Genomic DNA, 57,671 nt, shown 5'->3' on the forward strand with positions numbered 1-57,671 from the left:
AGCTGAAGTCGCTTCCTTGCTCAAATACGGTGTTATCATCGTATCAACCTTGCCGATTATCGCGGTCTACCCATTCTTGCAGCGTTACTTCGTTCAAGGGGTAATGATCGGTTCCGTCAAAGGTTAAGAATCAACCATCTTACGTGTTAATAACTTAGGCTTATGCCTCTGCTTATTCATACTAGTCTTACTTCGATTCAGAACTAGCAATTAGGAGGTCTTGAAATGATGAAAGGAAAGAAGATCGTCGCACTGCTCTTGTCTTTGACATTGTGTGCTTCCCTGCTTGCAGCATGTGGAGGTAAATCTTCCGAAAGCAGCGCAGGAGTAGAAATCAACAAAGAAGGTTACCCAATTGTAAACGAACCGCTTACGATGACGGTTATGGGTCCAGATATTGGTGTTACAAAATGGGACACGATGCCTTTCTTTAAAACAATGGAAGAAAAAACAGGCATCAAGCTTGAGTTCCGCAACGCACCAAACGATAGCTTTGAAACAAAGCGCAACTTGGTACTCGCTAGCGGCGACTACCCTGATATCTTCTTCGGCGGACAATTCAAAGCTGCTGATGAAGTAAACTATGGTGGACAAGGCGTATTGCTTCCACTTGAAGAACTTATTGATCAACATGCACCAAACATCAAAAAGATCTTGGATGAGAATCCAGACATTCGCAAGTCCATTACAACACCAGATGGCCACATCTACACGCTTCCTAAGATTGACTTGAATGCTGTATGGTATATGGGTCCATTGTGGTACAATGGTGAATTCCTAAAAGCACTTGGCTATGACAAAGTGCCGCAAACAACAGATGAGCTTTACACATACTTGAAGCGCGTGAAGACAGAAGATCCAAACGGTAATGGTAAAGCGGATGAAATTCCACTCACATCTACGAAGCTGAACGACGGTGTTCGTATGTGGCTGATGGGCTCCTTCGGCATCGGCTTGGAAGATATCTATGCTGATGATAACGGTAAAGTTCACTATGCTTACACAGCAGATGGCTACAAAGATTATCTGACATTCTTGAACAAGCTCTGGAATGAGGATCTCTTGGATCATGAGACATTCTCTCAAACAGACGAGCAAAAGAAAGCTAAAGGTAAAAACAATCAAGTTGGTCTTGTTCAAGACTACTATGCATACTTCACATACGGTGGAGAGCCAGGAGACAAGCATCCAATGTTCCAACCGGTTGCTAGCGAGATCGCAGGCACACCTGTAGCTGCGAAGCATCCAGGTCTTGCAAAAGGCGCGTTCGCAATTTCCAGCACGAACCCATCTCCTGAAGCAACGATTCGTTGGATCGACTACCTGTACTCTACAGAAGGTGCAGAAATGATGGCTAAAGGTCCACAAGGCATGCTGTGGGATTATGTAAACAAAGATACTCATGAGAAGAAATGGCTCGATACGCCAAACGGCGAAGATCGTGAAGAATATCGCGGTACATTGACGCCAGACTATGGTGTTGTCGTACCAGGTATCGTTAATGAAGAAGTGAACAACGGCTTCACAAACGATTTTGACAAATGGATTACAAAAGAAAATGAAGAAAAAATTCTTCCTTATGCAAAAGTACCGTTCCCTAGCGTATACTTGTCTGAGAGCGATCAACAACGTGTATCTGCGATCCGCTCTGATTTGAAAACTTATGCTGATCAAATGGAAGCGAAGTTCATCACAGGTCAAGAGCCGCTTAGCAACTATGACAAATACCTCGAAACAGCGAACAAAATGGGCGCTGAAGAAATGGTGAAGATCTATCAAGCTGCGTACGATCAGTGGAAACAAAACTAATCTGAACGCCTGTAGCGAATATCCCCGAGATGAGCCTATTCGTCTCGGGGATTTGTCTTCATAGGCTATAGTGATGGGAGGCAACAGGATGAACCGAAGTGGAATGCCGGAACCAAACGGCACGTTTAACCCGAAGCATTATGTTTGTTATCGCGCGGAAGGTCCTTTGGAGCTCGATGGACGTCTCGATAAGCCATTCTGGGAGAATGCGCCTTGGACAGATGATTTTGTCGATATCGAAGGAGATTTGAAACCGCATCCATGGAAGCGCACGCGGGTAAAGATGCTTTGGGATGATGAGTATATGTATTTTGGAGGAGAGATGGAAGAGGACGAGATCTGGGCGACGTTGACAGAAAGAGATTCCGTTATCTTCTACGATAATGACTTCGAAATCTTTATTGATCCAGATGGAGATACACACAACTACTATGAATTTGAGATCAATGCCTTGAACACGGTGTGGGATCTTATGCTGCCAAAGCCTTATCGCGATGGCGGACCGCCGATTAACGGCTGGGACATTCAAGGCCTTAAGACAGCCGTTCATATTGAGGGCGTGCTGAATAATCCAGAGGCGAGCAATAAGAAGTGGACGCTTGAAGTGGCAATGCCGTGGAGCAGCTTGAAGGAAGCGGCCTTTGAGAGCCGCAAGCCTCATGCAGGAGAGTATTGGCGCGTTAATTTCTCGCGTGTGGAATGGCATGTCGATATTGTGGACGGTCAGTATGTGAAGCGGCTTCATCCAGAAACCAATCGCTCGCTTCCAGAGGAAAACTGGGTATGGAGTCCGCAGGGCGTTATTAATATGCACTACCCTGAAATGTGGGGCGTTGTGTGGTTCTCGGATCACAATGTTAGCGATATCTCTAATACAGAGGAAGTATTCATTCTTCCACGAGACGAACAAATCAAGTGGGAGCTTCGAAAGCTGTACTATCGTGAGCGCAATTATTATGAGGCTCATGGCAAGTTCACGAGCTTATTCGATGAGCTCAGCGGTGAGGATGAATGGAGCATTGAACCGATCATTGAGGTTACAAGCGGTTTGTTCCAAATTACCGCAGCTGCTGCTGAGGACGGCAAGAGCAAATGGGTGATTCGAGAAGACGGAAAGACATGGCGTGAAGCCTAAATATTATCCAAATCTAAGGTGGGATGATCATGAGTGCAACGATTCAAGAAGGCATCAATATGGATGTGCTTGAAGGGAAATGGCAGCAAAAGCGTAAATGGGGAGAAAAACGTGAGGCACAGCTGTTCGCCGCGCTTCAAACCGCAAATCCACCATTAAATGAAGAAGAGGAACGTTTGTTAAAGCATTTGTTTACGTATATGCCAATTCATGATCTGGCAAACTGCGATGGAGAGTTCTTCGTCAAGCATGTCCGTGATTCACTGAAGACGCGTGAGGAGACAGCCTGGGGCCGCAAGATTCCAGACTATATCTTTGTCAACTTCGTGCTACCATATCGCGTGAATAACGAGAACGTAGACAACAGCCGCGAAGTAATTCGTGAAGAGCTGATGAATCGCGTGAAGAACTTGTCGATGAAGGAAGCGATCCTCGAGGCCAACTATTGGTGCCACGAGAAGGCAACCTATATCGGCACGGATATGCGCACAGTATCTCCGCTTACGATTATGCGTACAGCGTTAGGCCGCTGCGGCGAGCAATCGACGTTAGCGGTAGCAGCACTCCGCAGCGTAGGGATTCCAGCTCGCCAATGCTATACGCCGCGTTGGGCGCATAGTGACTCTAACCATGCATGGGTAGAAGCATGGGCTGATGGTGAATGGTATTTCTTTGGCGCTTGTGAGCCGGAACCTGTATTGAATGAAGGCTGGTTCCGCGCACCATCCACTCGCGCAATGCTCGTAAATACGCGTGTAGCTTCGGATTACACAGGTCCAGAGGAAGTATGCTCCGATCATCCATGGTGGGCAGAGATCAATTTGCTCGATAACTATGCGCATACGAAGAAGATCACGGTAAAAGTAGTAGATGAAGCAGGCGTTCCAGCAGCTGGAGCAATTGTCGGCTTCCAGGTGTACAACTATGCGCAGTTTTATCCGATTGTGGAGAAGAAGACGGAAGCGAACGGTGAAGTCATTCTTACTACAGGCTTGGGTGATTTGCTGCTCCACGTACGCAATGAACAAGGCTATGGCTTCTCGAAAATATCGGTAGCAGATGCTGAGACTTTCGAGGTTGTGCTGTATCGCCAGCCTGAGCTGCCTGACCATGTGGATTGGGATATGGCTGCGCCTGCTGGACATAACAGCGATTCAGAGGTACAAGTATCCGACGAAGAGCGTCAGAAGCATGAAGCGAGAGTGAAGGAAGGCGTGGCGATTCGCACTGGCTTTGAGGCCACCTTCTGGAATGAGGAGAAGAGTGCGGCGCTTGCGAAGGAGCTACAGCTTCCAGCTGATCGCGTTGCGCATGTTCTGATTACCGCTAAAGGCAATGGCGATGAGATTGCAGCCTTCCTGAAGGAGAACAAGGTTCATGGCGAATGGCCGCTTCGTCTTCTGGAATCGGTTCGTGAGAAGGATCTGCATGATACGTTCCGCGATTCTTTTACGGATCATTTGGAAGGAGCACTGAAGCATACGGCTTATCAGGATAACAAAGAGCTGTTCGATACTTATATTTTGAACCCGCGTGTGTACTTTGAGATGATTGCACCTTACCGTGCTTTCTTCCAAACGACGATTGATCAAGTGGATCAAGCGAACTACCATGAGGATCCTGCCCGTCTTGTAGAGCGCTTGAAGAACGATATTGAGATTGTGGAGCAAGTGGACCGTTATGCGGGTATGGGAATGCCAGTCGGCACGTTCCAGATGAAGGTTACCGATAGACAGAGCCGCGATATTTGCTTTGTTGCGATGGCTAGAAGCTTCGGCATTCCAGCTCGTCTCGAGCCGTTCAATCTGAATGCCCAATATTGGCATGAAGGACAATGGCACGATGCTGCTTTTGAAACCGATACGGCGAAGCATGAAGAGATGTATGCGAAGGGCACATTGTTCTTTGACGAAGTGAAGCAGGATTCCGATCAAGTCGCTGCTTATTCTCAAAACTTCACGGTAGCTAGACTGGAAAATGGCCAGTATCGTACCCTGACGATTCCATTTGGCAAGAAGGATGTGTACAACAAGCCATTTGAAGTGCTGACAGGACAATATCGCCTTACAACAGGTACGCGCTTAAGCAGCGGCGATGTACTCGTTCGCTGCAGTTTCTTCACGGTTGAGGCAGGACAAGAGGTTCATGCTCCGCTGATCTTCCGTGCGGAGCAAGTGCAACTGCCGGTGCTGGGTCAATTGACGGATGCGGACTTGTCCAAGTTCCCTGGTGCGGAAAAAGCGATCTCCATTCCAGCGTCTGGCGCTGTGTTTGCTTGGCTCGACCCGGAGCGCGAACCAACGAAACACTTGCTGCGCGAGCTTCGTGAGCTGAAGATCGAGCTCGACAGCTGGGGCGGCCCGATTCACCTGCTTGTTGGCGACGACAAGATCATGGGTGAATTGGATACGAAGGGCTTGCCTAGCGGCGCGGCTTATACGATGGATATTGGCAATGCCTTCTCTAAGCAGATTCAAGCTGCGATTGCCGATATTCGTGCCAATGAGCTGCCGCTTGTTGTGGTGGTGGATCATGAGGCGCAAGTTCGTTACATCTATGAGGGCTACAAGCTCGGCATCGGTGCGGACATTTTGAAAACGGTCATGAACATGAAGTAGGCAAGTTGAAAGGTCGTGTCCTTTTAATCTTATAGAACATAGTCATTCTTTTCATTGCGTTTTTTTGTGAGAAATGCGGATCTTATTACAAATAAAAATGTAGATATCCGTGAGGCACAAGCTTCACGGATATCCCATCTTACTGGACAATTAAACTTAACACAGGCGTATAGACATCAGGAGGGTGCGGAAATGTCAGTCGATCATATGCAGCGTAAAGACATGGAACGAATCTACGCTGGCATCAGTCCGTTTGAACTCGAAGGAAAATTAGTTCACCTATGTGATCATCAAGTCAAAAAGAAAGTGAAGCAAATGCTGAATGCGGGGCGCGGGAATCCGAACTGGATTGCAGCAACACCGCGCGAGGCTTTTTTTGCCTTAGGGCAGTTCGCAGTTGAGGAGAGCCGCCGCACATGGAGTGCCGGTGATCTGGCAGGCATGCCGAAGAAGCCCGGCATCGCGGATCGTTTGCAGCAATATGTGGATGCACATCGTAATGTCGAAGGTGTAGAAGCCCTTGAGAAGATAGTGCAGCATGGGATTACAAGCTTGGGCTTCGATCCTGACAGCTGGGTCCATGAGCTTACCGACGGAATCATTGGAGACAACTATCCAGTGCCAGGACGCATGCTCGTCCACACCGAGAAGACCGTGAAGGCCTTCTGGCAGCAGGAGCTGTGCAGTGATGTGCCGCTTGGAGATTGTGATATGTTCGGAGTTGAAGGCGCGACCGCTGCGATCTGCAATATCTTCAGCACGTTTATCACGAACCGTCTGCTTTCGCCAGGAGACCGCATCGCGATCATGGTTCCGGTCTTCGTGCCTTATTTGGAGATCCCGCACTTGCCGCATTATCAATTTGATATTGTGGAGATTCATGCGAACGGCAAGCTTGAAGACGGGTCCCATAGCTGGCAGTATCCCGATGAAGAGCTGGAGAAGCTGAAGGATCCTAGCATTAAAGCATTGTTTGTGGTTAACCCAAGCAATCCATCCTCTGTAGCCATGGCGCCAGAATCGGTGGAGAAGCTCGTGTCAATCGTAAAGCAGCATAATCCTAACTTGATGATTATAACGGATGATGTGTATGGCAACTTCGTACATGATTTTCGTTCTTTGATGACGTACCTTCCGTACAACACGATTGGTGTATACTCCTATTCCAAGTATCTGGGCGTCACGGGATGGAGACTTGGGGTAGTCTGCATTGAGAAGCATAATCTTTATGACCGCTTGATTCAGGAGCTGCCTGACGAAGTAAAGGCTGTGCTGAACGAGCGCTATGCACCGCTTAATCCAAACCCTGAAGAGATTACCTTTATGGAACGGCTGGTGGCGGACTCGCGTTCTGTGGCATTGAACCATACGGCGGGCCTTTCTACGCCGCAGCAGGTGCAAATGGCCATTATGTCGGTCTTCTGCTTGCTCGACCACGAGCATGGCGATACGTACAAGCAGCAAACGATTGAGATTTGCCGCCGCCGCTTGAAGCTTTTCTACGAGGGACTAGGTTTGGAGATTCCGAAGGAGTCGTACAGTGCATCCTACTATTCCGAGTTTGATGTGCTGAACTGGGCATTGAAGGCACATGGCGAGGAGTTTGCGGCTTATCTCAAGGATACATACAAGCCGCTTAATATCTTGTTCCGTCTAGCTGAGCGATCCAGCGTCGTTCTAATCGGCGGCAGCGGCTTCCATGCGCCTGAATGGTCAGTGCGCGTATCTCTCGCGAACCTTCACGACGAAGCCTACCCTGAGATCGGGAAAGCACTGAGGGAAGCTCTTCATAGCTATGTCGAGGAATGGAAGCAGAGCCGTGAGCATGCTGCTAAAGCAGAAGAGCTTGTCACAATGCCGTAAGATCTTTAATGAAACATAGCCATTAAAAGGCTAAAAGGGGCGTCCCCTGTTAAACTGTACCCTATCGAGTAGACACTTCAAAAAAAGTCTCTCGATAGGGTACTTTTATTTATAACAGCTAGATTAGAATGGGGAATTTGAAATGAGTAAGAAATATTTATAGATATTGAAATTGAGCTGCTGCGAACAATCCTTACGTGAAATCCGTTTCTTTTAAGGCAATTACGTACTCGGATTCCTCTGACGCTTCCGCGGGGAGAAGTGGTATAGTTGGAAGCTGATCTAAGGCATATTTTCAGGATTGAGAATTAGGCTAGCCAGCTGTTTACGAATTACTACATATGAGTTAGGTCTGGACTGTTGACCCTCAGTGAGGGAGGCAGTCCTTTTTTTCTTATAGTGAAAATGAGAACTTCTTAATCCAGTATTATTGTGATAAACTCTCTCTATATCCAATATATGACTTTTTGTTGGCGTAAAGAAAGGAGGGAGATGCGATTGGATGTGCAGAGGAGTGTAATGGATTTCATTCGAATATGGTAAATGAATGAGGAGGATTTATTTTATGAAAAATCGGCCCACGAGTGTAAAGATCGTTTACTGGATGCAATGGATAGGGTTATCCATCTATGGTGTGCTTATCATATTGTTTGGCTCTTTTTTTATTTCTGGAGGCTCTTCCTGGGAAAGCTTTAAGGATGGATTGTTAGGAAATGCCCTAGGCATTCATGCTCAAGAGTTCAATGCGGAATATTTTGGCATGCTTGTTGGCAGAATGTTCATCCCGATATGCTTGCTGCTCATCAGTTTATGGAGTATAAAAAAGTACATGTTCAAAACATTGGTCGCTTCTACAATCATCCATATGTTGTTCTCGATTGCTCAGCCTCTGAAACTTCTTCTATTGGTCGTTACCCTCATCTTAGTGCTAATAAAGAGGAGCAGAAAAGATTTACAGGAAATCTATTCGTATAGTCATGAGACTTCAAACCAATCATCATAAGCTTTTATCTACATATTAAAGCATCTTCTATATTATTAATTTGTTTTATACGAAGGGATATTAAGACTCATTTGATTCATTCGAATTATCCCTTGCCATTACTTTAATAGAGAAAGAAAACTTCGTGGTAAAGACAGCTATGTGTATTCCTAATGCCGGAAACGGCTGCTGCGTTATACTCGGAGGTGTCCCGTGAACGTTCAAGCGGATCCAAATAAAATCGAAGAACTCTCGCAGCAATTCAAGCGCTGGAGAAGAGAGCTGGAATCGAGCCATGTTCAGATGACCAATGTGGCGAATCGTACCGCTGGTTCTGCTAGGTCCTCTTATTCTGAGGATGGCGGGGTGCGGAGCGCAGCCTATCAGGTAGAACGATTGGCGCAAGAGATACAGCGCGAGGCTCGGGAACTGGTTGGTAGATTAGAGGAGCAATCCCAGCTGCTGTATCAGGCAGCAGGCGAGTACAGGCAGCTGGAACGCGAAGCAGAGCGCAGGCTTCAATCCGCAGAGTCTTCTCGGTTGCCCACAGCGTTAAAGCGATTTATTTCTCATGGGCTGCTCGCTGGCAGTGGGGCTCTAGGGCCAATGAGTGTTCAGATGCTGCCAGCGATGAAGCAATTGTATCGCATTATGGATCAGACCTCCTTTGTCAGGAGGCTGATGGATATGCTGTTGTCCAAGCAGGTGGCTGCTGTCCAAGCTGACCCTATGGTTGCCGAATGGCTTCGCGCCTTGACCAATGGTACATCAGAAGAGAAGGAAGCGGCTCGCTTAAAGCTCTCTACGATTGCGATGTCCTTGACAGCGATCAAGGAAGCCCAGCAGGAATATAGCATATACCAATATTTCGGACGCTTTGGCTATATGGACGAAGCGCATGTGCGAGCGAATGAAGCAAGAGAGAAGCTGCATGCACTAGGGATTGATGAAGCGTATTATAATGAACAAGTCAAGCTAGGGGGAGCGAATCTCCTTGATGCGCTGGAAGCCTGCCGCTACAATCCGCTGAAGGACGACGGATCGCCGATGCCGGAGCAAGCAGAGCTGCTCGCTTACATTCAGCAGGTCATAGCTAAGGGGCAGGTAGATCCTCTGGATGCCTTGCAGTTTCAACTGCTGGAGGAGAAGCTAAGAAAAATAGCAAGCGGGGAGCTTCCACCAACTCATTTGCCAGATGGGACGCTGATTGATGAGAACAATAAATGGAACAAGATCACCTTTGCCTATTTTGAAACATACATCAAGCATGAAGGAATGGAAGCGCCGCTTACCTACTATGACAGCTGGGTAAAAGAAACGTATGGCAGAACGAAATGGGAAGGGTTCGTCAAGACATCTGGAGAAGTGACGATGGGCTTTACAAAAGGCTTGCTTACCGGCATCATTGAAGGCATCGTCGATACCGCGGGATTGGCTTATCAACTGGTTGTAGACCCTCAACAGGTGGGGCAGGACATGCTATATGCAGCAGAGTACCTCATACAGAACCCAGACATGGTGGTTGAAGCGGCTAAGCAGATGTATGCGAACTTCGAAAGTGCGTCGCCTGAGGAAAAGGCGGAAATGCTTGGGAATGTGTCCTCCATCCTCGTTCCAGGATTGGGCGTGACCAAGGCTGGCAAAGCGGCGAAGGTGCCGGAAGCTTTAACCGGCATGACCCAAGCGGTAAAGAACATCGATTGGCGCTCAACGTTCACTAAGCCGCAAGATTGGTTAAGGGGCTTGCAAACCAATCGATATCTTGCCACATTTGAAGGGATTGCTATAAAAGTCCCTGATGAGCCACATTCTTCAATTATGAGGGTGGATGCAGGTGATGGGAGGAGGATTGAGGGGACGCCAAAAGCTAACTTGGACAAAATTAGAGAAACTGCGCCGGATTATTATCAGGATTTAATGGATAAGTATGGTGATAAGGGAACTTATCATGCTAGAACACCAGATGAGTATGAAGATTTGGCAAGAGACCCGGACCATAATTTTAACATTGATGACAAAACTAGAATAGAACGACAGGCTGGGCTTGAATTAGAGGTTAGAGGAGACCTTACGGCGCCAATTGTACGTGATCCAGTTACGGGTCGAGGTGAGTTTATCGATGGAAATGGACAAGTGTGGGATGTAAAGGGATTTAACTCAAATTTCCCTCCAAAGAAAGGTGGGTTTAGATTAGATAAGGCAATGGCAGATATTGAAGATGAATTAAGTAAGGGAGAAAATGTTATTCTTGATACCACTAAATTATCCCAAGATCACATTGAGCAATTAAAAAATGCTATAAGTACAATGGAGTGGAAGGGAAGAATCCGTTGGTGGCCTTAAATGGAAAGAGGGGGGATAATGGATGTTATCTCAACAAGAACTAAATAAAATGATTGAGGATCACCAATTATGGATCATTGAATCAAAATCTAGAGGTACACAATTGCATTTAGAGGATGCAACTTTAATTGAATTGGATTTAGTTGATAGGAACTTAACAGATGTGGTACTTGTGGGCTCAACATTACAGAAATGTTTATTAACCAATACTGATTTTTATTATTCTAATCTGGCATCAATAAATTTTTTAGAGGTCAGTATGAATGGCGTAATTTTGACAAAGTCAAATTTGGATTACTCAATATTTAAGAAATGTGAAGCCACTAACTCTAAGGTTATAAAAGCTACGTTTTATGAATCTGTAGTAGAGGAAGTGAATTTTTGTAATTCTAGTATGATGAAAGCGAGGTTTATGCATTCTAACCTAAAAGATGTAAAATTTATAAATTGTGATTTATCGAGAGCATCTTTTAGGAATTCCATTCTTCAAGATGTAGACTTTACTGGTGCTGATTTATCTGAAGTAGATTTATCCAACGTAGAGATAAACAATGTTATTTTTAATGGGGCTTTTTACAATCATAAAACTATTTGGTCTGATAATATTAGTCTAGAAAAAATGGGAGCTATTTTCAAAAAAGATTAGAATTGGGTCCTTGTTAAAAATCTTATGTAGACCCGTTTACAATCCCAACAACAAGATCGTACAATACAACCAACAAACCAAACACTAGCTGATTCAAACACTTGATAAACTATCAAAAGCTCTTTCCAACTTGAAATATGAGTAGGAAAGAGCTTTTTTGTGTGCAGGAGCTGAATGACATGGCGAAACGAGAACAGAAGTACAATAGGTGGGATTGATTGCACAGGCACAAGCAGAGTAAGAGAAGCTTATGGATGAAATTCGTAGTTACTGTCAGCAAGCGAGTTAAGATGGCGGATAATAGTTACTGGAGATTTAGATGTAGTTACAACTGATGATATTATTGATTTTAAAAAATCATTGAAGGTAATCACTAAAATAATTCATTCATGAGCAGGGTACTCTAAACCAATTAATGAGCTGCTTCGCTTCTATGACCATATTTTATGATTGACTCTGAAAGGAGCATTCCTCTTATGATCGTTCGCTTCGGCTATGTCGCCATGTCTATGATAGTTCAAAATAGTTCTCCTTCGAGGACCATGACCTATGCTACATTCAGCAAGATACCAGACCGAGAGGCGGCTATGCAAAGAGTGATCCGCATCGCTGAAGAGAACCTTCATAATACGCTCCGTCTGCTTAAGCACAACAACGCTCACGATATTCATCTCTACCGGATGTCCTCGAAGCTGATTCCACTCGCTACACATGATGAGCTGCTTGGCCGCTTCGATCCTTATACGGCTTTGGCGGAGCCTTTTCAAGCGATTGGCCGCTACGCGAAGGAGAAAGGAATGCGTCTGTCCTTTCATCCGGACCATTTCACTGTCTTGAGCACGCCTCGGCCAGAGGTGTTAAGCAAATCCATTCAGGACCTGGAGCATCATGTAAAGATGCTTGAGACAATGGGGCTTGATGCCCGTGCCAAAAACAATATTCATGTTGGAGGGGCATATGGGGATAAGCGCACAGCGGGAAAGAGATTCAGTGCGAACTTTCAGGCGCTTCCTGAACGAATCAAGAGCCGCATAACCCTGGAGAACGATGATAAGACGTTTAATGCGCTTGAGACGCTTCAAATAGCAGAGGCCCTTCAAGTACCGATGGTGCTCGACATTCATCACCATGAGGTGAATCATGAAGGCGAAACGATTAAAGAACTATGGCCGCGAATTCTTAAGACTTGGGAGACTCCATTCGCGCAAGCGGATTCCACTCCGGAAGATCCGCTGCCGCCGAAGATTCACGTTTCAAGCCCTAAAAGCGAATCGGATCGCCGTGGACATGCCGACTTTGTTAAGGCGAGGCCGTTGCTTCATTTTCTTAAGGAAATTGCACCTTATACCAAGCGGCTTGATGTGATGATTGAGGCAAAACGCAAGGACGAGGCCCTATTCCAGCTTGTTCGTGAGCTGATCTCTTACCAGGATGAAGGGGTTAGCATCGTGGATCAAGCGACCTTGCTCGTTGAAGGATAGTTTGAGATGTGGTATTATGATCTGGTACTAATATGGAGGGTCGATGATTGAAGCTTTTGTGATTTTTGGATGCAATTCCTTGATTCTCCTTCAAAAATACGATACGTTGATTTCAGTGAAGGCCATCATGCAGTCTAGATCAATCGAGAAGAGCTTGTGAAGCTCTATCGTGGACATGCTATTGGTGGGTGAGAGGAGGATATTCGAAGCATGACTCAAGTATTAGCAGGTAAGAATATCATCGTGATGGGAGTCGCGAATGAACGCAGTATCGCTTGGGCGATTGCACAATCACTTGCAGCCCAGGGAGCAAGACTTGCTTTCACTTATGAAAGCGAGCGTGTAGAGGGTCGCGTGCGCAAGCTCGCAGATACGATCCCTAACTCCGTCCTCCTTCCATGTAATGTAACCGTGGATGAGGATATTGATAACCTCGCACAGCACTTGAAGGAAGAATTCGGTGTTCTGCATGGTATCGTGCACAGTATTGCGTTTGCAAATACGTCTGAGCTTGAGGGCATGTATGTCGATACTTCCCGTGCTGGTTTTGCGCTTGCACATGATATTAGCGCATATTCTCTAGCTGCAGTTGCACAGCGCTTGTATCCGCTCATGACTGAGGGCGGCAGCATCATGACGATGACGTATCTTGGTGCAGAACGTGCGCTTAAGAATTACAACGTTATGGGTGTTGCGAAAGCTGCGCTTGAAGCTTCTGTTCGCTACCTAGCCAATGACCTTGGTCCATTCAACATCCGAGTGAATGCGATCTCTGCTGGACCTATTCGCACCCTTGCTGCTAAAGGAATTGCGGATTTCAACTCCATCCTTCGCGAAGTGGAGCAAAAAGCACCGCTTCGTCGTACGACAGAGCAAGCAGAGGTGGGCGACACCGCGATGTTCCTGATGAGCCCATGGTCACGCGGCATTACAGGAGAAGTCATCTATGTTGATGGCGGCTTCCACATAGTTGGGGTTTAAACCCATTTTGCAAAATGGATCAATCCGCCTTGTTATGTCAGATAAACTGCATATTCAAGGCGGATTTTTGTATACTTAACCTTGAGTGTACCTCGTGCATTAGACCTTCTCCATTTACGATGATCTTCACAGAATACAGGCGAATTCCATGAAACTTCACTTGGTAGGAAGCGTATAGTAAGAGAGTAACTTTGGATGATCATAAGAAAGAAAGTAGAGTGAAGCGAGTGAGCAATGAAGAGAATATTCCTTATGTTGTAACGGGTAAGAGTTATACAGCAGTCGCAATCAATTGCGCAGCGAAGGCAGGAGAATGGATCAAGACCCGACTCGGACAATTCACCTCGTTGAATATAAAGTCGTCGCTATCTGATCTTGTAACAGAAGTGGACAAGGGAGCAGAGATCATGATTCGCAAGCTGATCATGACCCACTTCCCTCATCACGCGATCTTAGGGGAAGAATCGGTTGACCCTGGTCGAGATGCATCTGAACAAGCCTTGAAGGAAGCTCAGGAGGAGGAATATCTATGGATCGTTGATCCGATCGATGGAACGACGAACTTTGTACATGGATTTCCTTTCTTCTCAGTATCCATTGCATTGGCGCATAAAGGCGAGGTTATTGTAGGGGTCATCTATGATCCCATGCGCGACGAGCTGTTCGTAGCGGAAAAAGGAAAGGGTGCTTACGTTCATGGCAAGCGCATGCAGGTGGCAAAGGATCCAACCTTAAGCGACAGCTTGATTGCAACAGGGTTTCCGACCGAGCGAAGCTCTGCCCTTCCTAACAACCTGGCTAGCATCGTGGCTTTGGCGCCTCAAGTGCGCAATATTCGCACGGCTGGATCTGCCGCATTGTCGATGGCATATGTAGCAGATGGTCGCTTAACCGGCTTCTATGAATGGAATCTGAATGCTTGGGATATGGCTGCAGGCAGTCTTCTGATTACAGAGTCTGGTGGACGGGTAACAGATATTGAAGGCAACCCGTATCACCTAGGTGTGCGCGATGTCGCAGCTTCCAATGGACCTATTCATGAACCGCTGCTAGCCGTGCTTAACGTAGCAGCATCACAACGCTAATCGCATACCTCAAGGTTCCAGCGGGAAAGCTGAATCTTGTGAAGGAGGCTATACGATGAACAAAGTGAACCAAGAGCATGAAGATCATCTTCCGAACGATCCTGATCAAAAGGATTCTACCCCTTTAGAAGAGCAGATTCACAGCTTGCTGACAGAAGGGGAGATGGAAACCGAGGAGAAGGATGAGGCCGTGCGAAGACGAGTCATTCCTCGAACAGAGATCCGTATTCAGACGACAATGGATCCGATTGTAGAAGAGACGCTCAAATTCAGAAGCATGGCACGGGAAGTGGACAACCGATATGATCGCTATATGGAGAGAGCAAATACAGGAAAAAGTGATCAGGATTAGGTTAGCCGGCTAAGACTTCATCCTATCCTGAACGTAATACATGATCGTTGTGTTAATACTAATACACGGTAAGTGGAGCACATCATTTCACTATTTAACGAAATACACGAAAAAACTGACTCTAGGCAATCTGGAGTCAGTTTTTATTTTTCGGTATTTTCTTACTGGCTAACCTGTTTCAAAGCATTCCTTAGCCTCTTGTGTATCGAGTTGAAATTGGTATTCATGAGGAACCTGCTTCGTAGAGAGGAAGAACAAGGTTTCAACGGGCACATGTTTGTCCTCTAAACTTTTCTGCAAATGCTTAGCTTGTTGCTCAAAAGAGTCCGAATTTCCATCGCTCAAAAAGGTTGGCGGAAAGTTCGCTGTAACTTGACGGCTTGTCGAAGCTTGATTCACCTCTTCGCTGGTCGCCCAATCTGATGTTCCAGATTTATCTCCTGCCACAAATGAACCTCCGTGAGTCCAGATGACGGTCGGATATTTTTTGCGTTTGTCTTCTTTCGGCAAAAAGATAAAAGGCTTAGGAGATACATTAACAGCAATGATTCCTCCTACGGCAGCAATCAGGATAAGGGCTGCTATCCCACCTAAAACAGATCTTAGTATATTCAAAGCTGCTCCACTCCCTTTACACGATCTGAAAAGGTTCAGCCGTCATTTGATTTCATTTCAGACTGAATGCGTTATCGGCATCATGTAATGTGACAATTAGAACAAATAGTTTTATGCCGCACTCCTGATTCCTTTTCCACAGTCGAATAATGCTTATTATGATTTTACAATAAACAGATTAGAAGAAAAAACACCCAGTACTTGGGTGCTCCTTCGCCTTTAACTTGAGCTAGTGATTAATATAGATATAGCCCTTATGCCTAGAATGGATAAAGAAAGCCCCATCTTGGCGGGTCTTTCTTTATCCATTATGTTAGGCTCGTTCATGCTGCAACTGAACTTATTCAGCAGCAGGTGCCAAATAGATCGCCTGGCTGCCCATCTGTTCCCAGCCTCGCTTGAACGCCTCGCGCTTGATCTTCTTCGCCCTGCCGAGCGGATCGTGGACATACACGTAGGTGGAATCATAGCCTGTCACCAATAAAGAGTGCATATAATAGGTGATTTGGATCTTTCCCGACGGGGTTTGCCATGTCTGCCAAGCAGATGCAGGTACAGCATCGTACAAGGTAGTATGAATCACCCATACAGGCGAGCCTTGCCCAACCGTCCACAGCAAATGATCAAAGGACGTTCCGGTAATGTCGAGAACGCGCCCAGGCGCATATTTCTCTGCTAATTCGGCAATAGGCTCATGATACACGCCTAATCCCGGATTCTTGAAAGTATAGATGTCGCCCACGAACCCGTCATGCGGATTGCCAAAGGAAGTGACGCCTCCTGATTTCGCATATGGTGTAGGGTCGCGCCTGATATTCTTGGCAAGCTCCATCTTATCGACTTTAATTCCATCATGCTGAAGCAGCATGGCGAGGGCTGTGACCTCGCAGCCGCGAGGCAGCTCAGGCAGCTGCAGAATGAGCGGAGCACCACTGTTGTGAATAGAAGCGGGCGGCTCCTTCGTTGGATCCCATAATGTATGCTCTCCACGATAGAGGACCGTGCGTCCTGGCGTTTTACGTGCATAAGCAACAGCCTCAGACCATGTCTTAAATAAAGCCATATAACGTCCTTGCATATCTACGGAGTAAGGACCGTATGTATCATAGGCCAGGTTGGCTGCCAATTCGGCACGCCATTCCTCCCATTGTTCGTTCGATGGCGAACGCTCCTTCTTGGACAGCAGGACGACCCCATCATGGACCTGCATATAGCGTCCAAAGGCCTCGCTTGTTTTTCGCAGAGGAATGTAGGTAAGCCCTCCCTTAACCTCTGTCTTTGAACGGTCGAACTCGATATTGCCTTCATCGGACAGGAGCTTTACGCTTCCTGTATCCGCGTTATAAGACATCGTGGTATCTAGACGCTTCGCTAAGAAGCGCGCGGGAACAAAGGTTTCCCCTTGTGACATATAAGGTGCTGCATCCTTCACGGTATCGTCGACCGGGACGAGATATCGCCCGTGGCGAGCCGTTTGGCTGTAGTGCATTAGAACCAGATCATCTGATGGCATGGAAAATGAAAATGCAGGGAGCTGGTCTTCGTCAACGAACATCAAAGAGAAGGGCAGCACACATACCGCAAGTAAAATACAAAAAAGAAGCCATTTGTTCAAAAGTCGAATACGGCGTGACACGTGTTGAAGTTCCTCCTTGACGATCTTACTCTTAAAACCTATATATCGGCATAAAGTCTTAAATTGTTTATTTTCCGTCAGTTCCATTATAACCCGTATCGATTGGGAATGGGGGAGCGTGACATATGACAATAATATTCGTGACTTCTGTTGTTGGATCAATGGGGGCAAAATGCTATAATAATGAGACGTAAGCGTTATCTTTCGCATAGTAGGTATCGCGTAAGATTTCGCTGTTTGGTTAGATAGATGAACAGACATAAGAGAGTTAGGTACGGAGGGCGAGAAACGTTATGACACGAATTGGTGCAATCGAAGGCGGCGGAACGAAGTTCGTCGTAGGTGTGGGTACTGTAGATGGTCAAATTGAAATGGTGGAATCATTCCCGACGACGACACCGGAAGAGACAATGGGCAAAACCGTTGAATTTTTCCGCGACAAAGGCGTAAGTGCGATTGGCTTCGGTTCTTTCGGGCCCGTTGATTTGAATAAGCAAAGCGCAACCTATGGACATATTGCGAAGACACCAAAGCCTCATTGGAGTGGTTATGATGTTGTCGGACATTTGAAAAAGCATTTTGATGTTCCGATCGGCTTTGACACAGACGTAAATGCTGCAGCACTTGGCGAAGCGACTTATGGAGCGGCTAAAGGATTGAACAGCTGTTTATATATCACGATTGGAACTGGCATCGGGGCTGGTGCGGTTGTAGAAGGCAAGCTCGTGCACGGCCTTACGCATCCTGAGATGGGCCATATCATTGTGCGCCGTCATCCTGAAGATGCGTACGAAGGCAAATGCCCTTATCATGGGGACTGCCTAGAAGGGCTTGCTGCAGGTCCAGCGATTGAAGCACGTTGGGGCGTGAAGGCTTATGAATTGGCTGAGGATCATAAAGCATGGGAATTCCAAGCTTATTACATTGCACAAGCGTTGATGAACTACATGCTCATTATTTCTCCTGAGAAGATTATTCTTGGAGGCGGTGTATCGAAGCAGCGTCATTTGCTGCCGCGCATTCATGACGAGCTCCGCAAGCTGCTGAATGGATATGTCGATCACCCCGCTATTCTTGAGCATGCGGATTCCTACATTGTAACGCCAGGACTCGAGGATCGTGCAGGAATTACAGGTTCTTTGGCACTTGGGGTGCAGGCGCTAAACCAAGCGTAAGACGAGGCTTGAAAAAGTTATCGTTCACACCGATAAATTGAAAGCTGATCAAGGTCATTCCTTGTTCTAAAAAATGAATGGGGTAGCCGCAGTTGAAGCAACAGAACGAAGCCGTTCTGACCTTCGACTGCGGCTATTTTTGCATCCTGAGACATCCTCAACTACCACATATGATCAAGAGGGAATACATCGTAACTCCCCGCTACTCATCAATAGGTCATCGATATCATCTATGTAAGAATGACTCTGAATGAAATGTAAACTTATTTTAAATTAAATAAAGTTAACGATTGTCAGGGGGTTGGGATTAAGATAAAATAGTCAAATGAAATGTTAACTTAATAAATATATTAAAGGTTTACGTTTGTTCGAGGAAGGTGATGATTCGATGCAGACTATGATTACGTCTGGTGAATCAAGCGTTTATTGTAGAGGTGTGTTTATCACATCTACGGGGACCGAGCAGGGCAAAACGATGCTGGCTTCAGGCATCGCCGCCTGGTGGCAAGCTGAATCTGGAGAAGTACCTGGGGTATGGAAGCCGGTACAGAGTGGCGTGCAGTGGGAAGAGCCGGCTGCAGACAGTTATCGATTGAAATGGGGTGGTGGGTTAACGCATCTGAATGAGCGCGATCTCGTCACCCTTACCTTTGCTGATCCGTTGTCGCCTTACGCAGCAGCACAACGAAAGGATCTCGAGATAGACTTTTCAGCTTTGGCTGCTGAAGGGACAGCTCGAATAGCAGAAGAAAGGCCGCTTGTCGTTGAGGGAGCAGGAGGCGTTGCAGTCCCCTTTACGAAGACAAGCACAATGACGGATCTGGCTTTTATGATGAAGCTTCCCCTGCTGATTGTAGCGAATCCGCTGTTAGGCACGATCAGTCATACGGTAACAGCGATTGAATATGTAAGATCGAAGGGGATTCAGGATGTTGCGGTGATTATGGGAGGCCTGCCTCCTGAGGAGAACAGCCGCGAGCTGGAATGCCAAGAGAATGCAGCGATTATATCCGGCATGACTGAGGTGCCGATGTTGGGCCGAATGCCTTGGCTGCCGCAGCCTAAGATTCACGATCCAGAAGGATGGAGCCAGTGGCGAGCGGAGTGGATATGCCTTATGAAGGAGAATTCACCTCTGTGTCAATGGCTTAAGTCTCGTCTGGGAAAAGGCGCGCTGTAATCTTCATTTTGACAATGATGATGGATCACGATTTACGCAAACAGCCAAGAAGAAAAAAATAGATCATGGAATTCACGTTGAGCTATGAGGAGGAACGAGGATGACAAAGGATTCTATCCAAACCATCGAACAGAGCATGAATGTGGATTGGCAGCAGTTAGCGCTCAAAACACTTCAAGGAGAGCTGATTACAAAGGAGGAGGCGCTTCAAGTCCTTCAGGCAGATGATGATGAGTTGTTGGCCGTCATGGATGCGGCGTTTCGGATTAGAAAGCATTATTACGGCAAGAAGGTTAAGCTGAATCTGATCGTGAATGCGAAGAGCGGCCTATGCCCTGAGGACTGTGGCTACTGCTCACAATCGATCGTATCCAATGCTCCGGTCACGAAGTATCCCCTGTTGGAAAAGGATGTACTGGTCGATGGTGCAAAGCGGGCTATGGAGCTGCAAGCAGGCACCTATTGCATCGTTGCTAGCGGCAGAGGTCCAACCAAGCGAGAGTTGGAGCAGGTTACCGCTGCTGTAGCAGAGATCAAAGCGACGATGCCGCTTAAGATATGCGCATGCCTAGGCATTTTGACAGACGAGCAGTCCAAGCAATTGAAGGAAGCGGGTGTGGACCGCTACAATCACAATTTGAATACAAGCGAGGATCATTACGCACACATTACGTCCACACACACCTATGAAGATCGCGTACATACGGTAGAGCAGGCAAAGCAGTCAGGCATTTCTCCATGCTCAGGTGTCATTATTGGGATGGGAGAGACGGATGAGCAGCTTGTCAACGTCGCGATGGCACTTCGGGAGCTTGATGCTGATTCGATTCCTGTTAATTTTCTAAATGCAATTCCAGGCACTCCGCTCGAGCAGCTGTCCAATCTGAATCCAAGACGCTGTCTAAAGGCGCTTGCGATGTTCCGCTTTGTATGCCCGACGAAGGAGATTCGAGCATCCGGGGGACGCGAAGTCAACCTGCGAACCATGCAAGCTCTGGCCCTGTATGCAGCCAATTCGATCTTTATCGGTGATTACTTGACGACAGAAGGTCAGGAGGCAGCAGCCGATCATGCCATGATCGAGGACATGGGATTTGAAATCGAGACCTGCGCCCTATAGAACGATGAGGATCGGGGTTAATTGCAGATTCATTGAAAGAATCTTCTGTCCTTGCGGTAGCTAAGGCATTCTGGTCCCCATTTTATAAAGGCATGGATTAGGAAGAAGGCGGTATGGTGCAAAGAAGGATAAACAGCAAAGTGGATAGCAGGTTCCAATCACAACAGCCTGATCTAGATCCAACAGGTTCATCACGCTATCCATGGATGGAGCGTTCGCTTCAACAACTGAAGGGATGGTCTCGTCTTCGCGAGCTTCATGAGACGAGCTGGTCTGAAGGCGGCTATGTCATGCGTGAAGGGCGACGATTATTGAATCTCGCCTCCAATCATTACTTGGGATTGTCGCCATGGCTGGAGGACTATATCGAGCAGATTAGAGAGCTGATCGCTGCCGGCGGAGAACCCTATATACGCATGGGCAGCGGGGCATCCCGGTTAATCTCGGGCCATGATCCTCAGCACGAGGCGCTGGAAGCGGAGCTCGCTTTGTTTATGGAACGAGAGCGAGTCTTGGTGTTTACGAGCGGCTATATGGCAAATGTCGGCGTTATCCAAGCCTTGGTTGGGCGGAATGATGCCGTGTTTAGCGATCGGCTTAATCATGCCAGCATCGTCGATGGCATTCAACTGAGCAGGGCAAAGCACTATCGCTACCCGCACCGAGACCTCGAACGGCTGGAGAACATGCTGAAGAGCTGGTGCGAACAGCATCCAACAGGCCGTGCTTTGATTGTTACCGATGCCATCTTCAGCATGGACGGAACAAAAGCTCCTCTGCCTAAGCTAGTGGAGCTTAAAGAGCGATACGGCGCCATGCTTATGGTTGATGAAGCTCATAGCATTGGAGTGTACGGGGATAAAGGAAAAGGGCTTGCCTATCAAGAGGGGCTGCATCAACAAGTGGATGTTATCATGGGGACACTTGGCAAGGCCTTTGGGCTTGAAGGGGCATTTGTTGCTGCTGATGGTGTCGTGGTTGATTATTTGATCAACCATGCGCGCACGTTTATATACAATACGGCGATGCCGCCGATGATGGCGGCTATGCTAAGAATCCGCCTTCGCGAGGTGCAAGAGGCGGCTCCTTCTCGCAAGCGCTTGATGCAGCATGCCAATCTGCTGAGAGGGTTGCTGCAAGAGAGAGGCTTTGATACAGGCGAAGGAGACAGTCATATCGTGCCCGTCCTTCTGGGCGATGATCGGCACGCGGTCAAGGTTAGCGAGGCGATTCTTCAATCCGGTATCGCAGGGATTGCGATACGACCGCCAACGGTGCCCCAGAATGAGGCGCGTATTCGATTGACGCCCATGGCCATTCATACGACAGAGCAGTTAACCTACGCATGCAATCAGTTCATTCAAGCGGTGGGGAGAGGAGGAGCACCGGAATCGGTCCTTATTTCTTGATTGGAGGTGGGCGGGTATGACAGCACATACGATGGTCTGGATACACGGATGGGGAACCTCCTCATCGATCTGGCAATCAGAATCACTTGTATCTCTACTGGAGAAAAAGGGTTGTACCTGTACACTTATTACAGTGTCCTTTGCCCATTGCCATACAACGGATGAGATGCTCAACGGCATCATCGAGGCTTTTGACCAAGCAAGCCTGTTGGAGCAGCCATGGCACGTTATGGGCTGGTCTCTCGGAGGGATGCTTGCGATCGATGCCTTAACACGCTGGCTAGCGAAATCATGCGCTGCTTCCGACGTCTCTAAAGTGTCAATGCTGCCGCCAGCAAGCTTTATAGCGGTTGGCACGACGGCCTGCTTCGTCGATGAAGCAGGAAGAACAGGATGGCGGCCAAGGGTGCTTGAGCGCATGAGGCGCAAGCTGCTGCGTGAGCCTTCTCAGGTGATCCTGAATTTTACGGAGCTCTTTTGGTCTGAGAAGGAGCGCGAGGCGCAAGCGTACATGCATTGGCGGTCAACCGTTGAGGAGATCGTGAAGCATCCCGACTATTCGGCAGAGGGCTTGGAAGCAGGGCTTATCTATCTGATGGAAGCTAGTCTCCACGAAGCGCTGGCTGATCTCAAGCGGATCATCCCTATTCTGTGGATACATGGCAGTCACGATGCCATATGTTCCATTGCTGCTGTGGAGCATGGAGATGCAGCTTCTTCCGTTAATTTGAGAGTGATACAAGGAGCGGGACATGTTCTATTTATGACGAGCAGAACAGAGTGGGATACCATCTTGTTAGGCTGGCTGATGCATGGTGCAAGAGGTGAGGGAAACGTTGAATATTGAACAAATCGATAAGCACACGGTCAAAAAGAGGTTCAGCCGCCATGCGCACGAATATGATCGATATGCGGATGTGCAGAAGGACATGGCGCAGGAGCTAATGGAGATACCGCTCTTGCTGCAGAAGCTAAGGCAGTGGAACCACAATGGACAGTCCGTCAAGGTTCTTGATATCGGCTGTGGTACAGGGCTGCTGTCTTTACGGTTGCTTGAGCATATTCCTCATGCGCGAATTACGCTGCTCGACTTATCCGAACCGATGCTTAAGGAAGCAATGCGTAAGCTGCTTGACTCCGGTCTTCCGGCCTCGCATATTCAAGTGGTGGAGGCAGATGCGGAAGCTTGGCTTAAGGATGAGCAGGACTCCGCTTATGATGTAATCCTATCAAGCGCTGCGCTGCAGTGGTTTCATAAGCCTGGCATGGCGCTGGAGCAAGCCGCAAAACGGCTTCGTCCCGGTGGTGTGCTGGCTGCTGCTGCTTTTTTGCCGGGTAGCCTTTATGAGCTTCATGATTCGTGTGCAAAGGCTGATCTAGCATTAGGAGAGTCCGTACAGGAGAGAGGCCAATCCTATCTATCGCTGAAGGAGCTTCAAGACGCTCTGTACAAGGCGATCAATAGCAATCATAGCTGCAATAAAATAAAAACAAATAACAGTCCTGCTAGTTATGCATGCAGCAAATCGCTGCAATATGAATATGAGGACGTTCATGAGCTGCTTCATCATATTCGCCGCATTGGAGCGGGCAATGCATTATCCTCTCGTCCCCACACGGTATCTCGGCGCTGGCTTAGGGAGATGACTTTATGCTACGAGCAGCAATACTCTGGAACAACTGGGACAAAGGTTCGAGCAACCTATCAGATCGGTCTGCTTGCAGCGACAAGATGACGATAAGACAGACTTTGAAGCCTAGACATCAGATTCATTTTCATAAAAAAAGGGTATATCTTTATGATCACTATTGTGCAAGATATCGTCATTAGTGGTAACCAATGTACGAGATAAAGATGGATCTCAATCAAGGAAAATGAACGTTCAACACGAAATTAATGTTTCATCGAGGTGTGATCGGCATGAGCAAGTCTAGGCAAGAATCTTCGTCTGTAGATGCGGAACGATACGAGGTGCATTATGACCACCAGGTTCGGAAATATCCGTCGCTTGATTGGGCGAGAGAGTTCGCGATGCGCGAATGTATGACAAAAGGGGTTGGCTTTGTCATTTGGGATAGCGAGCTGCAGGATGTTGTTATCGAGATTCAGCTCACTCCGAAGAAGATGGAGGATACGCTGGGACCATAACGTGCAATTAGAGAAATGGTTATTCATGCCATGCAGTGGGACTTTGATTCATAGACGTGAGCCGTGCAGGTCTACCAGAACATATTATATAGGTGATTCGAGCATGTAAGGATGAGCGGACACCATGTTAAAAATGATAAAAAAGCCGTCGGAGCATTCATGTTCAGCAGAGTATCTACCTTGCTGCTGGCTGCTCACGACGGCTTTTCGTTTCAACGGTCACGAAGCATCCCGTCGATTAATTGATTTGCTGCACTGTAATGCTCTTCATCAGCTCTTGCACCTGTGAAAGAGAAACCATTCCAGCAGCAGGCGTAAGTGCGTTGGCTGTGCCACAGGCTGCACCCAGCATCAACTGTTCCTCAGGGAGGAGCCCCCGCTTGTCGCCGACTACGACGCCAGCAATCATGGAGTCTCCGCTGCCGACTGTGTTCACGACTTCAACCTTAGGAATCGTGACGCGGTAAATACGGTTGTTCATGCCAGCAAGCGCACCGTGCTCGCCTAGAGAGACGACTACATTCTGCACGCCCTGCTTCATAACGGCGTCTATCGCTTCGAGGATCAATTCATCATCAGCTTGGTCGCGTCCCGTCAGCTTCAGCACCTCATGCTCGTTCGGTTTAATCAGCAGCGGACGTCCTTCTATTCCGCTGATTAAGGCATCGCCGCTTGTATCGAGAACAGGTATCGCTCCTTGCTCACGAATGATGTCCATGCAATCCCGATAGAAGGATGTCGGACATCCTTGCGGCAGACTGCCCGACATGACGACATGAGTCGAGCTGCTCGCAAGCTGAGCAATGGTGTGCTTCATCTGCGCCACATCTTCCTCAGTAAGCGTAGGTCCTGCCTCCAGCAGTTCTGTGACTGTTCCTGCGGTCGTATCGGTTATCGCCAGGCACAGTCTGGATTCTCCTTGTACAGCTACAAATTGATGAGGAATTCCTTCTTGATCAAGCGCAGCTTCAATGAACCTGCCATTATAGCCTGCAATAATGCCTGATGCCGTTACAGGTTCCTTCAAGGCATGAATGACGCGGGCAACATTAATTCCTTTTCCTCCAGCGAAGGCATACATCTCTTGAACACGATGCAGCTTATCAATGGAAAAGGCAGGGGTGATGTACGTCTTGTCTATGGCAGCGTTCATCGTTACGGTCGTGATCATATGATATCCTCCAGCTTTCAGTTAACAAATGCAGACCTTTGTATGGAGCATCCACTAGGACTTGTCAATGGATGCTCACAATAAAGCCCTCTATATTAAATTACACCAAGTGTGCCTTTCCGTCACAGCCCGCCATGCGGATCTTATCCATCGCTAGCGCTTTAACGGCTTCCTTAGCTGGCACCATGTATTTACGCGGATCATTCTCTTCTTTATTTGCATCAAATACAGCCTTGATCGCGTCAGAGAAAGCGATTCGAAGTTCTGTTGCGACATTCATCTTCGCCATACCGAGCTTCACACAGCGCTTAACTTGCTCTTCTGGAATGCCTGATCCGCCATGAAGCACGAGAGGAACGCTAACGAGACGAGCAATCTCTTCCAAACGGCCAAATGCAATGTTTGGCTCGCCCTTGTAGATGCCGTGTGCGGTACCGATAGCAGGCGCCAGAGTAGGCACGCCTGTCGCTTCAATAAAGCTCACGCATTCCTCGGGTACGGCGAGCTTTGCATCCTCGTCTTCGACGACAATATCATCTTCCACGCCGCCAACCTTGCCAAGCTCTGCTTCGATGTTCACGCCTGCGGCCATTGCTACCTTCACAACTTCCTTTGTTCTAGCAACATTCTCTTCATAAGGATACATCGATGCATCGATCATCACTGAGGTATAGCCTGCGCGAATGCACTTCACGATAAGTTCATAATCCGTACAGTGATCCAAGTGAAGCGCAATTGGGATAGAGGCTTGCTTCGCAGCCGTCTGTGCAGCAGCAACAATATATTCTGGACCAAGATGCTTAACGGTTCCGACGGTTGTTTGCAGGATAAGTGGTGCCTTCAGTTCTTCCGCGGCGTCTACAACCGCTTGCAGCATTTCCAACGTGTGTACGTTAAATGCGGTTACAGCGAATCCTTGCTCACGTGCAGTTTGCAGCATTGGTGTTGAGCTAATTAAGTGCCCCATAGTTGGTTCCTCCCACTACAATGATTGAAACGATCAAAATAATGATTTATAATTTCATTACTGTGATTATACGAGAGTTTCTTCCTTACTGTCAAACAGGAATACACCTGAATATGCAAGGTTTCGTGACAATCTTAGACACATCTTGCAATATTCGATCACGGTCGTTACAATGGCAGACGAGATGGCTATTTGGCTCAACAACAGAAGATTTTGAATAAATGGAGCAACGGAAACAAAAGGGCAGGATGTAAGGAAGAAGTGAAAGCGTTCGCCTTTGTTTGAATAATCGGCAACAGTTATAGAATAGGAGAGAATCAAGGATGAGCGAGAACCTATCCAAGGGCGAATTTCGTCGCCAGCAGCTCATGCAATGGCTGAAGCAGCACGGGCGGATATCCATTGCAGAGATTATTGAGAACTTCGATTGCTCGGAAGCAACCGCTAGACGGGATTTGGATTTGCTGGAGCGTAAAGGCGCTCTGATCCGTACGATTGGCGGTGCGCGCTATGATGGAGCGAGCCCCGTGAGGGAAATTCCGTTCCATGAGAAAAGCAAACTGCTGTGGCTGGAAAAGGAATCCATCGCCAAGCGTGCAGTCGAGTATATTGAAGAGGGCGACAGCATCTGCTTGACAGGTGGAACGACAACATTTTTGATTGCCAAGCAATTAAAAATGCGTCAAGGGATTACAGTTGTGACCAATGCGGTTAATATAGCTATGGAGCTATCTGATTCTGAAGGCATACAAGTCGTTGTGATCGGAGGCGTGATGCGGAACAACTCCTTCGAGCTATGCGGACCGCTGGCTGAACGAACCATTGAGCACCTGAATATTGAGAAGCTGTTCATGGGGATCGATGGGTTCAGCGTGACGAAGGGAATTACGACGTATTCCGAGCTCGAAGCACAAACCGCTCGCATGCTAATGCGGCAAGCTTCCTCTACGTATGCGGTATTTGACCATACGAAGGTAGGGAAGGCTTCACTGTTTACGGTTGCAGGACTTGATGAGCTTACGATGTGTATTACCGATCATCCGCTGCCGGAAGAAGCGGAGCTGGAGCTTAATCGGCTGGGTGTCGGATTATCCATCGTATAAGCAATTCCTGAATGAAATGGATGGACCATGCACATCTTAATGAGGATGGAAGGCTCTTATAGGAAGAGCCTTTAAGGATCATTAATATGGTATTTTTAAGCAGTGACCCGCATTGCTTGCATCCGTCTATTCAGCATGTTAGAATAATGATGAATTTTACGGCATATAGCGTGTTACTAGTACGACTAGGCATGAGCTAAAGCAGCTGTTCAAGGGGTGAACTGCAGCTATTAGCGCATGCCTTTTTTGTGTGCTTGAGTAGACTTGCTTGCAGGGTAGAGACCGTGAGTAACGGCGTTTATAACCATAATAGAGTGGATACTGTATCCACAAGGATTTTGGAGGAGGGCTTAATATGTTTGGTTTCGGTAAAAAGAAAAAAAATATTTCAGTAACAGTCCCAATGACAGGTAAAATCGTTCCTTTGGATCAAGTGCCAGATCCCGCATTCGCTCAAAAAATTATCGGTGATGGCGTAGCGATCGAGCCTGAGCAAGGTTCTTTGGTTGCTCCATTTGATGGCGAAGTCGTTCATTTGATTGATACGCTTCACTCTTTGGTTATCAAGCACGAGTCAGGCCTTGAAATATTGATTCATATTGGTGTGAATACTGTTTCATTGCAAGGCAAACCGTTTACTGCTTTTGTAAAGAGCGGAGATTCCTTCAAAAAAGGTGATAAGCTTATCGATTTCGATATCGCTGCAATCAAAGAAGCAGGTCTTCCTGTTATTACACCAATCGTTGTGGCTAACGGCGATATCGTGGGAAGCCTTAAGGTTCACGAAGGACAAGCAACAGCAGGTTCCGGTGAATTGATGGAAATTACGCTGAAATAATAAAAGACACGTTGAACCATATACGTTAATCAAACTACACGAAATGGGGAATGGAATCATGGAAAAGCAATTTACGATTAAAAACCCGCAAGGTATTCACGCTCGTCCGGCAGGCGCGATTATGAAGAAAGCAAACGAATTCACAAATGCTACGATCTCTCTTGAATTCAACGGCCGCAAAGTAAGCGCAAAAAGCATCACAGGCGTATTGACGCTTGGCATGAAAGCAGGAGACAACGTGAACGTTATTGCAGAAGGCGATCAAGCAGCTGAAGCGCTTGAAGCTGTAGGTGCAGTATTGGAATCGGTGCTCGACTAATATCGAGGCGCCTTTCAATGGCACGCGTGTAAAATGATCAAAATATAAGGAGTGGGGAAACCAATATGCAACTAAAAGGTATTGCTGCAGCGTCTGGATATGCGATTGGGCCGGCTTTTATCATGCAAGAGCAAGCTCAAGATGTCGAACGCAAAGTCATTGATGCTTCTCAGGTTGAAGCAGAAGTGTCGCGCCTCCAGAATGCGGTGAATCAGGCGATGGCAGAGCTTGAGAAGATCAAGGACGATACGGCGGCGAAATTAGGCGAGCACCATGCGGAGATTTTTGCAACTCATATTCTCGTGCTTCAGGATGAGGAGTTTATCGGGCAGGCACTTGAGAAGGTGCGCACGGAATCCGTAAATGCAGAATATGCGCTACATGAGGTAGCCCAGCAGCTCATCGATATCTTCAGCAGCATGGACAGTGAATATATGCGTGAACGTGCGGCGGACTTCCGCGATGTGAGCAAGCGTGTGCTAGCGGCATTGTCGGGTAAGCAGTCTGCGTCCTTGAACGACTTTGAATCGCCAGTTGTATTGTTTGCTCACGACCTGACACCATCCGATACAGCTCAGCTGGATCGCAGCAAGGTTGCAGGATTCGCGACAAATATTGGTGGACGCACCTCTCACTCCGCGATCATGGCTCGTTCCATGGAGATTCCAGCTGTTGTCGGCTTGAAGAACGGAACCAAGACTGTGAAGAACGGCGATATGATCATTCTTGACGGAGCTCAAGGCTTGATCATTGTTCACCCGGATCAGGAAACAATCGCCGTATACGAAGAGAAAAAGGCGAAGTTCGAGAAGCGCCAAGAGGAAATGAAGTTGTACAAAGATAAGCCAACAGTAACCGCTGACGGCCAGGCCGTAGAGCTTGTTGCAAACATCGGCAACCCGGAAGACGCTCTTGGTGCGCGCAACAACGGTGCAGAAGGTGTTGGATTGTTCCGTACAGAGTTCCTCTATATGGGACGCGACAACTTCCCATCTGAAGAAGAGCAGTATCAGGCGTATACAACGGTGGCGGAGACTTTGGGTAAAGAAAAGCCAGTTGTTATCCGTACGCTTGATATCGGCGGCGACAAGGAGCTTCCTTATCTGGAGCTGCCAAAGGAAATGAATCCATTCCTCGGCTACCGGGCGATTCGAATCTGCTTGGATCAAGTTGATCTGTTCAAGACACAGCTTCGTGCGATTCTTCGCGCAAGTGTGCATGGCAACATCAAGATGATGTATCCGATGATCGCAACTTTGGCTGAGCTTCGCCAAGCAAACGCCATTTTGGCTGAAACAAAGGCCGAGCTCGATCAAGAAGGCATTGCCTACAATAAAGAGATGGAAGTCGGCATGATGGTCGAGATTCCAGCTACAGCAATCATTGCTGACCAACTGGCAAAAGAAGTAGATTTCTTCTCGATTGGTACCAATGATTTGGTCCAATACACGATGGCTGCTGACCGCATGAATGAGAAGGTGTCCCACCTGACGCAACCATTCAATCCGGCTGTGCTTCGTTTGATCCGCATGGTTATCGATGCGGCTCATAAAGAAGGCAAGTGGGCTGGCATGTGCGGCGAAATGGCAGGCAATCTGACGGCCATTCCGATTCTGCTTGGCCTAGGACTGGATGAGTTCAGCATGAGTGCAAGCTCCGTACTTCCTGCACGTGTGTTGATCAGCCGCCTTAGCCGTGAAGAAATGAAAGATATTGCGGAGCAAGCCTTGACGTTGGAGCATGAAGACGAGATTCAACGCTTCGTTCAAGAGCGTGTAGAAGCAGTTAACCAACTGCTTGTGTAGATCCTGGAAAGTGAAGAAAGGCGAGTAAGGAAGAGTACAATCCTATTCCTTACTCGTTTTGTATGTTTTGTCAATGTTTCCATTTTTATCGATTAAAGGATATTTTGTAGATTGCGTATATTATTCGGAAAATATGATAAAAAATAGTTGACAGTTCATGTCGAATAAACTACAATAATCTTGTATCGTTGATCGTTAAGAAAACGGTTTCATAACTCCACTTTCTTGACCTTCTACATGAGAAAGGAGCTTTTCGTTGTCAAACGAACGTCGCTTGGAAATTGTACGCGCATTAAGTAATAATGTCGTATTAACGATCGATGTAGTGACGAACACTGAAACGATTCTCATGGGTAAGGGGATTGGATTCGGCGCTAAGCCTGGAGCAACGATTCAAGCAGATGATTCTCGCATTGAGAAGCGGTTCTCTCTGCAAGACAAGCAGCATCTGACACAGTATCAGACATTGCTTGAGCAGATCGATCCTGAGGTTATCATGGTGTCGGAAGAAATTATTTCAATGGTATCTGAACAATTGACACCTGATCTCAATGAGCATATTCATCTTGCACTTCCTAGTCATATTGAGTTTACTCTCTATCGATTGCGCAATCAGATCGCAATTGAGAATCCGTTCTTATTAGAGATAAGAACCTTGAATCCAGATGAGTTTAAGGTAGCGATTCAAGCCGCCAAGCTTATCGAACGAACCTTCAATGTGGAGGTTCCAGAAGAAGAGACAGGCTTTCTTACCATTCATATTCAATCCGCCGTAGCACACGTGCCTGTCGGCAACGTGGTTCAATTCAGCCACCTGCTGAAGGATCTTGTTGCACATATCGAATCACGAAGAGGCACCGAGATTCCAAAGGATAGCGTGGATTACGTTCGACTAATCACTCACTTACGGTTTGCAATTGAGCGAATACGCAAGGGTGAACATTCTCGAAACCCCTTTCGCGATAAGATGAAGGATATGGTCCCCTATGAATTTGGGGTCGCGAAGGAATGCGGAGATTTGATGGCAGAACGTTTAGGTGTTGACGTATCAGAAGATGAAGTCGCATACATAGCGATGCATCTATATCGTCTGTTCAGCAAGGACATAGATTAATATGACATCACAAGCGTGTTACTAGTACGACTAGGCATGAGCTTGGAAGATGGCTTAGACGAACATCTTGCACATTGGTGCAGCTGATGGATTCGTCTATCCACTTCTAGGCTCATGCTTTTTTGTTTCTATCATCCAAGCGATGATATCAGGCACAAGAATAGTTTTGTGGCCTTTTATCCATACTTTACTTATCTATAATTTAAGGAGGAACTTCCCATGTTAGCGTTCTTGCAAAAAATTGGCCGAGCTCTCATGCTCCCGGTCGCAACGCTTCCTGCAGCAGCCATTTTGCTACGCTTTGGTGCAATTGATTACGTCAAAGACTTCCATATGGGGGATACGGTTGGCGGATTCCTTAACCAATATGTTGCCCCGTTCCTGTTGGCAGGCGGGGATACGATCTTTGGCAACTTACCGCTGATCTTTGCCGTTGCCATTGCTATCGGTCTTGCGGGTGATGCGGTTGCCGCTCTAGCCGCAGTTATTGCTCATATCATTTTGATTAAGGTGCTTGCAACAGTACCTACTGCATTTGCTTTTATCCCAGACGATGTAAAGCTTGATATGGGTGTGCTTGGCGGTATCCTGGCGGGTGGACTTGCTGCCTTCATGTATAACCGCTTCCATGATATTAAGCTTCCTGACTGGCTTGGCTTCTTCGGCGGGAAACGCTTCGTTCCAATCGTAACGTCCGTGTCCATTATCGTAGTTGGTCTCTTGTTCGGTCTTATCTGGAGTCCAGTTCAAGATGCAATCGATGCTTTCGGTAACTGGGTTGTAGGCTTAGGCGCGATCGGCTCCGGCGGATTTATGGTCGCGAACCGCTTGCTCATTCCAACGGGTCTGCATCACATTTTGAACAACGTTGCTTGGTTCCAGATCGGTACATTTACAGATGCGGCTGGTGAGGTTGTGCGCGGTGATATCAACCGCTTCTTCGCAGGAGATCAGACTGCCGGCGCATTTATGACAGGTTTCTTCCCAATTATGATGTTCGCTTTGCCGGGTGCGGCGCTTGCCTTCATCCACACAGCGAGACCTGAAAGACGTAAAGCTGTTGCTGCGATCTTCATCGGGACAGCATTCGCTTCCTTCTTGACAGGTATTACGGAGCCAATCGAGTTCGCGTTCATGTTCGCAGCTCCAGTATTGTACGGTGTGCATGCTGTATTGTCCGGTTTGTCTGGGGTTATTACTTCCATGCTTGGCATTAAGCACGGATTCGGTTTCTCCGCTGGTTTCATTGACTATGCGCTGAACTATCCGCTTGCGACGAAGCCGCTCTTGATCATTCCAATCGGTATTGTATACTTCATCGTATACTACCTGTTGTTCAGATTCTTGATTATAAAACTGAATCTGAAGACACCTGGCCGTGAGGATATGACGGAAGAGTCCAAGACCGAAGCTGCTGCAAGCAGCAACAACTCCTTGTCCGAAAAGGCAACGAAGGTGCTTGAGTATATCGGTGGCGGAGACAACATCCTAGTTAACGAAGCTTGTATCACACGTCTTCGTCTTACGTTGAAAGATGATAAGGTCGTCAATGAAAGTGGCCTCAAATCCTTGGGTGCTGCCGGTGTGATGAAGCTTGGTTCGGGTAACGTTCAGATCGTATTTGGTACACAATCCGAGCTGTTGAAAGATGAAATTAAGAAGCAAATGAATAAATAATCATGTAGCTAACCGATCAATAGATCGTTGGGAAGATCATGATCAAAGAGCCTTTAGTACTCGAATGTTTCGATGACTAAAGGCTCTTTTTTAATCTATTTAATAGTACAGTGCTGCTTCTTGCGCTGCTTTTTCATACTAGCGTATTACTATGCATACATAAACGTAAGGGCGATGTTGTTATAGCCTTGTCAACGGTTCGTCATGATTCATTTTACATATGCCTATTTTGATCATTGAGTCTTAAGCACTAGTTGAATTATAATATGGGAAGAAATTCCTTTGTCAGAACGATTGTTCAGACGTAGGCTTCATCATCAGATTGGCAAGTACAGTCAGGGGGAGTCGGAACGATGCTAAAGTATCGAATCATCGTGTGGGGAAGTCTCATTTGTGCTGTACTATTTATTGGCTGCAGTTTGCTGCTTGATTTCAATGCTATTTGGCAGGTGCTGCTGAGCTGGCTGCTCGGTGGTGCGAGCATTACCATTGCGTTGTATTATACGGACAAATTGAATCGTGATCTGTAAAGAAAGAAGCGCCGCTTCTCCAGTATGTTGAAGAAGGACGCTTCTATTTTTTCGTAAATGGATATGGTGTTACATTTCAAGGGCTAGCCGTGATATTGATTGTAAATAAACGGTTGTCCCCAATATCCCCGAGCCTTACTTCGCCATGCGGCGGAAGCTTTCGTTAGATGCCTCGATCGTACGATCAATATCTTCATCGCTGTGAGCAGTTGTTAAGAACCAAGCCTCGAATCTAGATGGCGCCAAACAGATGCCTTGATCCAGCATATGACGGAAGTAAGCGCCGAACAGTTCTGCATCAGATCCCTGTGCCTCATCGTAGTTTGTTACTGGATGGCTGCAGAAGTGAGTTGAGAAGGCTCCGCGAATGCGATTGATCGTCATTGGAATGCCGTAGCGGTCAGCTCCTGCTTGAATACCCTCAACCAGTTTGATCGCCTGTGCTTCCATACGTTCGTAAAGGCCTGGCTCTTGAAGCACCTCTAGGCAAGCGATGCCTGCCGAGATGGATGCAGGGTTGCCGGCCATCGTACCTGCTTGATAGGCAGGGCCAAGCGGAGCTACCTGCTCCATCACATGCTTGCGGCCGCCATAAGCGCCGATCGGAAGGCCTCCGCCGATGATCTTGCCAAGAGCTGTAAGATCCGGCTCGATCGCAGCATGATCAGGGAACGCATGATACGTTTGTGTAGATCCATAATGGAAGCGGAACGCACTGATAACCTCATCGTAAATGACAAGTGCGCCGTATTCTCTTGTCAGCTTGCAAAGCCCCTCTAGGAAGCCTTCCTTAGGCATAACCATCCCGAAGTTGCCGACAATCGGCTCCACCATTACCGCAGCTACATCTTCTCCCCAGCGCTCAAGTGCTTCCTTCAAGCTGTCGAGATCGTTGAAAGGTACGGTAATGACTTCGTGTGCAATGCTTGTTGGAATGCCCGCACTGTCAGGTATGCCAAGTGTAGAAGGACCTGAGCCGGCAGCTACAAGCACAAGGTCGGAGTGGCCGTGATAGCAGCCAGCGAACTTGATGCGCTTCGTATATGCGCGAGCAACGCGAATCGTCGTCATCACGGCCTCGGTACCGGAGTTCACGAATCGTACTTTATCGAGGGACGGAATGGATTCTTTCAGCATGCGAGCGAGTTTAATCTCAAGCTCAGTCGGTGTGCCGTACAAGGTTCCGTTCTGTGCGGCACGAATAATCGCTTCCGTTACATGAGGATGTGCGTGTCCTGTAATAATTGGACCGTAAGCCGCCAAGTAATCTACATATTGATTGCCGTCCACGTCCCAGAAGTAAGCTCCTTTAGCACGCTCCATGAAGACTGGAGCGCCGCCGCCAACCGCCTTGAAAGAGCGCGAGGGGCTGTTTACGCCGCCTACAATATGGCTTAAGGCTTCTTCATATAATTTGCTGGAGCGTTCACGTGGTTGCATAGTCATGGTCTATCCATCTCCCTTATTGGTATCAAAATCAATCATTCACGCGATTAGGCTGCAGTTACGAAGATGGCGCCTAGTCGCGTGATAATAGGTGGTAAGTGTTTGAATCGCGGTCCTCACATCATTAGGGTGTGCTGGATGAGCTTTGAGGATCCTGGCTATCGTTCGTTGTCTCCTCTGCCTGATCCTGTTTGCCTTCCAGATAATCTTTAACGAAGCTGCGGAGGGCATCTTTATCGCTTACGCCAAGCACCGCTTCATTGTTGACTCTCATTTCCTGAAGCAGATCATTCGGGGGCAATTGCTGGCTCTTGCCAATCTTCACGTCCAAGCCAAGCATGCCGAGCTTAATCATGTCCTCAGGGGTCAGATTCGTTTCTATGTAAGGCGCCATCTTATTGATGAGATGGGGCAGCTGGATAAGAGACCAGGCTGTCTTCATCTTGTCGGCAACCGCACCGAGAAGCTTTCGCTGACGCTCTGTGCGCGCAAAGTCGGACAGGGCATCATAGCGGAAGCGAACATATTGGAGCGCTTTGTCGCCATCTAGAACCTGCAAGCCTTTTTTGAGATGAATATCGTATTCGTGATTGTCCGCCTTGCTTGTATAAGTCATATCCTTTTCAACGTCAATCTCCACGCCTCCCATCGCATCGATAAGCGCGATAAAGCCTCGGAAGTCCGTGTACATATAGTACTGAATATCAAGTCCCGTCCACTCGCTGAAGGTCTTCATCGCAAGATTGGGTCCGCCCTTCTGCAAAGCGGTATTGGCTCGATGCTGTCCTTCATCAGGAATGTCCACAATCGTATCCCGCATGATCGACATCAGGTGTGCGGTTTTGGTCAATGGATCAATGGAAGCAAGCATGATCGAGTCGGTACGCGGAATTTCATTCTCGCTGAAGCCGCGCGCGTCTGCGCCAAGAAGCAGGATATTAACCCTTTCTTGTCCTTCCCACTTGGGGGGAGGTGGTTCTTCCCTATGGGTCGAATCGGGATTATGGGGCGTAAGCTTTGTCGTTTCAGGCGGCTTGCTTAAGTTGTTCAAGCTGTCATACAGCCACCAGGCATAAGACCCCGTACCAATGACAAGAAGCAGCACGAGGGATAGCAGTATCATTTTCCATTTCTTACGTATCCACTTCATGAAGATCGATCCATCCTTTCTGCAGTCGGAGACGAAGAAGTAGGTCTAGGTTGCAGATCCGATGCGTTCATCGACGAGAATACAAGCAACGGACAAGCGGTCTGATTCATCTTAGGCTTGCCTCTATTCATTATATGTTGTTCATCTGGGCTTATCAACGAAACGTAAACTTGATGCTCATACGCCGCTCAACGGGGGAGAAACTTATAGTATAATGGAAGGCGGTCCGTTTAGCTGACATTTGGAATGGACGGATGAAAAGGGGGTTAACATCCAGATGAACGCAATAGAGGTAGAGAAGCTGCGCAAGACGTTCCGCGTGCAGCAGAACCGTGAAGGCTTGAAGGGTGCTTTTAAGGACTTGTTCAAGCGTGAATATAATGAAGTCATGGCTGTAAAGGATATTTCCTTTACGATTCCTCAGGGGGAAATCTGCGGGTATATCGGAGAGAATGGCGCGGGGAAATCAACCACCATTAAGATGCTTACGGGAATCCTCGTACCGACAGCCGGTTCATTGAAGGTCCAAGGCTATGTTCCGCATCAGGAACGGGAAGCCTTTGTTAAGCATATTGGTGTTGTATTTGGACAGCGAAGCCAGCTGTGGTGGGATATCGGAGTTATCGAATCCTTTCGTCTCCTGCGAAAGGTATACCGTGTTCCCGAGCAGGACTTTAACCGCCGCCTGAATGAGCTGGTAGAGCGGCTGAGCCTGCAGGAGCTCTTGAATCGCCCGGTAAGGAAGCTAAGCCTTGGACAGCGCATGCGCTGCGAGCTGGTAGCGGCGCTGCTGCACCAGCCGGAGGTCGTATTCTTGGACGAGCCTACGATCGGTCTTGATATTGTCGTCAAAACGGAGATTCGCGAGTTTCTGCTTCATATGAACCGAGAATATGGGACGACGATTCTGCTGACAACGCATGACCTGCAGGATATTGAAGCGCTCTGTTCCCGAGTGATAATGCTCGATGATGGCAATATTATCTATGACGGTGGCCTCGATACGCTTAAATCCACTTGGGGCAAGGGGCGCGAGGTTCGCTTGCAATTCGCAAAGCCAATGGAGCTCCATGCGCTGCATCAATTAACAGCAGGCCTTCCTGTTACTTGGGAGGCAGCATCTCGGATGGAAGCCAGCGTCTATGTGCCAAATGAGCTTAATGTCTCGGATGTGATTGGCTTGATTGTTGGCCAAGCAGCGATCTCGGATTTGAGCATTCATGAGACTAATACCGATGACATTGTCCGTGAGATCTACAAGACGGGTTCGGCAAGCGCGCCTGCGATCGAAATGCTTCAGAAGAGTGCGGAAGTGGAGCAGAATTCCAGTGCGCATAGCCGAGGCGGACAGCTTCATGAAAGTGCTCCTGCACAGAATGAGAAGCATATTCAAGAGAAGCGGCAAGCAGAGGAGGACGCTAGGGAACTGGCTGCCGTAAGCGGCGGAAGAGAGAAGTCGGAGGGGAAGTCCGATGAATAGCGCGTATTTGGAGCTGATTCGAATCCGCTTTTTGACGATGCTCGCCTATCGCGTCAATTATTACTCCGGCATTCTGATCTATACGCTGAATATCGGCGTGTACTACTTTACGTGGCAGGCCATCTATGGGGGCCAAGGGACGCTCGCGGGCTTTACAGCGGATCAGATGACGACATACATTGCGGTATCATGGATGGCGCGAGCCTTTTACTTTAACAACCTGGATCGTGAGATCGCAAATGAAATTCGCGACGGCAGCGTCGCCATTCAATTCATTCGGCCTTACAACTATATTATGGTCAAAATGATGCAGGGGCTTGGTGAAGGCTGTTTTCGCCTTCTGCTTTTCATGACACCAGGCCTTGTTATCGCCTGTATTCTATTTCCGGTACAGCTGCCAACAGAGCCGAGGCTGTGGCTGATCTTCGCATGGATGCTCTTCATGAGCTTTTTGATTAATACCCAGATCAATATCATTACAGGCCTCAGTGCCTTCTTCGTGGAAAATAACGAAGGCATGATGCGCATGAAGCGAGTGGTTGTCGATTTATTCTCAGGCGTTATCGTTCCGATCTCGTTCTTTCCCGGCTGGCTGATTACGCTTAATGAATGGCTGCCGTTTCAGGCCATTACGTATCTGCCGAGCTCCGTCTTTACAGGACGCGTGCCTCAGGATGAGATACTGGGCGTGCTTGGCGTTCAGCTGATCTGGCTCGTCGTCTTATCGATTCCGATCGTGTGGCTGTGGCGCAAGGCGAGGCTGCGGCTCTTTGTGCAAGGAGGGTAACGGGAATGTACTATGCTGGACTAGTATCTGAATATTTGAAAAATTACGCGAAGACCCGTCTGACGTACCGAGCCGATTTTTGGGTTGAGGTGCTTTCTGATCTGTTGTTTCAAGCAACGAATCTGATTTTTATCTTCGTCGTCTTTATGCATACGCCAACGCTTGCAGGCTGGACGAGAGATGAAATGGTATTTGTATATGGCTATTTTATGATTCCATATGGCATCTTCAGCTGCTTCTTCAACTTATGGAACTTTAGCGAGAGATATATCGTGAAGGGCGAGATGGACCGTGTGCTGACACGCCCTGCGCACAGCCTGTTTCAGGTGCTGCTTGAAAATGTGGATCCGCCGTCTCTCATTGGTTCCTTCGTTGGAGCGCTTCTCATGATGGTGACGGGAATCAATCTAGGTCTAAGCATACATGTAGTGGACATGATGGTGATGCTGGTTCTTGTTGCAGGCTCCGTGCTGATTTACTTCGGCATCTATACGGCGCTAACGTCCATCTCGTTCTATTCGGATGCGCCAACGGGCATTCTGCCCTTAGTGTGGAATATCCAAAGCTACGGCCGCTACCCGATGACGATCTACAATCGATTTATTCAAGTGCTGTTGACCTGGATTCTTCCGTTTGCCTTTGTAGGAATAGTACCTGCTGCTTATTTTATGGAAGGGAAGGGTATGCAGCAGATGGCGCTTCTGACGCCGCTCGTTGGTCTGATTACCTTCTTTATCGGGATTACGTTGTGGAATATTGGGGTAAAAAGGTATCGTGGCGCAGGCTCTTAAGCGGACGTGTCACACAGCAGCAATTGCAGGAATATTTGTCCTTGCAGTGCGACAGGAAGAGGATTACTCATTTCGTCTATACACGACGAATCATAGAGGTCGTGTATTCACGCATGTAATTGGCATTGATCATGACATTCAATAAAGACTAGAGGTGCATAGTAATGACACAGCAAGTTGAAGTTGGACAAGCAGTGCCTGACTTTACATTGCCAGGCTCGAATGGGGAGCAGGTAAGCTTAAGTCAGTTCCGCGGGCAGAAGGTCGTGATTTACTTTTATCCAAAAGATATGACGCCTGGTTGCACACAGGAGGCTTGTGACTTTAGAGATTATCATGGGGACTTTGCGAAGCATAACACGGTCGTGCTCGGCATCAGTCCTGATGATTTGAAGCGACATGGCAAGTTTATTGTGAAGCACGAGCTTCCATTTACACTGCTGTCGGATACCGAACATGAGGTTGCCGACCTGTTCGGCGTATGGCAGCTGAAGAAGATGTATGGACGTGAATTCTACGGCATCGTTCGCTCTACCTTCCTCATCGATGAGCAAGGAATGCTTGCTCATGCATGGCGTAGCGTAAAGGTTAAGGGACATACAGACGAGGTTCTTGCCGCAGTGAAAGGCGAATAATGGACTGCGCGCCTTTTAAGATACGAGGAGTACTCTCAAGTGGTGAAGGATTATGATTTGTACTCATTCAACATTTCCCCTGCTTACATCGCGTTAGCTGCTATTATACAGAACGGGCCTTTCAAAGAGGACAGCCGCACTGTTACAACGCCATAGCCTGGCATACTTTATCAATAGATAGATTTTGTTGATAATGGTATACATTCAAAGATTGAATAGGGTGGTGTATACGATGGCAGCTAAAGTCGTGATGTGGGATCCAGGACATGGAGGGACTGATTCAGGCGCGGTAGGGAACGGACTCCAGGAAAAGGACATCGTGCTTCGCATTGCTTTAGAAGCTTCACGCCGATTGATGGCCGAGTATGAAGGTGTCACCAGTCTATTGACAAGATCGACTGATGTATTCATTGAGCTTCAGGCCCGTACAGATATGGCGAATAAGGCGAATGCAGACCTATTCATCTCGATTCATTGCAACTCAGGCGGAGGCGCAGGAGGCTTCGAATCCTATACGTATATCGGCACATCGAATAAGACTACGGCGGACCTGCAGCAGGCGGTGCATAGTGAGATTATAACACGACTCAAGCCCTTTGCCGTTCAGGACCGTGGTCAGAAAAAGGCCAATTTCCATGTGCTGCGTGAAACGAGCATGCCGGCTCTTCTTACGGAGAACCTGTTCGTTGATGTCGCCTCAGATGCGGCGAAGCTTAACAATCCCGATGTAATCGTGGCTATTGTTAGCGGCCATGTTGCCGGTGTAGCAACGGTGTTGGGCCTTCAGAAGAAGCCCGTTGATCCGAATGCGGTGACCATTGCCGTTAATGGTCAGTTCGTCTCGCCAGGCATCAATATGAATGGAACGACTTATGCACCGGTGAGGGCTGTCGCGGAGGCGTTAGGAGCAACCGTCAACTGGAATCAGGATCTGAAGCGAGTCGATATCCGGACGCCTTAGATGATTGATCTAGAGTCAGGGGTGCTTACTATGGGTCAGGGCTCTATACAGCTAGTTTGACATTTTAAGATGAAAAGGGTGAGGCACATGTGCCTCACCCTTTTTGACTATTTACCATTCATCCACTAATCCTGCGGGACCATGTCGCTTTGTCTTCCTGCATAATACGGCTCGCCTGGATCAAGATCAATGACAACACGCTGCGGTGCCGCCAGTGCATATTGATGCTCACAGCGCCAGCGCATGTCTTCGGTGAAGCCGATCGTTTCGCCATCTGCGATAATATCTCCCTGGTTGAACACATAATAAGCGATATTGCCGAGGTTGTCGGCCACTTCAGACGGGTCTAGCTCATAAAAGTGACACTGAATATCTGGAATGCCAAGCGCTGCGAGTCCAAGAGTATCCATCAGGCCTTCTGAACGGCTACCTTCTGGACGCTCGACATTGTAGAAGCGCACATTCATTGCGCCGTATAGCAGAGCACCTTCCTCAATCGCTGCCAAGTAAGCATTCGGCTCTACGAGCTTGTCGCTTTGTCGGAAATAGATTGCATCGCAAGGCGCAGCTTCCAGTACAGCCTTCAGAGCATTTGTGAACAGCTGCAAGCGCACTTGAGGAGTGAGTCCGGATGCCATCATATCCACAAGCAGCAGGGAATGGCTGCATGCACTGACGGTTTGCGCAGCTTCCTGCCAATGCCATGCTTGCTCAATCGCTGTTCGATACTCCTCGATTGGGCGGCTCTCGACCTTCATGAGGCTCGTTTGTGCCGGCATCTCTCCTTCTTGATACTGCAGCATATAATTGAGATGAAAGAAGTGCAGCATCTGCTCTTTGCTTTCCTCATTCGCTTCCCACACGGCGAGTCTTGCACTTTCAGGTGCTTCCTGATCGGGACGCTCCGTATGCCCTGTGTATTGCTCCATACGCTCATAGAGCAGCTTCAGATCCAGCTTAGGCGGCTGCTTGTATTTCAATTCAACAGAATAAACTCTAGCAAATCCATAGGAGGACTCGTCCAATTCCTCTTCAGTATGCGTCATTTGAATGCTCCTCTCTTGTTCCTATGAATGAGTATTACATAATAGAATGGCATGGAAATTATAGGTTTATTATAAGGGATCTTGAAGGGCGGTTCTACTCTACATAAAAAAGATCGAGCCTAGAGCAAAGTGCTCCATGACTCGATCTCTCAAACTTTTATTTCATAATGCAGCCCTAATAGGTTCATTTCATTGCTTTCAGTGATGTTTATGACCTGCTTTGAAATTAATTCGAAGCTGCTACTTGTTGGCCTGCAATGCGGCCGAAAGTAAAGATATCGGCAATCGCGTTACCGCCTAGACGGTTAGCGCCATGGATAACCCCTGTTACCTCACCGGCTGCGTACAAGCCTGGAATCACTTCACCTTTTTCATTGAGGACGCGAGTCTTCTCATCGATGACTAAGCCACCCATTGTATGGTGAACGGATGGTACGGCCTTTTGAATGTAGTAAGGACCTTTTTCAAGGGATTTCAGACCAGCACGATGATGGAAATCAAGGTCATCGCCTGTTTTCGCATACTCATTTACTTTTTTAACCGTAGCTTTCAATGCTTCCACATCGATTTTGAAGAAATTCGCAGCATCCTCAAGTGTGTCAGCCTTATAGAGCAAGCCTTGCTTCACCAATTGATCATATTCATCCTTGTGCACTTCGATGGTCTTGCCGATATCTGCAATTTCTTGGTTCCACAATTGATACGTGTAACCGCCAGGTTGAGCAAGGATGCCTTTCGAGATGACGTCACGGCGCTCCAGCTCTTCCACGAAGCGTTTTCCTTCTTGGTTAACGAGGATCGCTCCGTCAAAGCGAGAGTCAGCCACCAGGGAGATAACCCCAGTTTCTGGGTTGCAGATTGGGTAAGTTTGAATATTCTCCATGTTGGTCAGCTTTGCACCGATGGTCTCAGCCATGACGATGCCGTCGCCTGTAGATCCCGGTGTATCGGTGGACATATATTTTTCATCCAACTCTGGATTATATTTTTTACGCATTTCGACATTGGAACCAAAACCGCCAGAAGCGATTACGACACCCTTGTTCGCATGGAAGGTAATCTTGTCGCCAGAACCAGCTGTAGCGGTAACGCCTGTTACTTTTCCTTGCTCGTTGGTAATGAGCGAGTCTGCCTTCATGTTGGTCTTGATCGTGATTTGATCAGCATCTGTCTTGGCTTTGAGCTTCGTGATCAATTCAGCACCCGTATGACCGACAGGAATCAAGGCACGCTTTCTAGAGTGTCCGCCAAATTGGAACAGATGGTCAGGAAGGAATTCTACCTTGATCTCATCACGCAGCCATTCTGCAGAAGCGAGTGCGTTGTCAGCCAAGATGCGAACCATCTCCGGAGAGCCAATATTGTCTCCGCCCTTCATCGTGTCTTCATAGAAGAGATCCGCTGTATCGTCAGTAATGCCGAGAGCACGTTGAACCCAGTTGTTAGGAGCATTCATCTCACCGCCGGAGATGAGTGTGTTGCCGCCTACAGTTGGCATTTTCTCCAGTAGAACAACGCTTGCTCCTGCTTTCTTGGCTTCAATCGCTGCACTGAATCCAGCACCGCCAGCACCGATGACGACAACGTCGTAGGTTTGCTCAGCCTCTTCCTTGTTTTTATCCGTGCTTGAAGCTGCGCCAGCTGCAGCCAGTGTGAGGCCGGACTTCGTGATGGCATCCTGAATCGCTTCCAGATAGCCTTTACTTGTTACTGTAGAACCGCTAATCGCATCGACATCTGCGCTGTTCGCTGTCATGACATCCTGCTTTAGCTGCGTATATACCGGCTCAGCGAGCACTTCATTTTCTTTTTGCTCCACAACTTTAATGTCTGCGATCTTGTTGTCCGCGAAGGATACCTCGACTTTGATATCCCCGTGCTTCCCTTGACCAAGGCCTTCTACGACCTTCGTGCCGCTAGCGTCAGTGGTGGCTGCATCTTTGCCGCCGCAGGCCGCCATGGTGAACATGAGGCTCAAGACCAACAGAATGGATAAGAGCTTTTTTGTGTGATTACGCATCATTTCTCCCAGATCTCCTTTAAACTTAATGGATAACATAAGCCTGTGAAAGATTTGCTAAGCAAATCCTTCACGAAAGGCCTAGACATGAATAGGGGCTTCATGTGAAAATATGCACAAGACCATTATAGGATTGATGAAGCCAGATGTATTTGCACATTCCAGTCTTTTTTTATCTTTTCCGGGCTTCATGAAAAAAAAGTGGCGAGGTTGATGGAGGCTTAGATGAGCAATGAAATCCATACAAAGTAAGACAGCGATATACGCGGGAGGCTGCTTCATGCTGCTGTTTCTGGCACTGCTTGTCGCGATATACATGGAAATGAACTACACTGTCGTTCCTTTGAACAAAAGCTTAACCCAGCAGGTGGTGAACGCAAGAAGCGACCAGATCAATGATTGGTTTACTCAGCGCATAGGCGAGATTGATATGCTTGCGTCTCTCGCATCGGATCATAAGTGGTCGAGAGATGAGCTGCTACAAGAAATTCGCAAATTAGAAGCGAAAAAGGGTGAGGAGTATGAGTCCATCCGCGTTGTTGACGCACAGGCTCATTCCTGGTCCGAGAAAGATCAGCCCTTCTCCATTCTCAATCGTCCTTATTATCAGCGCATGATGGATACAAAGGCTTCCTATGTGGTCAGCAATCCGATCTTTTCCAAGGCAAATGGGGTGGAGATCGTCGTTATTTTATATAAGGTCAGTCCCGCTGTGGATGACGAGGTTGTGTATATTGCGGCTGCGGTATCGATCGAGAAGGTGAAGGAGATTGCGCATGATATCTCTCTCTATGATCGCTCAGGCCAGCTCCTTATTGATTGTCGGGCTTTATCGAGCGAATCACCGAGTGAGCCAATGACACAACAAGCCTCTCGGAACGAGGGGATCAGCACGTTTGAGGCTCCTATTGATAGCGTGCACGGCTGGAAGCTGGTGCTGGAGGTGCCGAATTCGGAATTGTCGCTTGCGGTCGTGAAGACGCAGCGAACAGCGCTCTTGGTAGGCATCCTGATAGGCGGCGTATTTATTGTCTTGTTCATGCTGCTTGCGTCTTCCGTTATCCGGCCAATCCAATCCCTGCGGCGAGTAATGAAAAATGTGCAGAGCGGCGACAAAAATGTTCGTGCCGATGAATCACGCACGGATGAGATCGGAGATCTTGGCCGCAGCTTCAACGAAATGCTCGTTCAGATGTATCGTTCTGAGCAGGAGAAGAAGGAGATTGAGCTTAGGCTTGTTCACGAGCAGATTAAGCCTCACTTTTTATACAATACGCTAGATACGATTCAGTGGATGGCAAGGGATTACGGCGCGGACAATGTCGTGGAAATGGTAGAGGCGTTAAGCACCTATTTCCGGCTTGGCTTAGGTGCAGGAAGTCCATACATCTCCCTTGAGCAGGAGCTTTATCATGTGGAGAGCTACCTTCATATCCAATGTGTACGCTATGAGGAGATTCTCGATTATGAGCTCCACTGTGAAGAGGATCTGCTTGAGCACAAGGTTATTCGTTTTATGCTGCAGCCGCTTGTGGAGAATGCGATTTATCATGGGATTAAGCCATTAGGGGATCAAAAGTGCACCATTTCTATTTCTGCTCAGAAGGAAGAGCGGCAGGCAGTCATTCGAGTAGAGAACGATGGGGCTATGATTCCAGCAGATAAGCTTGAACAGATCAATCAAGCGCTGATTGAGGATAAGTACGATAGCTCCGCAACAGGCTTTGGCCTGTATAGTGTCAATCATCGGATTCGTCTAGCCTATGGCGAAGCATATGGGCTATCCGTAAGCAGCAGTGATGGCATCACGAGGATGATCATCGCAATTCCGTTGGAAGGGGAGTGGAATGGGGATGTGGAAGATCGTAATCGTTGATGATGAGAAGATCATTCGTAAAGGCCTAAGACAATTTATCGAGGAAAGCCCTTATCCATTTGAGGTGATAGGAGAAGCTAAAAGTGCCAATGAAGCATTGGAGCAGCTGGAGAATGCCCCTCCTCATGTTTGTCTGGTAGATATCAACATGCCGAATATGAATGGACTGGATATGATCAGTCTCATGAAAGAGCGGCATCCGTCGGTCGTCGTTGTCATTATCAGCGGCTATGATAATTTCGAATATGCACGTCAGGCGGTTCAGCTGCAGGCATTCGACTATGTGCTAAAGCCAGTGCCCAAGAGCGATCTCAATAAGCTTCTTGAGCGCTTGGATGAGCACTTACAGGTGAAATATCCTGATGATCTGCATACCAACAGAGAATTGGTGAAGGAGGGGGAGTCCAGCTATACAGGGGATGGGACAGTCCTCGTTCATAAGGTAACGGAGTATATTGATGATCACTACCAAGACCCCGAGATGTCCATAGGTCGGGTGGCTTCGATGTTTCATATTAATCCGACCTATCTAAGCAAGCGGATGAAGCAGGAGATCGGGCAATCCTTTTTGGATTATGTGACAGAGCTAAGAATCGCAAAGGCCAAGGAAATCTTAGACGATATCAACTTCAACATCAAGATTGGGGATTTGGCAGTCAAGGTAGGGTACAAAAGCCAATATTATTTTAGCCGGGTATTTAAAAATAGAGTGGGCTCAAGTCCGCTGGAGTATAAAAAGCATCAGTGAAGCCGTTCATAGGAGTAGGGCATATAGTGAGGTAGCTGTAGCTTGTGAGTTAATGCTTTTTGGTCAAAGCATAAAGATAACATTATAAAAATTAAACTCCTCCTTGTTCCCGGTGTACAACTAGCCTTCTATTAAAATGCGAGAGCTCCTGATTATTTTTATAAAAAGATATGTAATATTTACGAAAGATTCTTTGTACAATTTTTACGTATGCCTGTATGAGTGGAAGAACTCTATGAGCTTCGTCCCTATAGAGGTATTGCTTCACTGGGCGGCGAAAGATAAGAGAAAGGCAGCATGAATCTATGATGGAATGTCATGTTGGAAGCGAGACTCTCAATCATTACGACCATATGCGCTTCGGTAACATGATCGAATGACAAGGAGGTTTATTGCGATGACAGATCTTGATCGCCTTCATATGAGGCATATGCTCCCAGGATGGGTGCTAGGCATATTCGTAGGCGTATTCGCTGTGCTTATGGCTGCGATGATTCCGATGCAAGGCAAGCTAGGTTCAACTGCGCATGCCGCAGCGGGTCAGCTTAAGCCGCCTCACGAGGTAGAAGCGCTCGCAGGGAAAACGGTGAAAAAGGTCTATTTGACCTTTGATGATGGCCCAAGCACGCATACGAAGGCCGTGCTGGATATTTTAGAGAAGGAGAAGGTAAAGGGAACCTTCTTTGTGCTTGGCAAGCAGGTGAAGCAATATCCTGAGCTTACGAAGCGAATCGTAGATGAAGGACATGCGATTGGCAATCATTCTTATGATCATCAATACTCGGATTTGTATCGGGATTTCCGCAACTTCTGGTCTCAGATTCGCGAGTCGGGACAAGCGATTAAGAAGGCTATCGGCTACGAGCCTCAGCTTGTACGGGCTCCAGGTGGGACGTATTTGAATTTTGACCAGCAGTATTTCGATCTGCTGAAGCAAGCGGGGTATATCGTGCATGACTGGAACGTGGACAGCAATGATTCGAAGCGGGTCGGCGTGCCGGCGCGTGAGATTGTTCAGGGTGTGAAGTCAGGCGCGCTTAGCTCCTCGGTCGTCGTGCTGATGCATGATGGAGTCGGTCATGGAGAGACCGTAAAGGCACTGCCTGAAATTATTCAATATTATAAGAATAAGGGATATAGCTTCGAGGTGCTGACGCCAGAGATTGAACCTATTCAATTTCGTCTCGCGAGCCGAGATCGCTGGCATCGCACGCCTGTATCCAAGGCATGGATCGCAAGCCATGTTGCATCTGTACAGGTTACAGGAAAGCCAGAGGTCGCGAAGCAGCTCAACATATGGACTAATCGTGGAGAAGTGCGCTTTGCACCAGATCAATACCGTATAGTGGGTGGCACGACCTATGTGCCTGTACGCATGTTAGTGGAGAAGCTGGATGGCTCCGTAAGCTATGATGAGAGCAAGCACCAAGTTATCATTCAGATTGCAGGAGCAAAGTGGGGGATAGATGCGGCAGCAGGCAAGTCCGTCCTTTATAACGATGATGGCACGACAGCTACCCTTCCATGGAAAAGTGTAGAGTATAAGCAGCAGGTATATGTGCCCCTTCGGCAGGCACTTGAGGCTTCAAAGCTGTCATTGGTTCAATATGAGCTTATTCCTATGCAGGAAGCTTGAGCTATCGCGCGTATGAATACAAGGATTCCAAGTTGTTTATTACGTTGCAACTTTCATTGACTGTTTAATTATATTGTATTAAAATGGAAGAAAGCTTAGTTCCCGATAGACTTCGGGAAGCGGGGGAACCATTTCCTTGGGGCGCATCACTTTAGTGTGTAGGGAACCATCTTTCCCGAGCCCGTCAGCTAACCTCGTCAGCTCTAGATGGGTCGAACTTTGCATGTTGAATCATGATCGTGTTTAAGGGACCCGCAGCATCGGGTCCTTTTCTATTGTTATATGCGGGCCCGATCGATCAGGAATTTAGACAATGGTCTATATTGCTGATGTCGGGTCTTTTTGTATTTTATTACGAGGAATGGAGGAAACATGGATGCAGCCTAAGTACATTACGAACATCGACAAGATCTTGGAAATACCGGAGCAGGATCGCAATAAACTGAAAGCGATTACGGAGAAATTTGTGTTCAGAGTCAATGAGTACTACTTGAAGCTCATTGATTGGAATGATCCGATGGACCCGATCCGCAAGCTCGTGATTCCCAATGAGGGCGAGTTAATGGAGTATGGAAGATGGGATGCATCTGACGAGGACACCAATTATGCGGTCCCAGGCTGTCAGCATAAGTACAAGACGACAGCACTTCTTATGGTATCCGAGGTATGTGGAGCCTATTGCCGGTACTGCTTCCGCAAGCGCCTATTCCGCAATGATGTGAAGGAAGCGATGACTGACTTGGAGCCAGGCCTCACTTATATTGAGCAGCATCCCGAGATTAACAATGTTCTGTTGACAGGAGGAGACAGCTTAATTCTGGCAACACCGAAGCTGGAAATGATTTTTAAGCGGCTGCGTGCCATTAAGCATGTCAAAATTATTAGGCTCGGCTCGAAGATTCCAGTATTCAATCCGATGCGAATCTATGAAGATGAGGCACTCCTTTCCCTTATTCGAGAGCATTCAAGCGTGGATCAGAGAATCTATGTGATGGCCCATGTGAATCATCCACGAGAGATTACAAGAGAGGCTAAGCGCGGCTTCGATGCGCTCCATCAGGCAGGAGCCATTGTTGTCAATCAAACCCCTGTGTTGAAAGGGATTAATGATGATCCGAAGGTGCTGGCCGAGCTGCTTGATAAGCTGTCTTGGGCAGGTGTTACCCCGTATTACTTCTTCGTTAACCGCCCAGTGGCGGGCAATCGAGAGTTTGTGCTGACGCTTCAAGAAGTCTATCGGATTGTAGAAAAAGCCAAATCGATGACTTCAGGGCTTGGCAAGCGTGTCCGCCTCGCAATGAGCCATACCTCTGGCAAGATCGAGATTCTAGCGATAGAAGAAGGCAAAGCTTATCTGAAGTATCACCAGTCAAGAGACAATGAGTACGGCAAGTTTATGGTTTTGGACTGCCCGAGAGAGGCAGCGTGGTTTGATGATCTGATTGGCAGTGAGCAGGTGTGGAAGAAGCCTGAGAAGCGAAGAGCAGACATTATATCTGTGAATGAGCTCCCTGATCTGCCTCGAAAAAAGGTAAGAAGCTATTAAAATCATCTATTTTCATCAATGTTTGAAGGATTCATAGGTTTATTCTCTATTTATTTGGGCGAGACTATTTCATAGGGCGGCCCGGGGATCGGTTCAAGTGACGTGCTAGATACGCGCGGGAATCGACCTCCGGGTCTTTTTCTGTTTTTGGAAGACATGCAAAGTGAAACGGCTTGAAATGGATTGATAGAAAGAGCTTAATTCGCTTTTTATCAATAGAGTCGTAGAGTGGCGAGATGTCTGATCAAGACTCGCGGTGCATGTGGAAAGGACAGAGGCCCAGGTTGATAGGAGAGCTTCTGAAATCATCCGTATGAACCGTTCATAGATAAACGTTATTACGCTCAAATAAAGGAGGCCTATGAAAACGACATGGAACAAGATCAAGCCTTGAAGATGGAAAGATGGACGACTGCTTTTGCTTCCTATGGCTGGGAGCAAATGCAGGATAAGCTGAATCAACGGGTTATTGGGAAAAAGGAGACGATTCGTCTCGCATGCTTGACGATGCTCGCAGGAGGGCATTTGCTGCTTGAAGATGTGCCTGGCGTAGGCAAGACGCTGCTCGCAAGAAGCCTCGCACAGATTGCGGACAGCTCTTTTCGCCGCATCCAGATGACGCCGGATATGATGCCGGCTGATATTACAGGCAGCATGGTTCTGCATCCATCCACCGGGGAGCTTCGCTATAGCGAGGGCCCCCTGCAGGCTCACGTTGTCTTGGTTGACGAATTAAACCGGGCTTCGTCGAGAACACAAGCGGCATTGCTGGAGGCGATGGAGGAGCGCTCGGTAACGGTGGATGGCGTTACTAGGGCGCTGCCCAAGCCTTTTATGGTCATTGCGACGCAGAATCCCTTTGTGTTTGAAGGCACGTACCGATTGCCTGAAGCGGAGCTTGATCGGTTCATGATGAAGCTGTCCATAGGCTATCCTGAGGTTCATGCCGAAGCCGATATGCTTGTTCGTGAGCAATCGAAAGGAGAGATAGAGCGGATTCAAAGACCGGTCTTGACGACGGAAGAGTGGTCTTTGCTTATTCAGCGTAGACGCTCCATTCACGTCGATGCCGTCCTATGCCGCTATATTTCCGAGCTTGTACAAGCAACTAGACGCCATGATCAGGTCGAGCTTGGTGTAAGTCCTCGGGGCTCAGTAGCGTTAATGCAAGCCGCTCAGGCACAGGCTTTAGTAAGCGGTCGAAGCTATGTCATCCCAGAGGACATCAAAGCGCTTGCCGTCCATGTGCTTGCTCACCGATTGGTGCTTCGCTCCTCTCAGCATATGACGGCAGAGGACGTTATTCAAGAGGTTGTACATCAGATCTCCGTACCGAGCTTCTCGAAGGAGGCGCGAGTTTCACAGGAGAGAGTAAAGCCTCATGACATCCTATATTCGCGTACGCGAATGGGATCGGAAACACAAGCGGTTCGAGCTTGGCTGCCTCCTCGTGAGACGGGAGAATGGGAGGTTTCTGTACGGAACCCTGGTGGGGATTCGCAGGAATCGCTTAAGCAGGATTCGGATATAGACACATCTTCCAAGCATCAGGTATCACCTCGCAGGCGCTCGAAAGAAGGCGGCTCGTGGTTTAGAGGGCTGTTCCGATGAAGGTCAAGCGTTTAGGCATGAGTACTCTTCTTATTCGAATCGTCTTTACAGTGGCAATTGGCAGCTCCTTGTTTGTATATGGCGGCATGGAGCGCCATGCAGCCCTAGCTTTTATCGGCGGGCTGGCATTAGGATATGCCAGCTACGGAATTCGGATCGCTATGATGCCGCTTCAGGGAATACGTACAACACGAGAGATCATTGCCGATAACCACGGCCCTTTTTATTCACAGCTTCGCTGGCAAACGAACTTGACGATGAGAAAGGGCTCGTCGGTCATGATTCGGCTCGAAGAGAGCTGGAGAATCGAGGGGAGCGCAGACAGTATTGCGAGCAGCATTCGAGTGTGCTGGCCTGGGCTAAAACGAAAGGCTTCCTGCATACATGAGCTGGAGTTCCCTATAAGAGGGCGATATACGCTGGAATCCATCGAGATGACAGTTGGAGACCTGTGGGGTTGGTTTCAGATGTCTATCACTCAGCCCGTTACGGGAAAAGACAAGCTTCAGGCGTATGTGCTGCCTTCAACAGCCTATTGGGACGAGGCTTCCATGTGGAGTCAGCAAGGAATGTCGGTGACGACAGTCGGATCTCCATCAGAGACTAGGGGATCCGTATCGGGGCTGTTATCAAGTGAGCTGCGTCCCTATCAACTGGGAGATTCCCATCGCAGTATTCACTGGCGCTATTATGCCAAGCATCGCGAGCTGGCCGTACGAGCAAGAAGCATAGAAGAGCAGCCTGAATCCACCTTCGTCCTCGATGATTTGTCCATTGTAAATGGGAAAGATGCGGAGCAACTGGAACAATTGCTTGATCGAGCAGCCTACGAATGCTGCTTGGCATGGAGAGCAGAACGTGCAGTACGGCTTCTATTTGTAAGCTCGGAGGTGCTCAGTCAAGGGCAGCAGGAAATTGCCGAGCGCATTGTTCTTTTTAGTGAGTCCAGTGAACAGAAGCTTCAGGCGGAGGCTTTGGAAAAGGGCTCTTGCTCGCATGGGAAAGGCTTGGGTCTTGCCCCACAAGTAAAGGGCAGTGAAGTTACGGTACTCAGCAGTAGAAATAAAGCTTGGCACATCAATGATCTGCCAGGTTGGCTGCATGAGGTAAGAATAAAAGACTGGAGGACCATTGCCCCTGTCTCGCCTTCACAGCCTGATCAGGCATTGATGCGGAAGATCAAGACGAAAGGAAGCGTCATGAGCAAGCAAGGAGGTAGACCGAATGTCCCTTCATCTGGAATCTAAGCGTAAAGAAAATAAAAGAACGCTCGTGCAGTTGAAGCCCCGTTCAGCCATCGAAAACAAACAGGCTTTTATAGAGAGTCATCTTGCAGTGTGGAAGCGACTTGGCTGCAGTCTGCTCTTGTTTGGCTTGTTTACCGAGTGGCTGCATCCTTTGGCCGAGCTCCAAGGATATACTGATCTTCAACAGCTCTATCCATTGTCTCTTACGATCTTGAGCAGCCTCTTGATCGGCGTATGGGTCCAATCGGCCTTTTGGAGAAATGGCTTAAAGCTTGGTGTCGTCTTGTTTATGACGATTTGGGTGTTTGGCAATGTGGCTGTAGATTGGCCGGAGAGGCTCGGAGTAATATCCTTTCTTCACACGAATCTTGAGATTCTGCTTCAAGGAAGCTCTCGATTCGTGCTTGCTGTCGAGCAGGACCTCCGTCATGTTATTCAGGGAATAACGGAGGGAGAGTGGCTGCTTGCAAGCGGGGAAGTCCGTACATTCCTGCTGCTCGCTGTAGTGATGGTGCTTGCATCGCTGGTCCAGTCTTTAATGCTTGCGAATCACAGTGTGCTGCTCTTTTGTGCAGCAACGGGGATTTACCTGCTTTTCTTGCAGGCGGCAATAGGCATTGATACCTCTATAGGCCTTGTTCGAGCTGTAGCGTGGAGCGCTGCATTGGTGGCTTGGGTTCGTATGTTATCGGTAAGTGAGCAGGATGATCATCTTGCGCAGAGGGCTTGGCCGACTCGCTGGTGGCTGTTAACAATCGGAACGAGTGCTGCCATTATTGTGCTGTTTGCAGGCTGGAATCAGCTGTACAGCTGGGAGAAGCCGCGAACTTGGCCTGAGATGAACGCATGGATCGAGGAGCGTCTAACCGGCGCAGCACCTTCCCGCTCTTCGAGCAGCACTATCGAACAAGCGCTGGCTTTTCAGCAGCCGCAGGCCGAGCTTGCGAAGCAATCCGCCACAATCGGCAAGACGGGATACGGAGAGAATGATGAACAGCTTGGAGCTCCGCTGGCGGAGGATCATCGTATTTTGTTTACGGCTGTATCCCCAGAGCCTACGTATTGGAAGCTGGAAGTAAAGAGTGATTATACGGGTAAAGGCTGGGCCTCGCCGGAGCAGCCTGCAGAGTGGGTCCATGCCGCGGGATCGTTGCTTACAAAGAATGAACAAAGTGGTGAGGACGAGCAGTTACAGGGCTGGTCATCTCCATTCACGCAATCGATCGCGATTCCCCGTTATGACGGGCAATTTCCGCTTGCTTTTGGAGGCAGACCCGAACGTTTGACGGACTGGGAAGACAATGAGGAGCTGCCAGATTCGTTACGGTTGAAATACGAGGCAGCATATGAACGTTACCGTCTAGCAGAGAACCCATTGTATGCAGGGGATGATGATACATTCACTTACTCGTATCAAACGAGAACTTGGAATGGGAAGAGTCTACCATCAAATGGTGATGCCGGTGAGGCTTCTACACGCAATTTGGCCGTTCCCAAGGAGCTCTTGCAGACCTATACGGCTTTGCCAGACTCGCTTCCAGATCGGGTTAGGACACTGACAAAGGACATTACGGCGAATGCAGCATCAACCTTAGATAAAGCATCCGCGATACAGGCTTTCCTGCAGCAGAACTATGCTTATACGAAGGTCGAGACGCGAGTGCCTAGAGCGGAAGCAGACTTTGTCGATGCGTTCTTGTTTGAGCAGAAGCAGGGCTATTGCGTTCACTTCTCCACCGCGATGGCGGTCATGTTAAGAACGCAAGGTATTCCGACGCGCTGGGTCAAAGGATTCGCGCCAGGCGAGAGCAGCGCTCCCGGCCAATATACGATTCGCGCATCCGATGCTCATGCTTGGGTGGAGGTCTATGAGCCCAGCATGGGGTGGATTCCATTTGAGGCGACACCTGCTTCTGGTGTAGGTTCCACACGGTCTTTATCCCAATCGGCTGAGGGAGCTTCATCAGAAGCCAGCGGCATCCTGAATGAGAAAGGCGGGCAGCAACAGCTGCTGGAAGGGGCAGATGTGGTTCAGCCGTCTTCAAGTGAAGCGCCTAAGCAAGAAGTTGAAGCAAGGAAGCTAGAGGAGCTGAACGTCCATCCTCTTTCGAAAAATGGAGGGATGACAACCATGTTAAGACAATGGGGGCAGGAAACGATTCAAAAGCTTCAACAGACGGGGACGCGTGTCTACGAATACGCGATTTCGCTGGCTGACCAATGGAGTAAGGAACGGGAGTGGCTTTCAGCCTATTCGGAATGGCAGCAGATTCTCGAAATAATCGGGTTAGGAGAGGCTAGAGGGCAATCTCTGAATATGGCTCAAGCCTATCCTTTGCATTTGATTCTGCTTACAGCAGCCGTCTTGCTTCTTCTCATGATCGTCATTATCGTTTTGCATCGCTGGGTACGTCGAAAGCTGCCATTTTGGCGGATGAACCGCCTCATCCATGCGCAGAAGCATCACTATGAGCAGGGGCGGGTACAGCAGATGGGAGAGTTGGCGTGGAGACTTATTGAGCGCAAATATGGATCGCGGCCTCGCTATATGACGCTGGAAGAGTACTCGCGTCAGTTGTCTGATGCTGGACTAACGAAGGAGCAGTCGCTTGCTTTACAGCAGTTTGCGGAGGACTGCCAGATGCTCCTTTTTGCAAGACATCAAGGGGATCGCATCGTTCGCAAGCGTTTCTTGGACGGCTGTCTCCGTGTGTTAAGCTGGGCAAAGAGCAAGGACCACAAGCTTTCGCATTAAAGGCTCATGTTGGCACGTCAATACATGCAAGTTCCTGGCTCACGATAAAAAGGCTCCCCTCAAGAATAAGGAGGGGAGCTTATAATGTTAGAGGGAGCTTGGTGAGACCTGCCTTTATTATTCTAATCACGCCATGCAAGCACATGAGGACTTTTTTTAAGTTGAGGCTAGAGTGAAACAGACTTGGGAGGGCGGTTAAGAAGTATGAGCGTTTTATTTTGTATTCTAGTCTCCTTATGCTTACAGAAATAGGCGCATTCTAGTCAAAACATGTTCTCTTTATCTCACCTACTAGTTTTTTATAATCTTTTATAATCTCTGTTCCGAACGGTGCCTAGCTTCAATTAAGATCTATTTGACTTGCTTAAGAATGCTATTGATAGCGTTAATGACGATATCCGGACGATAAAGATTGATTTCATGAGCAGAGTCTTTCGTGAGAATGAATCTGCCCTTCGTAGATTGTTTAGCTAGCTGTGCTTGGAGCTCGTGCCAGCGGGAATCTACACCGGCGTCAATATATTTCAGCGCTTCTAAATCTTCTTCAGGAGAATAAGGCATAATTTGCTTCTGAGCAGATAGAACAACGAGTGGAAGCTTCTTCAATGAAGATCTGAATGAAAAAGCTTGGTTGGTTGAAGCACGCACATCATCGAAACTGCCCAGACCCATTTGTTCTGCAGCATTAAAAGCTGGAATGTATTCATTAACTACGTAGTCATGATCGAAGTAAGGAAGAAGAATATCCTTTTCATAAGTATCCACAGTACCATCTACACTTACAATGCCAGCGACTTCGTCAGGGTATAGTCCCTGGAATACACGAACATAATTGCCGCCCATGGAATGACCCACTAGAATATATGGCTTAGGAACCTTTAATTGTTCCAATACGTTATGAAGCTCTGTTGCGATTCCAATCGCATCTCGTTTAGAATCTTTAGGTGTTGGATCACTCTTTCCTAAAGAAGAACGATCATAAGAAACCGTAAGGGTTTGCTGGGCAATAACGGGCTGCACATAGCGCCAAGCCGTTGAATCCTGTCCAAACCCCGCCTCAAAAACAACAGTAGGTCTATTTTTATAGGTTTCACCTTGGATGTTGGCATATATTTTATGCGTTCCAAGATCAGTGTATGTTTCTACTAATTTGATCGGAGCGGGTGGTTTCACAATATTTGGATTATTTACTTCAGGATAATCATCAAATGGATTTGTAGCGGCAAATGTTGATGTTGTGAAAGAAATAATAGAGATCATAGCTGCTAAAAGAAAAGCAAGCGGTTTCTTCATGTTGTGGATAACCTCCGAATAAGTTAATTAGAACTTGTTCGGCAGAGCTATAAAAGATTGTTCAACTCGCCCCCTCAATGCGAATAACAATAAAGCAGATATCCTAGACCACCCTACCCTGTGTTTGATGCTGATCTACAAATAAATAGGCGACTAGAATATGCCTCCTCATACAGGCAACCTATTAATTTGGAATAACTAGTCAGACATCTAACAATCAATGCCCTCAATCATTATCCCAAAATTTTACTCTGTTGGCAAGATTAATAAAGAGGAACTAATGACGATATCGTGTATAGGCTCAAAATAAAAAAACGATTAATGGATTCTAACAGAACGTAGCTAGAGTCATAATCGTTTTTTAGGTATATGAGATGTACATATTGCTGGCTCTACGGATTAGCTGGAACAGGTCCTACCGTTGAACGTGCAATGAATTGACACGGTAGTTCATGTTTCTCAACATCCGCGTTCCCATGCAAACGATATTGACGATAAAAGGTGTCAAAGGCCGTCGCACCGGCTTCGTAGCTTGCATAG

General features: G+C 47.8%; 47 protein-coding genes, 1 pseudogene and 1 riboswitch (1 of these 49 running past the window's edge). Of the genes and pseudogenes, 38 read left to right on the forward strand and 10 right to left on the reverse strand.

Going from position 1 to position 57,671, the window contains the following annotated elements; genetic code table 11:
* The 12 genes and pseudogenes from I2H74_RS21175 to I2H74_RS21230 all read left to right on the forward strand — a co-directional run.
* Positions 1-127: pseudogene (locus I2H74_RS21175) on the forward strand (carbohydrate ABC transporter permease); the annotation flags it as partial.
* A 98-nt stretch (positions 128-225) separates the two neighbouring features.
* Positions 226-1,809: an extracellular solute-binding protein gene (locus I2H74_RS21180; RefSeq protein ID WP_195576243.1), complete on the forward strand. Its 1,584-nt coding sequence runs from the start codon at positions 226-228 to the stop codon at positions 1,807-1,809.
* 88 nt (positions 1,810-1,897) lie between these two features.
* The gene (locus I2H74_RS21185; protein ID WP_195576244.1) at positions 1,898-2,944 is read left to right on the forward strand and encodes a carbohydrate-binding family 9-like protein; all 1,047 of its coding nucleotides are present in this window, start codon (positions 1,898-1,900) and stop codon (positions 2,942-2,944) included.
* 29 nt (positions 2,945-2,973) lie between these two features.
* Entirely contained in the window at positions 2,974-5,562 is a 2,589-nt protein-coding gene (locus tag I2H74_RS21190; protein ID WP_229106916.1) for a transglutaminase-like domain-containing protein, read from the forward strand.
* A gap of 192 nt (positions 5,563-5,754) precedes the next feature.
* On the forward strand, positions 5,755-7,425 hold the full coding sequence (gene aspD / locus I2H74_RS21195; protein WP_195576245.1) for an aspartate 4-decarboxylase: 1,671 nt from the start codon (positions 5,755-5,757) through the stop codon (positions 7,423-7,425).
* A gap of 565 nt (positions 7,426-7,990) precedes the next feature.
* Positions 7,991-8,428, forward strand: coding sequence for a hypothetical protein (locus I2H74_RS21200; RefSeq protein WP_195576246.1), 438 nt, complete (start codon positions 7,991-7,993; stop codon positions 8,426-8,428).
* 192 nt (positions 8,429-8,620) lie between these two features.
* Positions 8,621-10,750: a WXG100 family type VII secretion target gene (locus tag I2H74_RS21205; RefSeq protein WP_195576247.1), complete on the forward strand. Its 2,130-nt coding sequence runs from the start codon at positions 8,621-8,623 to the stop codon at positions 10,748-10,750.
* A 22-nt stretch (positions 10,751-10,772) separates the two neighbouring features.
* Positions 10,773-11,396 carry a pentapeptide repeat-containing protein gene (locus tag I2H74_RS21210; RefSeq protein ID WP_195576248.1) on the forward strand — a complete coding sequence of 208 codons (624 nt, stop codon included), beginning with the start codon at positions 10,773-10,775 and terminating at the stop codon, positions 11,394-11,396.
* Positions 11,397-11,872: 476 nt separating this feature from the next.
* On the forward strand, positions 11,873-12,877 hold the full coding sequence (gene uvsE, locus I2H74_RS21215; RefSeq protein ID WP_195576249.1) for a UV DNA damage repair endonuclease UvsE: 1,005 nt from the start codon (positions 11,873-11,875) through the stop codon (positions 12,875-12,877).
* 210 nt (positions 12,878-13,087) lie between these two features.
* On the forward strand, positions 13,088-13,858 hold the full coding sequence (gene fabI, locus I2H74_RS21220; protein ID WP_195576250.1) for an enoyl-ACP reductase FabI: 771 nt from the start codon (positions 13,088-13,090) through the stop codon (positions 13,856-13,858).
* A 227-nt stretch (positions 13,859-14,085) separates the two neighbouring features.
* Entirely contained in the window at positions 14,086-14,943 is an 858-nt protein-coding gene (locus tag I2H74_RS21225) for an inositol monophosphatase family protein (protein WP_195576313.1), read from the forward strand.
* 55 nt (positions 14,944-14,998) lie between these two features.
* Positions 14,999-15,295 (forward strand): hypothetical protein, encoded by a 297-nt coding sequence (locus tag I2H74_RS21230; RefSeq protein WP_229106918.1) that lies wholly within the window; start codon positions 14,999-15,001, stop codon positions 15,293-15,295.
* A gap of 168 nt (positions 15,296-15,463) precedes the next feature.
* On the opposite strand, the gene I2H74_RS21235 is transcribed toward I2H74_RS21230, so the two are convergent.
* Positions 15,464-15,910, reverse strand: a complete 447-nt coding sequence (locus I2H74_RS21235) for a hypothetical protein (protein WP_195576251.1) — start codon at positions 15,908-15,910, stop codon at positions 15,464-15,466.
* 340 nt (positions 15,911-16,250) lie between these two features.
* Positions 16,251-17,546 carry a C39 family peptidase gene (locus I2H74_RS21240; RefSeq protein WP_195576252.1) on the reverse strand — a complete coding sequence of 432 codons (1,296 nt, stop codon included), beginning with the start codon at positions 17,544-17,546 and terminating at the stop codon, positions 16,251-16,253.
* Between the two features lie 293 nt (positions 17,547-17,839).
* Here I2H74_RS21240 and I2H74_RS21245 point away from each other — a divergent pair, with 293 nt between their 5' ends.
* From I2H74_RS21245 to I2H74_RS21275, 7 genes are all read left to right on the forward strand, one after another.
* Positions 17,840-18,721, forward strand: a complete 882-nt coding sequence (locus I2H74_RS21245) for an ROK family protein (protein ID WP_195576253.1) — start codon at positions 17,840-17,842, stop codon at positions 18,719-18,721.
* Positions 18,722-19,109: 388 nt separating this feature from the next.
* Complete coding sequence (gene bioD / locus I2H74_RS21250; RefSeq protein WP_195576254.1) at positions 19,110-19,901, forward strand: dethiobiotin synthase; 792 nt, start codon at positions 19,110-19,112, stop codon at positions 19,899-19,901.
* 100 nt (positions 19,902-20,001) lie between these two features.
* Positions 20,002-21,021, forward strand: a complete 1,020-nt coding sequence (gene bioB, locus I2H74_RS21255; RefSeq protein WP_324254128.1) for a biotin synthase BioB — start codon at positions 20,002-20,004, stop codon at positions 21,019-21,021.
* 113 nt (positions 21,022-21,134) lie between these two features.
* Positions 21,135-22,430 carry an aminotransferase class I/II-fold pyridoxal phosphate-dependent enzyme gene (locus tag I2H74_RS21260; RefSeq protein WP_229106919.1) on the forward strand — a complete coding sequence of 432 codons (1,296 nt, stop codon included), beginning with the start codon at positions 21,135-21,137 and terminating at the stop codon, positions 22,428-22,430.
* A gap of 16 nt (positions 22,431-22,446) precedes the next feature.
* Positions 22,447-23,277 (forward strand): alpha/beta fold hydrolase, encoded by an 831-nt coding sequence (locus I2H74_RS21265; RefSeq protein WP_195576255.1) that lies wholly within the window; start codon positions 22,447-22,449, stop codon positions 23,275-23,277.
* Complete coding sequence (locus I2H74_RS21270) at positions 23,267-24,166, forward strand: methyltransferase domain-containing protein (RefSeq protein ID WP_195576256.1); 900 nt, start codon at positions 23,267-23,269, stop codon at positions 24,164-24,166. The genes I2H74_RS21265 and I2H74_RS21270 overlap by 11 nt, the downstream gene beginning before the upstream one ends.
* A 185-nt stretch (positions 24,167-24,351) precedes the next feature.
* A complete protein-coding gene (locus tag I2H74_RS21275) occupies positions 24,352-24,579 on the forward strand; it encodes a hypothetical protein (RefSeq protein WP_195576257.1) in 228 nt (75 codons plus the stop codon).
* A 238-nt stretch (positions 24,580-24,817) separates the two neighbouring features.
* On the opposite strand, the gene pfkB is transcribed toward I2H74_RS21275, so the two are convergent.
* Both pfkB and I2H74_RS21285 read right to left on the reverse strand, forming a co-directional pair.
* Positions 24,818-25,750 (reverse strand): 1-phosphofructokinase, encoded by a 933-nt coding sequence (gene pfkB, locus I2H74_RS21280; RefSeq protein ID WP_195576258.1) that lies wholly within the window; start codon positions 25,748-25,750, stop codon positions 24,818-24,820.
* A gap of 100 nt (positions 25,751-25,850) precedes the next feature.
* On the reverse strand, positions 25,851-26,717 hold the full coding sequence (locus tag I2H74_RS21285) for a class II fructose-bisphosphate aldolase (RefSeq protein WP_195576259.1): 867 nt from the start codon (positions 26,715-26,717) through the stop codon (positions 25,851-25,853).
* A 323-nt stretch (positions 26,718-27,040) separates the two neighbouring features.
* On the opposite strand from I2H74_RS21285, the gene I2H74_RS21290 reads away from it, so the two are divergent.
* The 7 genes from I2H74_RS21290 (at position 27,041) to I2H74_RS21320 (ending at position 34,103) form a co-directional block, all read left to right on the forward strand.
* On the forward strand, positions 27,041-27,820 hold the full coding sequence (locus I2H74_RS21290) for a DeoR/GlpR family DNA-binding transcription regulator (RefSeq protein WP_195576260.1): 780 nt from the start codon (positions 27,041-27,043) through the stop codon (positions 27,818-27,820).
* Positions 27,821-28,175: 355 nt separating this feature from the next.
* Positions 28,176-28,658 (forward strand): PTS sugar transporter subunit IIA, encoded by a 483-nt coding sequence (locus tag I2H74_RS21295; protein ID WP_195576261.1) that lies wholly within the window; start codon positions 28,176-28,178, stop codon positions 28,656-28,658.
* A gap of 58 nt (positions 28,659-28,716) precedes the next feature.
* Positions 28,717-28,977, forward strand: coding sequence for an HPr family phosphocarrier protein (locus I2H74_RS21300; RefSeq protein WP_195576262.1), 261 nt, complete (start codon positions 28,717-28,719; stop codon positions 28,975-28,977).
* A gap of 65 nt (positions 28,978-29,042) precedes the next feature.
* Complete coding sequence (ptsP, locus tag I2H74_RS21305; RefSeq protein ID WP_195576263.1) at positions 29,043-30,782, forward strand: phosphoenolpyruvate--protein phosphotransferase; 1,740 nt, start codon at positions 29,043-29,045, stop codon at positions 30,780-30,782.
* 256 nt (positions 30,783-31,038) lie between these two features.
* Entirely contained in the window at positions 31,039-31,896 is an 858-nt protein-coding gene (locus tag I2H74_RS21310) for a BglG family transcription antiterminator (protein ID WP_195576264.1), read from the forward strand.
* Between the two features lie 219 nt (positions 31,897-32,115).
* On the forward strand, positions 32,116-33,573 hold the full coding sequence (gene nagE, locus I2H74_RS21315; RefSeq protein WP_195576265.1) for an N-acetylglucosamine-specific PTS transporter subunit IIBC: 1,458 nt from the start codon (positions 32,116-32,118) through the stop codon (positions 33,571-33,573).
* 353 nt (positions 33,574-33,926) lie between these two features.
* The gene (locus I2H74_RS21320; protein WP_195576266.1) at positions 33,927-34,103 is read left to right on the forward strand and encodes a hypothetical protein; all 177 of its coding nucleotides are present in this window, start codon (positions 33,927-33,929) and stop codon (positions 34,101-34,103) included.
* 135 nt (positions 34,104-34,238) lie between these two features.
* On the opposite strand, the gene I2H74_RS21325 is transcribed toward I2H74_RS21320, so the two are convergent.
* The gene (locus I2H74_RS21325; RefSeq protein WP_324254129.1) at positions 34,239-35,549 is read right to left on the reverse strand and encodes a glutamate-1-semialdehyde 2,1-aminomutase; all 1,311 of its coding nucleotides are present in this window, start codon (positions 35,547-35,549) and stop codon (positions 34,239-34,241) included.
* A 124-nt stretch (positions 35,550-35,673) separates the two neighbouring features.
* Complete coding sequence (locus tag I2H74_RS21330; RefSeq protein ID WP_229106920.1) at positions 35,674-36,699, reverse strand: LCP family protein; 1,026 nt, start codon at positions 36,697-36,699, stop codon at positions 35,674-35,676.
* A 277-nt stretch (positions 36,700-36,976) separates the two neighbouring features.
* On the opposite strand from I2H74_RS21330, the gene I2H74_RS21335 reads away from it, so the two are divergent.
* From I2H74_RS21335 to I2H74_RS21355, 5 genes are all read left to right on the forward strand, one after another.
* Positions 36,977-38,179, forward strand: a complete 1,203-nt coding sequence (locus I2H74_RS21335; RefSeq protein WP_195576267.1) for an ABC transporter ATP-binding protein — start codon at positions 36,977-36,979, stop codon at positions 38,177-38,179.
* Positions 38,172-38,966, forward strand: a complete 795-nt coding sequence (locus I2H74_RS21340) for an ABC transporter permease (protein WP_195576268.1) — start codon at positions 38,172-38,174, stop codon at positions 38,964-38,966. Before I2H74_RS21335 ends, I2H74_RS21340 begins: the two co-directional genes overlap by 8 nt.
* Before the next feature lie 5 nt (positions 38,967-38,971).
* Positions 38,972-39,757: an ABC transporter permease gene (locus I2H74_RS21345; protein WP_195576269.1), complete on the forward strand. Its 786-nt coding sequence runs from the start codon at positions 38,972-38,974 to the stop codon at positions 39,755-39,757.
* Between the two features lie 164 nt (positions 39,758-39,921).
* Positions 39,922-40,392: a thioredoxin-dependent thiol peroxidase gene (gene bcp, locus I2H74_RS21350; RefSeq protein ID WP_195576270.1), complete on the forward strand. Its 471-nt coding sequence runs from the start codon at positions 39,922-39,924 to the stop codon at positions 40,390-40,392.
* Between the two features lie 232 nt (positions 40,393-40,624).
* Complete coding sequence (locus I2H74_RS21355) at positions 40,625-41,353, forward strand: N-acetylmuramoyl-L-alanine amidase (protein WP_195576271.1); 729 nt, start codon at positions 40,625-40,627, stop codon at positions 41,351-41,353.
* A gap of 125 nt (positions 41,354-41,478) precedes the next feature.
* Here the strand turns inward: I2H74_RS21355 and I2H74_RS21360 are convergent, their stop codons facing one another.
* Positions 41,479-42,399, reverse strand: a complete 921-nt coding sequence (locus tag I2H74_RS21360; protein WP_195576272.1) for a DUF4261 domain-containing protein — start codon at positions 42,397-42,399, stop codon at positions 41,479-41,481.
* A 226-nt stretch (positions 42,400-42,625) separates the two neighbouring features.
* Entirely contained in the window at positions 42,626-44,422 is a 1,797-nt protein-coding gene (locus I2H74_RS21365; RefSeq protein WP_195576273.1) for a flavocytochrome c, read from the reverse strand.
* 277 nt (positions 44,423-44,699) lie between these two features.
* Between I2H74_RS21365 and I2H74_RS21370 the strand changes: the two genes are divergently transcribed.
* From I2H74_RS21370 to I2H74_RS21400, 7 genes are all read left to right on the forward strand, one after another.
* A complete protein-coding gene (locus tag I2H74_RS21370) occupies positions 44,700-46,295 on the forward strand; it encodes a histidine kinase (protein ID WP_229106921.1) in 1,596 nt (531 codons plus the stop codon).
* The gene (locus I2H74_RS21375; RefSeq protein ID WP_195576275.1) at positions 46,273-47,043 is read left to right on the forward strand and encodes a response regulator transcription factor; all 771 of its coding nucleotides are present in this window, start codon (positions 46,273-46,275) and stop codon (positions 47,041-47,043) included. Before I2H74_RS21370 ends, I2H74_RS21375 begins: the two co-directional genes overlap by 23 nt.
* 397 nt (positions 47,044-47,440) lie before the next feature.
* Positions 47,441-48,679, forward strand: a complete 1,239-nt coding sequence (locus I2H74_RS21380) for a polysaccharide deacetylase (RefSeq protein WP_195576276.1) — start codon at positions 47,441-47,443, stop codon at positions 48,677-48,679.
* A gap of 82 nt (positions 48,680-48,761) precedes the next feature.
* Positions 48,762-48,898, forward strand: a riboswitch (cyclic di-AMP (ydaO/yuaA leader).
* A 157-nt stretch (positions 48,899-49,055) separates the two neighbouring features.
* Positions 49,056-50,225, forward strand: coding sequence for a KamA family radical SAM protein (locus I2H74_RS21385; RefSeq protein ID WP_195576277.1), 1,170 nt, complete (start codon positions 49,056-49,058; stop codon positions 50,223-50,225).
* 372 nt (positions 50,226-50,597) lie between these two features.
* A complete protein-coding gene (locus I2H74_RS21390) occupies positions 50,598-51,836 on the forward strand; it encodes an AAA family ATPase (RefSeq protein ID WP_195576278.1) in 1,239 nt (412 codons plus the stop codon).
* The gene (locus I2H74_RS21395; protein ID WP_195576279.1) at positions 51,833-53,083 is read left to right on the forward strand and encodes a DUF58 domain-containing protein; all 1,251 of its coding nucleotides are present in this window, start codon (positions 51,833-51,835) and stop codon (positions 53,081-53,083) included. Before I2H74_RS21390 ends, I2H74_RS21395 begins: the two co-directional genes overlap by 4 nt.
* Positions 53,061-55,838 carry a transglutaminase-like domain-containing protein gene (locus I2H74_RS21400; protein WP_195576280.1) on the forward strand — a complete coding sequence of 926 codons (2,778 nt, stop codon included), beginning with the start codon at positions 53,061-53,063 and terminating at the stop codon, positions 55,836-55,838. The genes I2H74_RS21395 and I2H74_RS21400 overlap by 23 nt, the downstream gene beginning before the upstream one ends.
* 351 nt (positions 55,839-56,189) lie before the next feature.
* On the opposite strand, the gene I2H74_RS21405 is transcribed toward I2H74_RS21400, so the two are convergent.
* The gene (locus I2H74_RS21405) at positions 56,190-57,131 is read right to left on the reverse strand and encodes an alpha/beta fold hydrolase (RefSeq protein WP_195576281.1); all 942 of its coding nucleotides are present in this window, start codon (positions 57,129-57,131) and stop codon (positions 56,190-56,192) included.
* A gap of 392 nt (positions 57,132-57,523) precedes the next feature.
* On the reverse strand, positions 57,524-57,671 hold the 3' portion of the coding sequence (locus I2H74_RS21410) for a LacI family DNA-binding transcriptional regulator (RefSeq protein ID WP_195576282.1). It continues 854 nt past the right edge of the window; the window shows 148 of its 1,002 coding nt (coding positions 855-1,002); the start codon falls outside the window, past its right edge — the gene reads right to left on this strand; its stop codon occupies positions 57,524-57,526.

The organism is Paenibacillus sp. 1001270B_150601_E10, assembly GCF_015558675.1.
Taxonomy (GTDB): Bacteria; Bacillota; Bacilli; order Paenibacillales; family Paenibacillaceae; genus Paenibacillus_B.

Excerpts from the sequence above, each read along its gene's own strand:
- I2H74_RS21210 (WP_195576248.1), top strand. The coding sequence starts at position 10,773 with ATGTTATCTCAACAAGAACTAAATAAAATGATTGAGGATCACCAATTA.
- I2H74_RS21325 (WP_324254129.1), bottom strand. The coding sequence starts at position 35,549 with ATGACTATGCAACCACGTGAACGCTCCAGCAAATTATATGAAGAAGCC.
- aspD (WP_195576245.1), top strand. The coding sequence starts at position 5,755 with ATGTCAGTCGATCATATGCAGCGTAAAGACATGGAACGAATCTACGCT.
- I2H74_RS21345 (WP_195576269.1), top strand. The coding sequence starts at position 38,972 with ATGTACTATGCTGGACTAGTATCTGAATATTTGAAAAATTACGCGAAG.
- I2H74_RS21360 (WP_195576272.1), bottom strand. The coding sequence starts at position 42,399 with ATGACGCATACTGAAGAGGAATTGGACGAGTCCTCCTATGGATTTGCT.
- I2H74_RS21190 (WP_229106916.1), top strand. The coding sequence starts at position 2,974 with ATGAGTGCAACGATTCAAGAAGGCATCAATATGGATGTGCTTGAAGGG.
- I2H74_RS21260 (WP_229106919.1), top strand. The coding sequence starts at position 21,135 with ATGGTGCAAAGAAGGATAAACAGCAAAGTGGATAGCAGGTTCCAATCA.
- bioD (WP_195576254.1), top strand. The coding sequence starts at position 19,110 with ATGCAGACTATGATTACGTCTGGTGAATCAAGCGTTTATTGTAGAGGT.
- I2H74_RS21330 (WP_229106920.1), bottom strand. The coding sequence starts at position 36,699 with ATGAAGTGGATACGTAAGAAATGGAAAATGATACTGCTATCCCTCGTG.
- I2H74_RS21395 (WP_195576279.1), top strand. The coding sequence starts at position 51,833 with ATGAAGGTCAAGCGTTTAGGCATGAGTACTCTTCTTATTCGAATCGTC.
- I2H74_RS21230 (WP_229106918.1), top strand. The coding sequence starts at position 14,999 with ATGAACAAAGTGAACCAAGAGCATGAAGATCATCTTCCGAACGATCCT.
- ptsP (WP_195576263.1), top strand. The coding sequence starts at position 29,043 with ATGCAACTAAAAGGTATTGCTGCAGCGTCTGGATATGCGATTGGGCCG.
- I2H74_RS21180 (WP_195576243.1), top strand. The coding sequence starts at position 226 with ATGATGAAAGGAAAGAAGATCGTCGCACTGCTCTTGTCTTTGACATTG.
- I2H74_RS21340 (WP_195576268.1), top strand. The coding sequence starts at position 38,172 with ATGAATAGCGCGTATTTGGAGCTGATTCGAATCCGCTTTTTGACGATG.
- I2H74_RS21370 (WP_229106921.1), top strand. The coding sequence starts at position 44,700 with ATGCTGCTGTTTCTGGCACTGCTTGTCGCGATATACATGGAAATGAAC.
- I2H74_RS21405 (WP_195576281.1), bottom strand. The coding sequence starts at position 57,131 with ATGAAGAAACCGCTTGCTTTTCTTTTAGCAGCTATGATCTCTATTATT.
- I2H74_RS21400 (WP_195576280.1), top strand. The coding sequence starts at position 53,061 with ATGTCCCTTCATCTGGAATCTAAGCGTAAAGAAAATAAAAGAACGCTC.
- nagE (WP_195576265.1), top strand. The coding sequence starts at position 32,116 with ATGTTAGCGTTCTTGCAAAAAATTGGCCGAGCTCTCATGCTCCCGGTC.
- I2H74_RS21380 (WP_195576276.1), top strand. The coding sequence starts at position 47,441 with ATGACAGATCTTGATCGCCTTCATATGAGGCATATGCTCCCAGGATGG.
- bioB (WP_324254128.1), top strand. The coding sequence starts at position 20,002 with ATGACAAAGGATTCTATCCAAACCATCGAACAGAGCATGAATGTGGAT.
- uvsE (WP_195576249.1), top strand. The coding sequence starts at position 11,873 with ATGATCGTTCGCTTCGGCTATGTCGCCATGTCTATGATAGTTCAAAAT.
- I2H74_RS21200 (WP_195576246.1), top strand. The coding sequence starts at position 7,991 with ATGAAAAATCGGCCCACGAGTGTAAAGATCGTTTACTGGATGCAATGG.
- I2H74_RS21185 (WP_195576244.1), top strand. The coding sequence starts at position 1,898 with ATGAACCGAAGTGGAATGCCGGAACCAAACGGCACGTTTAACCCGAAG.
- I2H74_RS21290 (WP_195576260.1), top strand. The coding sequence starts at position 27,041 with ATGAGCGAGAACCTATCCAAGGGCGAATTTCGTCGCCAGCAGCTCATG.
- I2H74_RS21355 (WP_195576271.1), top strand. The coding sequence starts at position 40,625 with ATGGCAGCTAAAGTCGTGATGTGGGATCCAGGACATGGAGGGACTGAT.
- I2H74_RS21365 (WP_195576273.1), bottom strand. The coding sequence starts at position 44,422 with ATGATGCGTAATCACACAAAAAAGCTCTTATCCATTCTGTTGGTCTTG.
- I2H74_RS21265 (WP_195576255.1), top strand. The coding sequence starts at position 22,447 with ATGACAGCACATACGATGGTCTGGATACACGGATGGGGAACCTCCTCA.
- I2H74_RS21300 (WP_195576262.1), top strand. The coding sequence starts at position 28,717 with ATGGAAAAGCAATTTACGATTAAAAACCCGCAAGGTATTCACGCTCGT.
- I2H74_RS21285 (WP_195576259.1), bottom strand. The coding sequence starts at position 26,717 with ATGGGGCACTTAATTAGCTCAACACCAATGCTGCAAACTGCACGTGAG.
- I2H74_RS21385 (WP_195576277.1), top strand. The coding sequence starts at position 49,056 with ATGCAGCCTAAGTACATTACGAACATCGACAAGATCTTGGAAATACCG.
- fabI (WP_195576250.1), top strand. The coding sequence starts at position 13,088 with ATGACTCAAGTATTAGCAGGTAAGAATATCATCGTGATGGGAGTCGCG.
- I2H74_RS21245 (WP_195576253.1), top strand. The coding sequence starts at position 17,840 with ATGACACGAATTGGTGCAATCGAAGGCGGCGGAACGAAGTTCGTCGTA.
- pfkB (WP_195576258.1), bottom strand. The coding sequence starts at position 25,750 with ATGATCACGACCGTAACGATGAACGCTGCCATAGACAAGACGTACATC.
- I2H74_RS21335 (WP_195576267.1), top strand. The coding sequence starts at position 36,977 with ATGAACGCAATAGAGGTAGAGAAGCTGCGCAAGACGTTCCGCGTGCAG.
- I2H74_RS21375 (WP_195576275.1), top strand. The coding sequence starts at position 46,273 with ATGTGGAAGATCGTAATCGTTGATGATGAGAAGATCATTCGTAAAGGC.
- I2H74_RS21295 (WP_195576261.1), top strand. The coding sequence starts at position 28,176 with ATGTTTGGTTTCGGTAAAAAGAAAAAAAATATTTCAGTAACAGTCCCA.
- I2H74_RS21275 (WP_195576257.1), top strand. The coding sequence starts at position 24,352 with ATGAGCAAGTCTAGGCAAGAATCTTCGTCTGTAGATGCGGAACGATAC.
- bcp (WP_195576270.1), top strand. The coding sequence starts at position 39,922 with ATGACACAGCAAGTTGAAGTTGGACAAGCAGTGCCTGACTTTACATTG.
- I2H74_RS21390 (WP_195576278.1), top strand. The coding sequence starts at position 50,598 with ATGGAACAAGATCAAGCCTTGAAGATGGAAAGATGGACGACTGCTTTT.
- I2H74_RS21320 (WP_195576266.1), top strand. The coding sequence starts at position 33,927 with ATGCTAAAGTATCGAATCATCGTGTGGGGAAGTCTCATTTGTGCTGTA.